General features: G+C 26.3%; 55 protein-coding genes (1 of these 55 cut by a window edge). 39 read left to right on the top strand and 16 right to left on the bottom strand.

The window, feature by feature from the left end; all coding sequences use genetic code 11:
• The 14 genes from hrcA to deoD all read left to right on the top strand — a co-directional run.
• Positions 1-792, top strand: partial view of a heat-inducible transcriptional repressor HrcA gene (gene hrcA / locus T364_RS0110065; RefSeq protein WP_027129489.1) — the 3' portion only. The gene continues 231 nt to the left of window position 1, outside the view; only the last 792 of its 1,023 coding nucleotides appear in the window; its start codon lies beyond the left edge, outside the window; its stop codon occupies positions 790-792.
• Between the two features lie 11 nt (positions 793-803).
• Positions 804-1,406 carry a nucleotide exchange factor GrpE gene (grpE, locus tag T364_RS0110060; RefSeq protein WP_027129488.1) on the top strand — a complete coding sequence of 201 codons (603 nt, stop codon included), beginning with the start codon at positions 804-806 and terminating at the stop codon, positions 1,404-1,406.
• A gap of 63 nt (positions 1,407-1,469) precedes the next feature.
• Positions 1,470-3,290, top strand: a complete 1,821-nt coding sequence (gene dnaK / locus T364_RS0110055) for a molecular chaperone DnaK (protein ID WP_027129487.1) — start codon at positions 1,470-1,472, stop codon at positions 3,288-3,290.
• Between the two features lie 75 nt (positions 3,291-3,365).
• Positions 3,366-4,220 carry an aldose 1-epimerase family protein gene (locus tag T364_RS0110050; RefSeq protein WP_027129486.1) on the top strand — a complete coding sequence of 285 codons (855 nt, stop codon included), beginning with the start codon at positions 3,366-3,368 and terminating at the stop codon, positions 4,218-4,220.
• Between the two features lie 15 nt (positions 4,221-4,235).
• Positions 4,236-5,378 (top strand): molecular chaperone DnaJ, encoded by a 1,143-nt coding sequence (gene dnaJ / locus T364_RS0110045; protein ID WP_027129485.1) that lies wholly within the window; start codon positions 4,236-4,238, stop codon positions 5,376-5,378.
• A gap of 80 nt (positions 5,379-5,458) precedes the next feature.
• The gene (yajC, locus tag T364_RS0110040) at positions 5,459-5,728 is read left to right on the top strand and encodes a preprotein translocase subunit YajC (RefSeq protein WP_027129484.1); all 270 of its coding nucleotides are present in this window, start codon (positions 5,459-5,461) and stop codon (positions 5,726-5,728) included.
• Between the two features lie 72 nt (positions 5,729-5,800).
• Positions 5,801-6,820 (top strand): N-acetylmuramoyl-L-alanine amidase family protein, encoded by a 1,020-nt coding sequence (locus T364_RS0110035; RefSeq protein ID WP_027129483.1) that lies wholly within the window; start codon positions 5,801-5,803, stop codon positions 6,818-6,820.
• Positions 6,821-6,829: 9 nt separating this feature from the next.
• Positions 6,830-7,627 (top strand): GerMN domain-containing protein, encoded by a 798-nt coding sequence (locus tag T364_RS0110030; RefSeq protein ID WP_027129482.1) that lies wholly within the window; start codon positions 6,830-6,832, stop codon positions 7,625-7,627.
• Between the two features lie 32 nt (positions 7,628-7,659).
• The gene (gene yqeK, locus T364_RS0110025; RefSeq protein WP_027129481.1) at positions 7,660-8,223 is read left to right on the top strand and encodes a bis(5'-nucleosyl)-tetraphosphatase (symmetrical) YqeK; all 564 of its coding nucleotides are present in this window, start codon (positions 7,660-7,662) and stop codon (positions 8,221-8,223) included.
• Between the two features lie 20 nt (positions 8,224-8,243).
• Positions 8,244-10,376, top strand: coding sequence for a ribonuclease R (gene rnr / locus T364_RS0110020; protein WP_027129480.1), 2,133 nt, complete (start codon positions 8,244-8,246; stop codon positions 10,374-10,376).
• A gap of 10 nt (positions 10,377-10,386) precedes the next feature.
• Positions 10,387-10,830: an SsrA-binding protein SmpB gene (gene smpB / locus T364_RS0110015; protein WP_027129479.1), complete on the top strand. Its 444-nt coding sequence runs from the start codon at positions 10,387-10,389 to the stop codon at positions 10,828-10,830.
• Positions 10,831-10,950: 120 nt separating this feature from the next.
• Positions 10,951-11,724, top strand: a complete 774-nt coding sequence (gene udp, locus T364_RS0110010; protein ID WP_027129478.1) for a uridine phosphorylase — start codon at positions 10,951-10,953, stop codon at positions 11,722-11,724.
• 8 nt (positions 11,725-11,732) lie between these two features.
• Positions 11,733-12,131 carry a cytidine deaminase gene (gene cdd, locus T364_RS0110005; RefSeq protein WP_027129477.1) on the top strand — a complete coding sequence of 133 codons (399 nt, stop codon included), beginning with the start codon at positions 11,733-11,735 and terminating at the stop codon, positions 12,129-12,131.
• A 9-nt stretch (positions 12,132-12,140) separates the two neighbouring features.
• The gene (gene deoD, locus T364_RS0110000; protein WP_027129476.1) at positions 12,141-12,854 is read left to right on the top strand and encodes a purine-nucleoside phosphorylase; all 714 of its coding nucleotides are present in this window, start codon (positions 12,141-12,143) and stop codon (positions 12,852-12,854) included.
• A gap of 23 nt (positions 12,855-12,877) precedes the next feature.
• Here the strand turns inward: deoD and T364_RS0109995 are convergent, their stop codons facing one another.
• Genes T364_RS0109995 through T364_RS0109975 form a run of 5 tightly spaced genes read right to left on the bottom strand, consistent with a single transcriptional unit; the run spans position 12,878 to position 17,427 of the window.
• Positions 12,878-14,503, bottom strand: a complete 1,626-nt coding sequence (locus T364_RS0109995; RefSeq protein WP_027129475.1) for an Rqc2 family fibronectin-binding protein — start codon at positions 14,501-14,503, stop codon at positions 12,878-12,880.
• Positions 14,503-15,180: a MarR family winged helix-turn-helix transcriptional regulator gene (locus T364_RS0109990; RefSeq protein ID WP_027129474.1), complete on the bottom strand. Its 678-nt coding sequence runs from the start codon at positions 15,178-15,180 to the stop codon at positions 14,503-14,505. The genes T364_RS0109995 and T364_RS0109990 overlap by 1 nt, the downstream gene beginning before the upstream one ends.
• Before the next feature lie 8 nt (positions 15,181-15,188).
• Positions 15,189-15,824 (bottom strand): ribulose-phosphate 3-epimerase, encoded by a 636-nt coding sequence (rpe, locus tag T364_RS0109985; RefSeq protein WP_027129473.1) that lies wholly within the window; start codon positions 15,822-15,824, stop codon positions 15,189-15,191.
• A complete protein-coding gene (gene rsgA / locus T364_RS0109980; protein ID WP_081775712.1) occupies positions 15,808-16,686 on the bottom strand; it encodes a ribosome small subunit-dependent GTPase A in 879 nt (292 codons plus the stop codon). The genes rpe and rsgA (T364_RS0109980) overlap by 17 nt, the downstream gene beginning before the upstream one ends.
• A gap of 33 nt (positions 16,687-16,719) precedes the next feature.
• A complete protein-coding gene (locus tag T364_RS0109975; protein WP_027129471.1) occupies positions 16,720-17,427 on the bottom strand; it encodes a PASTA domain-containing protein in 708 nt (235 codons plus the stop codon).
• Between the two features lie 191 nt (positions 17,428-17,618).
• Between T364_RS0109975 and hpt the strand changes: the two genes are divergently transcribed.
• Genes hpt through T364_RS0109930 form a run of 9 tightly spaced genes read left to right on the top strand, consistent with a single transcriptional unit; the run spans position 17,619 to position 26,596 of the window.
• The gene (hpt, locus tag T364_RS0109970) at positions 17,619-18,155 is read left to right on the top strand and encodes a hypoxanthine phosphoribosyltransferase (protein ID WP_027129470.1); all 537 of its coding nucleotides are present in this window, start codon (positions 17,619-17,621) and stop codon (positions 18,153-18,155) included.
• Position 18,156: 1 nt separating this feature from the next.
• Complete coding sequence (rsmA, locus tag T364_RS0109965; protein ID WP_027129469.1) at positions 18,157-18,951, top strand: 16S rRNA (adenine(1518)-N(6)/adenine(1519)-N(6))-dimethyltransferase RsmA; 795 nt, start codon at positions 18,157-18,159, stop codon at positions 18,949-18,951.
• 10 nt (positions 18,952-18,961) lie between these two features.
• Positions 18,962-19,201: a DUF4911 domain-containing protein gene (locus T364_RS0109960; protein WP_027129468.1), complete on the top strand. Its 240-nt coding sequence runs from the start codon at positions 18,962-18,964 to the stop codon at positions 19,199-19,201.
• Between the two features lie 17 nt (positions 19,202-19,218).
• Positions 19,219-19,458, top strand: coding sequence for a KH domain-containing protein (locus T364_RS0109955; RefSeq protein WP_027129467.1), 240 nt, complete (start codon positions 19,219-19,221; stop codon positions 19,456-19,458).
• A 7-nt stretch (positions 19,459-19,465) separates the two neighbouring features.
• Positions 19,466-19,987, top strand: coding sequence for a ribosome maturation factor RimM (gene rimM / locus T364_RS0109950; RefSeq protein ID WP_027129466.1), 522 nt, complete (start codon positions 19,466-19,468; stop codon positions 19,985-19,987).
• A 35-nt stretch (positions 19,988-20,022) separates the two neighbouring features.
• On the top strand, positions 20,023-20,751 hold the full coding sequence (trmD, locus tag T364_RS0109945; protein WP_027129465.1) for a tRNA (guanosine(37)-N1)-methyltransferase TrmD: 729 nt from the start codon (positions 20,023-20,025) through the stop codon (positions 20,749-20,751).
• 11 nt (positions 20,752-20,762) lie between these two features.
• Complete coding sequence (locus T364_RS0109940) at positions 20,763-21,326, top strand: RNA methyltransferase (protein WP_027129464.1); 564 nt, start codon at positions 20,763-20,765, stop codon at positions 21,324-21,326.
• Positions 21,327-21,343: 17 nt separating this feature from the next.
• The gene (locus tag T364_RS0109935; RefSeq protein ID WP_027129463.1) at positions 21,344-25,678 is read left to right on the top strand and encodes a PolC-type DNA polymerase III; all 4,335 of its coding nucleotides are present in this window, start codon (positions 21,344-21,346) and stop codon (positions 25,676-25,678) included.
• Between the two features lie 12 nt (positions 25,679-25,690).
• Positions 25,691-26,596, top strand: coding sequence for a DMT family transporter (locus tag T364_RS0109930; RefSeq protein ID WP_027129462.1), 906 nt, complete (start codon positions 25,691-25,693; stop codon positions 26,594-26,596).
• Positions 26,597-26,645: 49 nt separating this feature from the next.
• On the opposite strand, the gene T364_RS0109925 is transcribed toward T364_RS0109930, so the two are convergent.
• Together T364_RS0109925 and T364_RS0109920 are read right to left on the bottom strand one after the other, a co-directional pair.
• Entirely contained in the window at positions 26,646-27,299 is a 654-nt protein-coding gene (locus T364_RS0109925; protein WP_027129461.1) for a toxin-antitoxin system YwqK family antitoxin, read from the bottom strand.
• Positions 27,277-27,894: an LPP20 family lipoprotein gene (locus tag T364_RS0109920; RefSeq protein WP_027129460.1), complete on the bottom strand. Its 618-nt coding sequence runs from the start codon at positions 27,892-27,894 to the stop codon at positions 27,277-27,279. Before T364_RS0109920 ends, T364_RS0109925 begins: the two co-directional genes overlap by 23 nt.
• A gap of 241 nt (positions 27,895-28,135) precedes the next feature.
• On the opposite strand from T364_RS0109920, the gene accD reads away from it, so the two are divergent.
• From accD to pfkA, 3 genes are read left to right on the top strand one after another with little or no spacing between them, the layout of a single operon-like run.
• Positions 28,136-29,020, top strand: a complete 885-nt coding sequence (gene accD, locus T364_RS0109915; protein WP_027129459.1) for an acetyl-CoA carboxylase, carboxyltransferase subunit beta — start codon at positions 28,136-28,138, stop codon at positions 29,018-29,020.
• A 17-nt stretch (positions 29,021-29,037) separates the two neighbouring features.
• Complete coding sequence (locus tag T364_RS10890; protein ID WP_051532732.1) at positions 29,038-30,039, top strand: acetyl-CoA carboxylase carboxyltransferase subunit alpha; 1,002 nt, start codon at positions 29,038-29,040, stop codon at positions 30,037-30,039.
• A 29-nt stretch (positions 30,040-30,068) separates the two neighbouring features.
• Positions 30,069-31,034 carry a 6-phosphofructokinase gene (gene pfkA, locus T364_RS0109905; protein WP_027129458.1) on the top strand — a complete coding sequence of 322 codons (966 nt, stop codon included), beginning with the start codon at positions 30,069-30,071 and terminating at the stop codon, positions 31,032-31,034.
• 49 nt (positions 31,035-31,083) lie between these two features.
• On the opposite strand, the gene T364_RS0109900 is transcribed toward pfkA, so the two are convergent.
• Both T364_RS0109900 and T364_RS0109895 read right to left on the bottom strand, forming a co-directional pair.
• On the bottom strand, positions 31,084-31,833 hold the full coding sequence (locus T364_RS0109900) for an ATP-binding protein (RefSeq protein WP_027129457.1): 750 nt from the start codon (positions 31,831-31,833) through the stop codon (positions 31,084-31,086).
• Between the two features lie 79 nt (positions 31,834-31,912).
• The gene (locus T364_RS0109895) at positions 31,913-32,575 is read right to left on the bottom strand and encodes a Crp/Fnr family transcriptional regulator (protein ID WP_027129456.1); all 663 of its coding nucleotides are present in this window, start codon (positions 32,573-32,575) and stop codon (positions 31,913-31,915) included.
• Positions 32,576-32,689: 114 nt separating this feature from the next.
• Here T364_RS0109895 and hcp point away from each other — a divergent pair, with 114 nt between their 5' ends.
• From hcp to T364_RS0109865, 6 genes are all read left to right on the top strand, one after another.
• Positions 32,690-34,369 carry a hydroxylamine reductase gene (hcp, locus tag T364_RS0109890; RefSeq protein WP_027129455.1) on the top strand — a complete coding sequence of 560 codons (1,680 nt, stop codon included), beginning with the start codon at positions 32,690-32,692 and terminating at the stop codon, positions 34,367-34,369.
• Positions 34,370-34,519: 150 nt separating this feature from the next.
• Positions 34,520-34,702 carry a hypothetical protein gene (locus T364_RS0109885; RefSeq protein ID WP_027129454.1) on the top strand — a complete coding sequence of 61 codons (183 nt, stop codon included), beginning with the start codon at positions 34,520-34,522 and terminating at the stop codon, positions 34,700-34,702.
• A 56-nt stretch (positions 34,703-34,758) separates the two neighbouring features.
• Positions 34,759-35,115: a RidA family protein gene (locus T364_RS0109880; protein ID WP_027129453.1), complete on the top strand. Its 357-nt coding sequence runs from the start codon at positions 34,759-34,761 to the stop codon at positions 35,113-35,115.
• 89 nt (positions 35,116-35,204) lie between these two features.
• Positions 35,205-35,939 carry a peptidoglycan editing factor PgeF gene (gene pgeF, locus T364_RS0109875; protein ID WP_027129452.1) on the top strand — a complete coding sequence of 245 codons (735 nt, stop codon included), beginning with the start codon at positions 35,205-35,207 and terminating at the stop codon, positions 35,937-35,939.
• Between the two features lie 195 nt (positions 35,940-36,134).
• On the top strand, positions 36,135-37,202 hold the full coding sequence (gene rsgA, locus T364_RS0109870; protein ID WP_027129451.1) for a ribosome small subunit-dependent GTPase A: 1,068 nt from the start codon (positions 36,135-36,137) through the stop codon (positions 37,200-37,202).
• A gap of 1 nt (position 37,203) precedes the next feature.
• Positions 37,204-37,842, top strand: coding sequence for a GNAT family N-acetyltransferase (locus T364_RS0109865; RefSeq protein ID WP_027129450.1), 639 nt, complete (start codon positions 37,204-37,206; stop codon positions 37,840-37,842).
• Positions 37,843-37,963: 121 nt separating this feature from the next.
• Here T364_RS0109865 and T364_RS0109860 read toward each other — a convergent pair whose 3' ends face one another.
• The 7 genes from T364_RS0109860 to T364_RS0109830 form a co-directional block, all read right to left on the bottom strand.
• Positions 37,964-38,623: a CoA transferase subunit B gene (locus T364_RS0109860; RefSeq protein ID WP_027129449.1), complete on the bottom strand. Its 660-nt coding sequence runs from the start codon at positions 38,621-38,623 to the stop codon at positions 37,964-37,966.
• A 2-nt stretch (positions 38,624-38,625) separates the two neighbouring features.
• Positions 38,626-39,345 carry a CoA transferase subunit A gene (locus T364_RS0109855; RefSeq protein WP_027129448.1) on the bottom strand — a complete coding sequence of 240 codons (720 nt, stop codon included), beginning with the start codon at positions 39,343-39,345 and terminating at the stop codon, positions 38,626-38,628.
• Positions 39,346-39,377: 32 nt separating this feature from the next.
• Positions 39,378-40,172 (bottom strand): enoyl-CoA hydratase/isomerase family protein, encoded by a 795-nt coding sequence (locus T364_RS0109850; protein ID WP_027129447.1) that lies wholly within the window; start codon positions 40,170-40,172, stop codon positions 39,378-39,380.
• A 305-nt stretch (positions 40,173-40,477) separates the two neighbouring features.
• The gene (locus T364_RS0109845; protein WP_027129446.1) at positions 40,478-41,809 is read right to left on the bottom strand and encodes an MATE family efflux transporter; all 1,332 of its coding nucleotides are present in this window, start codon (positions 41,807-41,809) and stop codon (positions 40,478-40,480) included.
• A gap of 160 nt (positions 41,810-41,969) precedes the next feature.
• Positions 41,970-44,231, bottom strand: coding sequence for a penicillin-binding protein 1C (pbpC, locus tag T364_RS0109840; protein ID WP_027129445.1), 2,262 nt, complete (start codon positions 44,229-44,231; stop codon positions 41,970-41,972).
• Complete coding sequence (locus tag T364_RS0109835; RefSeq protein ID WP_027129444.1) at positions 44,231-49,093, bottom strand: alpha-2-macroglobulin family protein; 4,863 nt, start codon at positions 49,091-49,093, stop codon at positions 44,231-44,233. Before T364_RS0109835 ends, pbpC begins: the two co-directional genes overlap by 1 nt.
• Positions 49,094-49,209: 116 nt before the next feature.
• Positions 49,210-50,622 (bottom strand): carbon starvation CstA family protein, encoded by a 1,413-nt coding sequence (locus tag T364_RS0109830; RefSeq protein WP_027129443.1) that lies wholly within the window; start codon positions 50,620-50,622, stop codon positions 49,210-49,212.
• 181 nt (positions 50,623-50,803) lie between these two features.
• On the opposite strand from T364_RS0109830, the gene T364_RS0109825 reads away from it, so the two are divergent.
• From T364_RS0109825 to rpsI, 7 genes are all read left to right on the top strand, one after another.
• Positions 50,804-52,456 carry a LytS/YhcK type 5TM receptor domain-containing protein gene (locus T364_RS0109825; RefSeq protein ID WP_027129442.1) on the top strand — a complete coding sequence of 551 codons (1,653 nt, stop codon included), beginning with the start codon at positions 50,804-50,806 and terminating at the stop codon, positions 52,454-52,456.
• 9 nt (positions 52,457-52,465) lie between these two features.
• A complete protein-coding gene (locus T364_RS0109820; RefSeq protein ID WP_027129441.1) occupies positions 52,466-53,194 on the top strand; it encodes a LytR/AlgR family response regulator transcription factor in 729 nt (242 codons plus the stop codon).
• Positions 53,195-53,257: 63 nt separating this feature from the next.
• Complete coding sequence (locus tag T364_RS0109815; protein WP_027129440.1) at positions 53,258-53,698, top strand: S-layer homology domain-containing protein; 441 nt, start codon at positions 53,258-53,260, stop codon at positions 53,696-53,698.
• A 31-nt stretch (positions 53,699-53,729) separates the two neighbouring features.
• A complete protein-coding gene (locus tag T364_RS0109810; RefSeq protein WP_027129439.1) occupies positions 53,730-55,070 on the top strand; it encodes a glucose-6-phosphate isomerase in 1,341 nt (446 codons plus the stop codon).
• 30 nt (positions 55,071-55,100) lie between these two features.
• Positions 55,101-56,540, top strand: coding sequence for an aminopeptidase (locus tag T364_RS10885; RefSeq protein WP_051532731.1), 1,440 nt, complete (start codon positions 55,101-55,103; stop codon positions 56,538-56,540).
• A 207-nt stretch (positions 56,541-56,747) separates the two neighbouring features.
• The gene (gene rplM, locus T364_RS0109800; RefSeq protein ID WP_027129438.1) at positions 56,748-57,182 is read left to right on the top strand and encodes a 50S ribosomal protein L13; all 435 of its coding nucleotides are present in this window, start codon (positions 56,748-56,750) and stop codon (positions 57,180-57,182) included.
• A gap of 22 nt (positions 57,183-57,204) precedes the next feature.
• On the top strand, positions 57,205-57,594 hold the full coding sequence (gene rpsI, locus T364_RS0109795) for a 30S ribosomal protein S9 (protein ID WP_206039078.1): 390 nt from the start codon (positions 57,205-57,207) through the stop codon (positions 57,592-57,594).
• The last annotated feature ends 77 nt before the right edge of the window (positions 57,595-57,671 follow it).

Below are 57,671 nucleotides of genomic sequence, written 5' to 3'. Positions count from 1 at the left end.
CTTTTAGAAGTAGAAAAATTATCACTTGAAGAAAAAAGAAGAATAAATAATGAATATGACCAAAAGATGAATGCCCTAGATAATATTTTAAAAGAAACATCTTCTTTATTGTCAAAATTAACTTCTTATGCTTCAGTAGTTATAGAACCAGATCATAGGAAAGAAAATATAAAAAAGGTTGAATTAATTCATATTGATGATTACCTTATCTTAGCTATAATTGTTACTGAAGATTTAAATGTATCTACTAAAAAAATTAAGTTACAAACAGGAATTTCACAAGAAAAGTTAGCTATTTTATCAGATAGAATTAATAGAAATATTAAAACTCATAAGATAAAAAGTCATGAAATAGTAGATTTAATTAAAGAAAATTTTGAAGCTTATAATGATATTGAAAAAGAAATTTACAAAGATATAGAAGGAAAATTATATTTAAGTAATTCTCCTAGTATATTTAAAAATAAAAATGTAAATGAGATATTAGATGTGCTTGAAATCTTTAATGAAAAACAAGAAGTTAGAAATATTTTTGAAAGTATTGTAAATTCTAATGAATATATAGAAGGAAAAGTAAATGTTATTTTAGGAGATGATTTACCAATAAAAGGTTTAGAAGACTTTAGTTTTGTATATTCTGTATATAAAAAAGGTGATTCAAAAGGAGTTATAGGAGTTATTGGTCCAAAAAGAATGCCTTATTCCAAAACTATGGGACTTATAGATTATATTAGTAAAGAAGTTGAAAAAAATATAAATAAAGAAAAACTAATTGGAAATAAGAAAAAATAAAGGAGATAGTAATGTCAGAAGAATTAAAAAAAGATTCTATAGATGAATTAGAAAAAGAGAAAAATGAAAATTGTCAAAGTGAATGTGATAAAGAAAATTGTCAATGTTCAGAAGAAAAAGAGGAAGAAGTAAGAGAAGAAATAAATGAAATAGAAGCTATTCAAGAAGAAATTGGAAAATTAAAAGCAGAAGTTGAAGATTGGAAGCAATCTTATTTAAGAAAACAAGCTGATTTCCAAAACTTTACAAAAAGAAAAGAAAGAGAAATGGATGAACTTAGAAAATTTGCTTCTGAAAAAATAATAACAAAGTTATTAGATGGTATAGATAATTTAACTAGAGCAGAAGAAACTTCAAGACAAACAAATGATTTTGAAGGACTAGTTAAAGGTGTTGAATTAACATTAAATCAATTTAAAGAAGTTTTAAAATCTGAAGGATTAGAAGCAATAGAAACTGAGGGAAAAGAATTCAATCCAGAAGAACACATGGCTGTAATGGTAGAAGCAAATGAAGCTTTTGAAGATAATTTCATTATAGCTGAATTCCAAAAAGGATATAAATTAAAAGGAAAAGTTATAAGACCATCAATGGTTAAGGTATGTAAAAAATAATTAAAGTAAATAAAATAAAATTTTTATATAATATTTTTAGGAATATTTAAGGAGGAATATAAAATGTCTAAAGTAATTGGTATTGACTTAGGAACAACAAACTCATGTGTAGCAATAATGGAAGGTGGTTCAGCAAATATAATTACAAATGCTGAAGGAGCTAGAACTACACCATCAGTTGTAAATATTAAAGATAATGGAGAAATAGTAGTAGGAGAAATAGCAAAAAGACAAGCTATCACAAATCCAAATTCTACAATTTCATCTATTAAAACTCATATGGGTTCTGACTATAAAGTAACAGTTAATGGAAAAGATTATACACCACAAGAAATTTCAGCTATGACTTTAAGAAAATTAAAAAAAGATGCTGAAGCTTATTTAGGAGAAGAAGTAAAAGAAGCTGTAATTACAGTTCCAGCTTACTTTACAGATGCTCAAAGACAAGCTACAAAAGATGCAGGTGCAATAGCTGGATTAGAAGTAAAAAGAATAATTAACGAACCTACAGCAGCAGCTTTAGCTTATGGACTTGATAAGAAAAAAGAAGAAAAAGTTCTAGTATTTGACTTAGGAGGAGGAACTTTTGACGTATCTATTCTTGAAATTTCTGATGGAGTTATAGAAGTATTATCAACAGCAGGAAATAACCATTTAGGAGGAGATGATTTTGATGAAAGAATCATTAAATGGTTAGCTGAAGAATTTAAAAAAGAACAAGGAATTGATTTATTAAATGATAAAATGGCATATCAAAGATTAAAAGATGCTGCTGAAAAAGCTAAAAAAGAATTATCATCTATGATGGAAGCTCAAATCTCTTTACCATTTATCACTATGGACCAAACAGGACCAAAACACTTAGAAATGAAATTAACAAGAGCTAAATTTGATGCTTTAACAAAAGATTTAGTAGAAGCAACTCAAGGACCTACAAGAACAGCTTTATCAGATGCAGGATTATCTCCAGCTGAAATAGATGAAGTTTTATTAGTTGGTGGTTCTACAAGAATGATAGCTGTCCAAGAATGGGTAGAAGCATATTTTGGTAAAAAACCTAATAAAGGAATAAATCCTGATGAAGTTGTTGCAGCAGGAGCAGCTATTCAAGGTGGAGTTTTAATGGGAGATGTTAAAGATGTATTATTACTTGACGTAACTCCATTATCATTAGGAATTGAAACTTTAGGAGGAGTTTGTACAAGAATTATAGAGAAAAATACAACTATTCCTGTTAAAAAATCTCAAGTATTTTCTACAGCAGTAGATAACCAACCAGCAGTTACAATTAATGTATTACAAGGAGAAAGAGCAAAAGCTGCAGATAACCATAAATTAGGAGAGTTTAACTTAGAAGGAATTCCAGCAGCACCAAGAGGAATCCCACAAATCGAAGTTACATTTGATATAGACGCTAACGGAATTGTACATGTATCTGCTAAAGATTTAGGAACAGGAAAAGAAAATACAATAACAATTTCTGGTTCAAATAACTTATCAAATGATGATATTGAAAGAATGAAAAAAGAAGCTGAAGCTAACGAAGCTGAAGATAAAAAATTCAGAGAGTTAATAGAAACAAGAAATAAAGCTGATATGTTAATCGCTTCTACTGAAAATACATTAAAAGAACATTCATCAAAAGTAAGTGAAGCTGAGAAAAAAGCTATAGAAGAAGCTTTAGAAGAACTTAAAAAAGTAAAAGATTCTGAAGATAAAAAAATTATAGAAGATGCAATGGAAAAATTATCAAAAGCAGCTCAAAAATTAGCTGAAGAAATCTATAGAGAAGCTCAACAAGCACAACAAGCTAATGCTGGACAACAACAAGGTGGAAATAATAAAAAAGCAGATGATGTAGAGGACGCTGAAATAGTTGACTAATTAAAATAGATTACATTTCTCTGGGAATGGAGCTTGTTCTCTATTCCCAGTTTTTAGATTATAAGGTGAGTAAAAATGGATTATATAATAGAAAATTCCAATCTAAAGGTTGTTATTAATAGTAAAGGTGCTGAACTTACAAGTCTTTTTAACAAAAAAAATAATTTTGAATATATTTGGCAGAAAGATCCAAAATTTTGGGCTAAATCATCACCAATATTATTTCCTTTTGTAGGAACAATAAAAAATTCAGAATATTTTTATAATGGAAAAAAATATCAAATAAAAACAAGACATGGGTTTGCTCGAGATAATGAGTTTATAGTTAATGTCAAAGGAGAAAATTTTATAGAATTTTTATTTTCGTCAAATGAAGAAACTAAAAAAATATATCCTTTTGATTTTAATTTATATTTAAGATATTCTATTGTTGATAATGAGGTATTATTAGAATATAAAGTAGAAAATCTAACAGATGGGGATATGTATTTTTCATTAGGAGCACATCCTGCTCTTAATTTATTTGAAAAAAATAATAATTTTGTAGAATTTGAAAAGGATGAAATTGGTGTTTCAAAAATAATAGAAGATGGTTTTTTAGGAGAAAAAACACAAGATTTATTTAAAGGAAAAATCTTTAAATTTGATGAAAAAACTTTTGAAAAAGATGCTGTTATTTTAGAAAATACTAATTCAAGTAAAGTATTTTTAAAATCTTTAGATAGTGATAAACAATTAGAATTTAATTATGAAGGTTTTAAGTATATGGCATTTTGGAATGTTCCTGGTTCAGGATTTATTTGTTTTGAACCTTGGGATGGAATAACTGATTATGTAAATTCTAATGGAAAATTAGAAGATAAAGTTGGAATAGAAAAATTAGAAAAAGAACAGGTATATCAAAGAAGAATAAAAATAAAAGTTATTTAATAATGGGAGGATAAAATGGCAAAAAAAGATTATTATGATCTTTTAGGCGTAGAAAAAACTGCTTCTGAAGCTGAGATTAAAAAAGCTTATAGAAAATTAGCAATGAAATATCATCCTGATAGATTTAGTAATGCAAGTGAAAAAGAGAAAAAAGAAGCTGAAGAAAAATTTAAAGAGATTAATGAAGCTTATCAAGTTTTATCAGATGCAGATAAAAGGTCTAAGTATGATAGATTTGGACATGCAGCTTTTGAAAATGGAGCTGGTGGAGGATATGGAGGATTTGAAGGATTCTCTGGTAGTGGATTTGAAGATATTTTCTCATCATTCTTTGGAGGAAGTGGTTTTGGTGGAAGTACTCAGAGAAGAGGACCAGAACCTGGTGAAGATTTAAGAGTAGATGTAACCATTACTTTAGAAGAAGTAGCCAAAGGTGGAGAAAAAGAAATTAAATATACAAGAAGAGGAAAATGTTCTGCTTGTAATGGAACAGGTGCTGAGCCTGGAAGTAAAATGAAAACTTGTGATAAATGTGGTGGAAAAGGTAGAATAGAAAAAATCCAAAGAACATTATTAGGAAGTTTTAAAAGTGTTGAAGAATGTGATAAATGTAGAGGCAAAGGACAAATTCCAGAAACAAAATGTAAAAAATGTGGTGGTACAGGATTAGAAAGAGAAACTATTAAAAAAACTATAAAAATTCCTGTAGGAATACATGATGGTCAAAGATTAAGGATACAAGGAATGGGAGATGCAAGTTCTGAAGGTGGAGAAAATGGAGATTTATATATTTTCTTCCATGTTAAAGAACATGATTTCTTTGTAAGAGATGAAGAAAATATTATATGTGAAGTTCCGATAACTTATGCTAAGGCAGCTTTAGGAGGAGAAGTAGAAATTCCTACATTAAATGGAAAAAAATCTATAAAAATTCCTGCTGGAACACAAAATGGAAAATTATTTAAGTTAAGAGGAGAAGGAATAAATAATCCTAGGTCATATGTAGGAGACCAAATTGTAAAAATTGTGATTGAAGTTCCAACTAACTTAAATGATACACAAATTGAACTTCTTAAAAAATTTGACGAAAGTTTAAAAGATAAAAATTATAAAATGAACAAAAGTTTTATAGAAAGATTTAAGGATTTATTTAAATAATATAAAAGAGTTTGTTGAAAAAAATCATTTCCTATGATATACTAAGATTAGAAATTTGATAAAAATATGGAGGGAAATAAATGAAAGAAATATTTGCTAAATATGGTACATTAATAATGATTGCTTTATGGATAGTTATTATTTATGTATTTATGGTTTTACCAAATAAGAAAAAACAAAAGAAGCAACAACAAATGTTAGATAATTTAAAAGCTGGTGATACTATAGTTACTGTAGGTGGAATAAAAGGTGTAATATCTAGCGTAGAAGAAGCTTTTGTCGTAATAAGAATAGATAAAGGTGTTCATATGACTATTAGAAAATCAGCTGTTGCTGGAATTTTAGAGTAATTTGAATGAAAAACGACAATTAAAAGTTAATTGTCGTTTTTTTGTTAAAAAAATCTTACTTATGGTGGTTTAATGATAAAAAAAGTATTTTTAATGTTTTTGGTTTTATTCTCAATTTGTTTTTCTTCAACTGTAAAAAATGTAAGATTTAATACTTATCCTCCACAGGTTGTTTTTGATTTAGATGAAACAACCCCTGTTTATCATAGTGAATATGATGATTATAATAGACTTCTTTTTTTAGAAATAGGAAATGAAGTACCTATTTATAATAAAGGAGTAAGAAATAATCTGTCAAAATATTTAGAAAGTATATCAGATTATAAATATGTAAATTCTCATGGCTTTTTCTTAAAATTAAAAAAGAATGTTTTTCATAGAGTAACTTTAAGGAAAAATCCAAATCGTGTAGTAGTAGATTTATCTAATAGTGCTCAAAATAAACAATACACAGTAGTAATTGACCCAGGACATGGTGGAAAAGATTCTGGAGCTCTTGGATATAAAAATATTAAAGAAAAAGATATTGTTTTAAGTATTGGAAAATATTTAAGAGACGAATTAAAACGAGACTTTAATGTAGTTATGACTAGAGATAGTGATGAATTTATTTCTTTAAGAAATAGAAGTAATGTGGCTAATGGAATAGGTGCAGATTTATTTATAAGCCTTCATGCTAATTCTTCTAGTGATACAAGTGCTAATGGAATAGAAATATTTTATTTTTCTAAAAAATCTACTCCCTATGCAGCAAGTATAGCAAGATATGAAAATAGTTTTGGTGAAAAATATGGTGAAAATACAAGTTCGATAGTACAAATTGCTGGAGAGATAGCCTATAATAAAAATCAAGAGAAAACTATCCCTTTTGCTGATAAACTAAATACTTCTCTTGCTAAAAGAATGGGAATGAGAGATAGAAAAACTCATGGAGCAAATTTTGCTGTTTTAAGAGGAATTAATTGTCCAGGAATATTAATAGAAGTTGGATTTATAAAAGGTTCTAAGGACCATAAAATCATAACTTCTAAAGGGCAACAAAAAATTATGGCTCAAAAAATTGCTGAACATATTAGAGATTATTTTTATTAGGAGAGTTTGATGATAAAATTTGTAAAGAATAATAAAGAAACAGAAGAAAAAGAAGTAAATTTAAGAGTTTTTTCAGGGCATGATGAAAATATAAAATTGTATGATGAAGTTATGGAAGATAAAAATTCAAATAAAAAAGTAGAAGACTCTAAAAAAGAAAATCTGAAATATAAATTTGAAAAAAAAGAGAAAAAAGAAAAAAATAATAATAAAGAAGCAATAAAAGAATATACAGAGTTAATTTTTGGAAGTATAAAAAAATTCTTTTCTAAAGAAAAAAATGGAACTATAAAAATAGTTGGAATTTTATGGATAATTACAATTTTATCAGGATATTTATATTTTAATTCATTAAATAAGGGGCTTCCTAAAACTGTTTTTGAAAGAAGAGATATTACAAGGATGATTGAAAAACAAAAATTATATATTTTTTATCCTAATGATGGGCAGTTAGTAAGTGAGGAAATAGAAACTATTAAATCTACAGGGGAAAATGATATTATAAGAGAAACATTAAATAAAACTATAGAGAAATTAAAAAATTTAAAATTAATTCCTAATATAAATGAAAAAACAGAAGTGTTTTATTATAAGGTAGACAGTACTCTTTATTTAGATTTACCTGAAAAAATATTTTCAAATGTAAAAAGTCCAAAGGAAGAGATTTTATTAATTTATTCTTTTGTTAATACTTTGACTAATTTAGACTCTGTTGAAGAAATAAAAATTTTAATTAATGGAATAGATACTGATAAAGTAAAATATTCTAATTTAAAAGGAAAATTTAAATATAGAAAAGATATATAAGGGAGCTAAAAACTCCCTTTTTCATCAAGGAGATAAAAATGGATATAAATAATCTAAGAGAAATAGTAAAAGAAAAATTGCCATCTAAAAGATATGAACATACATTAGGTGTTGAAGAAATATGTGTAGAACTTGCTAAAAAATATGGTTGTGATGAGGAAAAAACTAGAATAGCTGCTATTTTACATGATTATTTAAAAAAAGAAAATATAGAAACTTTAAAAGAGATTTGTAAAGATATGGAAGAAGTTAAAGGATATGAAAATCTAAATGAAATTTTTCATGGATTAGCTGCATCTGTTGTTGTAAAAAAAGAGTTTGGAATTGAAGATGAAGATATTTTAAATAGTATAAAATATCACACTATTGGAAGAAAGAATATGTCATTACTTGAAAAAATTATTTATATTGGAGATGCCATAGAATATGGAAGAGATTATCCAAATGTAGATGAGATAAGAAAAGAAACTTTTAGAAATTTAGATGATGGTATTATTATGGAAATTTCAAGAAAATTGGAATATTTAAAAGGAAAAGGTGGAGTTATTCATAAAAATACTATAGAAACATTAGAAGATTTAACTTCAAAAAAATAATTGTAGATTAAGGAGGAAAAATGGATATAAAAAGAGATTTAGAAATACTAAAAAAATATTTAACTGAAAATAAAAAATCCATAGGAATAGATGAAATATATAAACTTTTATCTTGGTCCTCAAAAATGAAAAAAAGAAATAGAGAGATATTAGATTCTTGGGTAGAACTAGGAGAACTTGTAAAAAATAATAAAGGTAAATATAATATTCCTGAAAATATAGGAATGGTTTGTGGAGAATTTAGTGTTATAAGAAATAAATTTGCCTTTGTTGATACTGAAAAAGAAGGGATTTTCATACCAAAATCTGGATTTAATGGAGCATTAAACGGAGATATAGTTTTGGTAAGAATTACAAAAGATAGTGTTAGAACAGAAAAAAAAGAGGGAGAAGTTTATAAAATTATAAAAAGAACTAATGACACAGTTATTGGAATTTTACAAAAACAAAAAGGTTTTGGTTTTGTAACTCCTACTCACTCTTTTGGTAAAGATATATATATTCCAAAAAGATTTTTAGGTATGGCCAGAGATGGAGAATTAGTTGTTGTTAAGATAGATTTCTTTGGAGATAGAGATAGAAAGCCAGAAGGAAAAATAATAGAAGCTTTAGGAAATCCTTTAGATAGTAAAGTTATGATGGAAGCTTTACTAAAAAGAGAAAATTTGAAAGAAGATTTTCCAGAAGAAGTTATGAGAGAGGCTAAAGCTGTTCCTCAAGAGGTACATAAAGATGAAATAGCTTCAAGAAAGGATTTAAGAAATTTATCAATAATTACTATAGATGGTGCTGATGCTAAAGATTTAGATGATGCTGTATATGTAGAGAAAAAAGAAAATGGAAATTATAGATTAATTGTTAGTATAGCTGATGTAAGTTATTATGTAAAAGAAGGTTCAGCTATGGATAAAGAAGCTTTAAGAAGAGGGAACTCAGTTTATTTAGTAGATAGAGTTTTACCAATGCTTCCTCGTGAACTTTCAAATGGAATTTGTTCATTAAATCCTAATGAAGATAAACTAACTTTTACTTGTGAACTTGAAATTGATTCTTTAGGAAAAGTAAAAGATGTTCAAACTTATAAGTCAGTTATTAGAACAGCTTATCGTATGACTTATACTGATGTAAATAAAATTTTAGAAAATGATGAGGAACTTTGTAAAAAATATGCCTCTATAAAAGATATGTTGTTTATGATGTTGGAGCTTTCTAAAATTATAAGAAATATAAAATATAATAGAGGAAGTATAGATTTTGATTTGCCAGAAATAAAAGTAATATTAAAAGATAATTTAACAGTTGACCATTTAGAAAAAAGAGATAGAGGAGAAGCTGAAAAAATTATAGAAGATTTTATGATAGAGGCAAATGAAGCTGTTGCTGAAAAATTATTCTGGTTAGAAGTACCAAGTATTTATAGAACTCATGAAAAACCAGATGGAGAAAGAATACATGGATTAAATGATGTTTTAGGAAAATTTGGGTATAAAGTTATGTTTGGGTCTGAAGGAGTACATCCTAAGAAGTTTCAATCTATAATTGAGGACTCTCAAGTAAAAGGAATAAGTATGATAGTCCATAAAATGATATTGATGGCTTTAAAACAAGCTAGATATACTCCTGAAAATATTGGTCATTTTGGATTAGCTTCAAGTTATTATACACATTTTACATCACCTATTAGAAGATATGCAGATTTAATGATTCACAGAATTTTGGGAGAAACTTTATTTGGATATCCTAAGAAAAAATATATTGAAAAATTAGAAAAAAATCTTCCAACTATTTGTACAGCAATTTCTAAAACAGAAAGAGATGCAATGAAAGTAGAAGAAGAAAGTAAAAAAATAAAAATAGTAGAATATATGCTTGATAAAATAGGAGATGTATTTAAAGGAACTATTGTTGGAATTAGTAATAGAAAAGTATTTATAGAAACAGAAGAGTTAGTAGAATGTATGTGGGATGTTACAAATTCTCCTCATTATTATGAATTTGATGAAAAAAATTATATTATGATAGATACGGATACAGGAGAAAAATATAACTTAGGAGATAAATTAGAAGTCATAATTGTAAGAGTTGATATGGGAGAATTGGAGATAGAAGTAGCTCCATATAATGAAGAGAATTTTTCTGTAAAAAGAAAATAAGAGGTGAAAAATGATACTTGCAAATAATAAAAAAGCCTATTTTGATTATTTTGTAGAAGATAAAATAGAGGCTGGTATTGAATTAGTAGGTAGTGAAGTAAAATCAGCTAAGGCTGGAAAAGTTAGTATAAAAGAATCTTTTGTAAGAATTATTAATGGAGAAGTTTTTATAATGGGAATGTCTATTGTTCCTTGGGAATATGGAAGTGTATATAATCCTGAAGAAAAAAGAGTAAGAAAATTACTTCTTCATAAAAAAGAGATAAAAAAATTACATGAAAAAGTAAGTCAAAAGGGTTATACTATTGTTCCATTGAATGTACATCTTTCAAAAGGATATGTAAAAGTAGATATTGCTCTTGCTAGAGGAAAGAAAACTTACGATAAGAGAGAAAGTATAGCTAAAAAAGACCAAAAGAGAGATATTGATAGAGCAATGAAAGAAAGATATTAATTTTTTAAGAGGTTATTATATAATATTTATAATAGCCTCTTTTTATATTATCTTTTTTTTATTTTTTTCGTCAAATAAATATAAACAAAGAAAATTTCCTATAAAAAAGAGGTGAATTATATGAAATATTCTGAAAATGGATTACAATATCATATAGGGTTAAAAGAGGGAGATGTTGGTAAATATGTAATTTTACCAGGAGACCCAAAAAGATGTGAAAAAATTGCTAAATATTTAGATAATCCCAAATTAATGGCAGATGTAAGAGAATTTGTAACATACACAGGATATTTAGATGGAGAAAAAGTAAGTGTAACTTCTACAGGAATTGGTGGGCCATCAGCCTCTATAGCTTTAGAGGAATTAGTAAATTGTGGAGCTGATACTTTTTTAAGAGTTGGAACTTGTGGAGGAATGCAAAAAGAAATAGTAGGAGGAGATGTGGTTATTGCTACAGCTTCCATTCGTATGGAGGGAACAACTAGAGAATATGCCCCAATAGAATTTCCAGCAGTAGCTAATATAGATATAGTTAATTCTCTAATAAAAGCTTCAGAAACTTTAGGAAAAAAATATCATGTGGGAGTTGTACAATCTAAAGATTCTTTTTATGGACAACATAGTCCAGATATAAAACCAGTAAGTTATGAATTAAATAATAAATGGGAAGCTTGGATAAGATTAGGTTGTCTTGCTTCTGAAATGGAATCAGCTTCTCTTTTTATAGTAGGAAGTTATAGAAAAGTTAGAGTGGGAGCTTCTTTTTTAGTTATGGCAAATCAAGAAAGAGAAAAGTTAGGACTTGATAATCCTGTTGTTCATGATACAAATGAAGTTGTGAAAATTACTATAGAAGCTATAAGAAATTTAATAAAAGAAGATAAAAAGAAATAGAGGTTTATATGGAAAAATATAGGGATATTATAGAAAAAGCTTATGAAGTTCAAAAAAATGCCTATGCTCCATATTCAAATTTTTTTGTAGGAGCTTGTGTAAAAACAAAAGACAATAAATATTTTTTAGGAGCTAATGTAGAAAATGCCTCTTATGGTTTAACAAACTGTGCCGAAAGAAATGCTATATTTCAAGCTTATTCTATGGGATATAGAAAAAAAGATATAGAGTCAATTTGTATTGTAGGAAGTGGAAAAAATTTAATAACTCCTTGTGGAGCTTGTAGACAAGTTATGGTTGAATTATTAGAAAAAGATACTCCTATAGTATTAGTTACTGGAGACAAAATAAAAATAACAAATATTGAAGAATTATTACCTTTTTCATTTACAGATGAAAGTTTATAAGGAGGATATATGAGTACACCACATAATAGTGCTAATGTTGGAGAAATTGCAAAAAATGTTTTAATGCCTGGGGACCCTTTAAGAGCTAAATTTATAGCTGAAACTTTTTTGGAAGATGTAAAATTAGTAAATTCAGTTAGAAATATGTTTGCTTATACAGGAAAATATAAAGGAAAAGAGATTACTGTTATGGGTTCTGGAATGGGAATGCCATCAATAGGAATATACTCTTATGAACTTTTTTCTCAATATGGTGTTGAAAATATTTTAAGAATTGGCTCAGCTGGAGCTTATGTAGATACATTAAATATTTTTGATATTGTATTGGTAGAAAGTGCTTGGAGTGAATCTTCTTTTGCTAAAACTCAAAATGGATATGAAAAAGATGAAACTTATCCAGATGAAGAGTTAAACAAAAAAATAAAAGAAACAGCTAAAAAATTAAATATTCCTATTCATTTATCAAAAATTCATTCTAGTGATGTTTTTTATAGAGATGCTGAAGAGGGATATTATAAAAAAATATTTGAAGATAAAGGTTGTGAAGCTGTAGAGATGGAGAGTTTTGCTCTTTTTCATAATGCAAAAGTTTTAGGAAAAAAAGCTGCCTGTCTTTTAACAATATCAGATAGTTTTACTTCTAAAAAAGCTACAACAGCAGAAGAAAGACAATTATCTTTTACAAATATGATGAAAATAGCTTTGGAAACATTTTGTGATTAAAAAATAAGGTGGGTTATCCCACCTTAAATTTTTTCTGGAGTGATTACTGTTATAGAATCCCAAATATTATAAGTTACAAAACCTAATGGAGCACCCTTAGGTTTATTTAGATTTTTCTTTTCAGTATAATCAACTACTACTTTTTCTCCACTATTAGCTTTTGAATAATAAGCTGAATATTCAGCAACTTTTTTTATAAACTCTTCATCATCGACAAAATCTTCTTTTCTTACTATAAAATGAGAGCCAGGCATATCTTTTATGTGAAACCACATATCATCTTTTCTAGCAAACTTAAAAGTTAAATAATCATTTTCTTTATTATTTCTTCCAAAATATAAAGTTTTATTTTCTAAAATAATAGTACCATAAGGAATATCAATAATTTTCTTTTTATTTTTCTTGTTATTTTTTTCAATAATATATTTTTCTTCTATTAATTCTTTTTCAATATTTTTTAATTCATCAATATTTTTACTTTTTTCAATAAAAGTTCTAACACTGTCAATGTATGTTAATTTATTTGAAAACTCAATTAGTCTTTCTTTAGAAATTTCTAAACCTCTCTTCATTTTAGAAGATTTTTTATAAATTTTAGAAAGGTTTGATTGTGGAGAAAGTAATGGGTCTATATCAATAGTAATTTCACAATTATTATAGAAATCGTAAGCTTTTACCTTAGTATCTCCTTTTTTTATAGAATATAGTACAGAAGCTAAAATATCCCCTAAATTTTTATATTTTTCATGTTCTTCCATTATTTCAATATCTTTTTTTATATTTTTTAATATTTTTACAGATTTTTTTTCTTCTTTATCCAATACTGAAAATAATTTATTTTTTAATAAAGTAAAAGAGTTTGATAATGATTTTAATTTAATATAATTATTAATCATTTCACCATATGTAGAAAATGGAATTTCCTTATCAAAATCTTTTGGAATAATATTTAATACAGTAGCTAAAATAGGAGTATCGTTTTTGAAATATATTTTAGGAGAAATATTATCCTTTAAAAATTTAGTTAAATCTTCAAAAGAATTTATTTGATTCTTTAATAATTTTCCAATTCCTTCAATATTTTCAACAATATTATTTTCTTCTAAGTATTTTTCAAATTCTTTTTCAGTTATATAAAGAGGATTTATTTTTTTCGTTACAATAGGTTGTGTGTAAACTTCTCCATTAAATAGAGTTCTTAGAGAATTTTCTTCCAAAGATTTTTTCTTTAATATAGAGATTATCTTATTATCTTTATCAGTCAAAATTACATTAGAATATTTACCCATTATTTCAAAATATAAGAAATTATTTTGTATTTCTCCAAGTTCATTTATTTTTGAAAATGAAAATTTTAATATTCTATCAAATCCTAGTTGTTCAATTTTAATTAGAGCTGAATTTATTAAATATTTTCTAATTAATAATAAAAAACTAGAGTTTTCTTCTAAAAAATTTTCTTCTTTGTCTTCATTTATATAACAAATAGGTAATGACGGATTACAAGAGAAAAATAGAGCTTTTTTTCCAAAGTGTAATGTTAAAGAAAGGGAAGAATTTTGAAAAATCTTCCCAACTTTTTTACTTGTTAAATTTTCTTCTAGCTCTATTTTTATTTTAGAAAGGGATATCCCATCTAAATAAAACATTAATCTTCTACCTTAACAACAATAATATTTTTAGCATCTAATATATTAACTTCTAAGATAGTTCCGTCATCTTTCTTAAGAGCCACATTATTAGAATCTTTTCCCTCTAAAACTTCTAATGTACAATAATGTCCAACACCTCTATCCATAAAATAATCTTGAATAATAGGTGTTCCTTTTATTTCAACAACAGAAACTTTAGTATTTATAGGAAAATCTGTTATAGGTAAAGGTTTTAATAATTCAGATTTATTTTTTAAGCTTTTAAGAAGTTTTTTAAAAGTTCCTAAGAAAACTTTTACTTCATCTTCATCTAATTTTTCAATTATAGAAGAAACTATAGTTTTGTGATAATTATTGTGATAATTTAAGGCTTGCATTCCTTTTTTAGATAGAGAAACATAAACTTTTCTTCTATCTGTATTAGAACGAACTCTTGAAACAAATCCTTTTTCACCTAATTTTGTTATGGCAACAGTTGCAGTTCCCATAGTTATAGCAAGTCTATCAGCAAGTTCATTCATAGTAAGAGAGTCTTCACCTATAGCTTCTATTATATGAAGTTCAGTATGAGTAAGACATTTTATTCCATTTTTTAATGCCATATCTTCTGATTCATAAAAAAGCTTATAAAATTTTTCAAAAATATCATTTAATTCTTCAATATATTTAGCCATTTTCCCCCCTATTTTAAACTTTTAATTCTTTCTTCATAATTTCCACCAAAAACATAAGAACCAGCTACAAAAACATTAGCCCCTGCTTCAATACATTTTTTTATAGTTTTATCATTTATTCCACCATCAACTTCAATATCAATAGTTTCACTCATTTTTCTAATTTCTTTTATTTTATCAATAGAACTTTCTATAAAACTTTGTCCTCCAAATCCTGGATTTACACTCATAACTAGAACTAAATCAATATCATTTATAATATATTTTAAAACTTCAGGAGATGTAGATGGATTTAGAGAAACCCCAGCTTTGACTCCATAAGATTTAATTTGTTGAATAACTCTATGTAAATGTATTGTAGATTCAGCATGAACTACTATTAAATCAGCTCCAGCTTTTACAAAATCTTCAATATATCTTTCTGGTTGTGTTATCATTAAATGTACATCAAATGGTAACTTAGTTTTATTTCTTATAGATTTTATTACAGGAGGTCCAAAAGTAATATTTGGTACAAAAATACCATCCATTACATCTATATGAACCCAATCAGCTCCAGCTTTATCTATACTAATAACTTCTTCACCTAATTTACTAAAATCTGCTGACAAAATAGATGGTGCTATTTTAATATCTTTCATAATTATTCCACCTTTCATTTTTTAATTTTTCATAGACTTTTTTATAAAAATTATATCTTTCTTTAAAAATTTTTCCCTTTTCTACTTTTTCTTTTATTAGACATCCAGGCTCACTAATATGATGGCAATCTAAAAATTTACAATATTCTCCCTCTTGAAAATCAAATTCTTTAAAAAGAGAGATAAGTTCTGTAAAATCTTTTATAGGTGGTAAATCTATAGATGAAAATCCCGGAGTATCTATGACATACCCTCCACAATTAGATGGAATCAATTTGGAATCTCTAGTAGTGTGTTTACCAGCTTTTAATTTTTTACTAGTTTCTCCAACTGTTAAATTTTCTTCATTCTGTAACATATTTAGAATACTAGATTTTCCAACACCACTAGGACCACCAAATGCCACAGTTTTATCTTTTATAAAATTTTTAACTTCTTCAACTCCTATGTTTTTATAAGTGGAAACAAAAAACATAGGAATGTCTACTGAGTCTAAAAATTTTAATCTTTCTTTTAAGTTTGCTATTTCTTCTTCTGTAAGTAAATCTATTTTGTTAATAATTACAATTGGATTTATTTTGTAGTAAATGCTATTAAGTAATAATGTATTTAATCTATCTAAGTCAACTTCTGGGTCTTTTCCTGCAAATTGAATTACAAGATAATCAATATTAGAAACTAAGGGCCTATTTATCATATTTTTTCTAGGATAAACTTCTATAATTGAATTATCTTCAGAAATTTCTACAATATCTCCTACAACACAATTTTCTTTTTTTTCTTTTCTTTTTAAAATTCCTCTTAATTTACATTCATAAACATTTTCTTCAGATTTTACATAATAAAATCCTTGTATTTTATTTATAACCTTCCCTTTGATAAGATCATCTCCTAAAATTTATTCAGTAACAGTAATATTTATAGTAGAACCTGCTGAAATTCTACTGTTAGCCCCAATACTTGTATCAACTACTATATTTGGTTCTAGTCCTTCTACTTTTATTTTTTCAATTTTTCCAATAAAAATAGAATTATCTTTTAAAAGTTTTTCAGCTTCAACAAGAGTATAACCAGAAATATCAGGAACTTTTACTACTTTGTTCAGTGAACGACTACTAACTAATAAAGAAATTCCATCTTTAACATTTACATACTCTCCTTTTCCTGGATTAGTAGCAACAATACAATTATATGATAAAGGAGAATCGGTTCTAGCGATACTATTAATTTTTATTCTTTTTTCTTCAAGTAATTTTTTTACAGTAAAAAGTTGTTGTCCTTCAAAATCAGGAACTTCAAAATAATTTTCTCCCATACTAACCCAAACTTTTATAGTTCTTCCCTTTTTTATTATATGTCTTTCAACAGGATCTTGCATAAAAATTTGTCCCTCTGGAAATTTAGAAAAATCTTTTCCAACAACTTTTATATCAATTATATCTTTATCAGCTAAGACGTTTACTTCCTCTGGTGTAAGTCCTATAAGATTAGGGGTATAATAGAAATTTTTATTAAAATACCAATCTAAAGTTAAATATCCCAAGAAATATATTGTAGCCATAATAGAAATTACACAACTAGCTACAACTATTATTTTTTTTTTCATTAATCCTCCTAAGAAAATAAAAAATACTTATTATAAAATGATAACATAAACGAAATAAAATATCAATAAATAACTAGAAAAAAAAGAAATATTTGACAAATATTTATAAAATAAAAATAATTTATTCTTGATAAAATATAGGTAAAATGATAAAATATTTTATGTTGATTTTATAATTTTTAGGAGGAATAATGAGTAACAAAATAGATATTTTAATCTCTAAAGAGCAATTGGAAAATCGTATTATTGAACTTGGAAAAAGAATAAAAGAAGATTATCAAGGAAAAGAATTAGTTTGTGTTGGATTATTAAAGGGGTCAGTAGTATTTATATCTGATTTAATAAGAGCTATAGATATGGATTTAAGTATTGATTTTATGAAAGTATCTAGTTATGGAAAAGGAACTGATTCTACAGGAGTTGTAAAAATTTTAAAAGATGTAGATGAAGAAGTTACAGGAAAAGATGTATTATTAGTAGAAGATATTGTTGATACAGGTTTAACTATTGCAAATGTAAAAGAATTTATGGCAAAGAAAAGACCTAATTCTGTAAAAGTATGTACATTATTAGATAAACCAAGTAGAAGAAAAATAGATGTAAAAGCTGAGTATGTAGGTTTTGAAATTCCAGATGAATTTGTTATAGGATTTGGATTAGACTATGCAGAAAAGTATAGAAATCTTTCGTATGTAGGAAAACTTACTTTAGATAAGGAAAATAAATAATATGTCATTTAAACATAAGAAAAAATATGGACAAAACTTTTTAAACGACCAAAATACAATATTAGAAAAAATAATGGAAGTTTCTAATGTAAATTCAGAAGATGAAATTTTAGAAATTGGGCCTGGAGAAGGAGCTTTAACAGAGCTTTTACTTGAAAAATCTAAAAAAGTTAATTGTGTAGAAATTGATACAGACCTTGAAAAAATACTTAGAAAAAAATTTGATTCAAATCCAAAGTTCAATCTTCATATGGGAGATATTTTAGAAACAGATTTAGATAAAATTATAGGAGAAAATACAAAAGTTGTTGCTAATATTCCTTATTATATAACTTCTCCTATTATAAATAAACTTATAGAACATAGAGATAAAATTAAAGAAGTATATCTTATGGTACAAAAAGAAGTAGGAGAGAGAGTATCTGCTATTTCTGGGAAAGAAAGAAGTGTTTTAACTTTAGCTATTGAATATTTTGGAGAAGCGTCTTATTTGTTTACTATTCCAAAAGAATTTTTTACTCCTATTCCTAAAATTGATTCAGGATTTATTTCTATAAAATTTCATGAAGATAAGAAATATGAAAAACAAATAAGTGAAGAATTATTTTTTAAATATGTGAAAGCTGCTTTTTCTAATAAGAGAAAAAATATTGTTAATAACTTATCAACTTTAGGTATTCCTAAAAATATTATTCAAGAAAAACTAGAAATTTTAGGAATTCCTTTTAATGAAAGAGCTGAAAATATTACTATTGAAGAATTTATTGCGTTGGCTAAATTATTGGAAAATAAATAGGAGAAAACTTATGGAAAGTTATGAATTTATTGTAAAAAGTAGAAGAGAAGATATTGATTTTATAAATAAAATTATAGAAGCTTATGAAGGCCTTGGAGTAGTTAGAACTACTAGTCCAAAAGAAGGATTACTTACTATTATAACAACTAATGATTTTAAAGATGATTTAAAAAAAATTATTTTAGATTTAGGAAATAAATATGTTGTTGCTGAAATTTTAGAAGAGGGAAAATGGAAAGGACAACTATAAAAAGTTAGGAGGTATAGATGGAAAAATTAGAAAATTTATTAAAATATATATTAAAAAATTTAGTAGAAACAGAAGAAGCAATTAGAATAACTTATGAAGTAATAGATGATACAGTTATTTTTAAAGTTAATGTTGCTCAAGGAGAAATGGGAAGAGTTATTGGAAAAAATGGACTTACAGCTAATGCAATAAGAGGAGTTATGCAAGGTGCTGGAGTAAAAGATAAATTAAATGTAAATGTAGAATTTTTAGATTAGGTGAAATATGGAAGAATTAGTAATTATTGGTAAAATAACAGGAACTCATCATTTAAAAGGAGCTTTAAAAGCTAATATAAATATTGGTGAGGAAGAAGACCTTATTGGAGAAAAAGTTCTTGTAGAAAAACCAAATGGAGAAAAAAATATTTTTACTGTGAAAAAAATATCACCTTTAGTAGGAGATAAATTTATATTGGAATTTGAAGAGATTGAAAATAAAACTCAAGGAAATTTACTGCAAAATTCTATAATAAAAGTTAATAGAATGGTACTTGGTCTTGAGGAAGATGAATATCTTTTACAAGATTTATTAGGTATGGAAGTTATCACATTAGAGGATAAAAATATAGGAAAAGTTACAGAAGTTTTTGATACAGCAGCTCATGAAATTTTAGTTGTAGAAAGTGATGAAACTGAAGCTTTAATTCCAAATATAGATACATTTATAAAAGAGATTGATTTTGAAAATAAAAAAATTATTGTTGAGCTTTGGGAAGGAATGTTAGAAGAAAAGCAAATAAAATAATATGTATATTATCAAAAATAAATTATGAGGTTTAAATGAAAATAAATATTTTAACTTTATTTCCAGAATTATTTCAAGGGTTTAAAACTCAAAGTATAATAGGAAGAGCTATCAAAAATCAATTAATAGAAATTAATATAGTGAATATAAGAGATTTTTGTTTTGACAAACATAAACAAGCTGATGATATTCCATTTGGAGGAGAAGGGGGAATGGTTATGAAACCAGAACCTCTTTTTCGCGCTTTAGAAACTGTAGGCGGAAAAGTGATTTATACATCACCTCAAGGAGTTGTTTTTAATCAAGAAGTAGCTCTTAAATTAAAAGAGGAAGAAGAAATAACAATTATAGCAGGACACTATGAAGGAATAGATGAAAGAGTTGTAGAAGAAAAAGTAGATATGGAAATTTCTATTGGAGATTTTGTACTTACAGGTGGAGAGCTTCCAGCTATGGTAATAGTAGATGCTATTTCAAGACTTATTCCTGGAGTTATTACAAAAGCTTCTTACGAAAATGATTCTTTTTTTAATGGACTTTTAGATTATCCACAATATACTAGACCAGCAGAATATATGGGACTTAAAGTTCCTGAAGTTTTAACTTCTGGAAATCATAAAAAAATAAGAGAGTGGAGAATAAAAGAAAGTTTAAAGAGAACATATTTAAGAAGACCTGATTTGTTAGAGAAAAAAATTCTGGATAAAACAGAGAAAAAACTTTTTAATGAAATGTTAAAAGAATTAAAAGAAAATAAAAATTAGGAGATATAAAAATGAGAGATAAAATATATTTAGGATTAGTTCATTATCCTGTTTACAATAAAAATAAATCTGTTGTTTGTACTTCAGTTACAAATTTTGATATACATGATATTTCAAGAACTTGTAGAACTTATAATGTTAAAGAATATGATTTAATTGTTCCATTAGATGCTCAAAAACAACTTACTGAAAGAATTATAGGATATTGGCAAGATGGAAGTGGTGGAGAATATAATAAAGATAGAGAATCAGCTTTTGTAAATACAAGAGTTAGAGAATCAATAGAGGAAACTATAAAACATATAGAGGAAGTAGAGGGGGAAAGACCTATTATAATAACAACATCAGCTCATATTTTCCCAAATTCAATTAGTTATCCAGCTTTATCTGAAAAAATATTTACAGACGATAAACCATATCTTTTCTTATTTGGAACAGGTTGGGGATTAATAAAAGAAGTTATGGATATGTCTGATTTTATATTAGAACCAATAAGAGGAACTACAAAATACAATCATTTATCTGTTCGTGCTGCAGTGGCAATTATATTAGATAGAATTTTAGGTGAGAAATAATTTAAAGAGGTTTATAAATGAGTAGAAAGATTTTAATTAAATCTAGACCAGACTTTTTCCATAGTGTTGGAGCTAAAAATTTACTGGTAAAAGAAATTGTATATGAAGAATTATATAAAAAATTAAAAATAAGTTGCCAGTTAAAAGACCCAACTTTTTTAGGTGAAACAGATATAGTAACAACAGATTTACAAAAAAAGTTTGGAGAGAGTCTTTCTGTAGAATTTAATATAGAATATGAAAATCTACAAATTACTCAAAAAATTTTAACTGAAATTATAGAAAAAGCAATAGAAAAATTAAAACTTAGAAATGCTGTTTCAAAATCTTTTTTATTTCTTTATAGAGTCAGAGTAGAAGAAAAAAATATCTATATAGAATTAAAAAATGATATGGCAATAGCTACTTTATATGAATCAAAAATAAATTTAAAATTAGAAACTTTATTATCTGAATTTGGAATAAATGATTTTAAAATATCTTTTGTTCCTGGAGATTTTTCTAAAGAGATAAGTGAAATTGAAAAAGAAAAAGAAAATAAAATTATAACTTTAAGCCAAAAATTAGATAGTGAAAATGAAAAAAATTCTCAAGCTCCAAAAGAGGAAAATAATAATCAAAATAATGAAAAGAAATTTAATGCTGTAGCTTTTAGAAAAACTAAGGAAATTAAAGGAAAATCTATATCTATAGATGAATTTTCAGAAATTTTTGATAATGATATTTGTGTTATAGAAGGGGAAGTTTTTAATTTTGAGAAAAAAGAATTAAAAACAGGAAATCTTCTTTATGTTATGAGAATAACAGACAATAAAAATTCTGTTACTACAAAAATGTTTGTAAAACCAGATGAAAATTTGGAAGTTAAAGTTGGAGATTTTATAAAAGTAAGTGGAAGAAAACAAATAGATACATTTAATGAAAATGAAGAAATATTATTAGTATCTTCACTTAATAAAATGGAAAAAACTAAAACTTCAAAAGAAGATACTTCTGAAGAAAAGATGGTGGAGCTACATACTCATAGTAAAATGAGTGAGATGGTTGGAGTTACAGAGATAGGAGATTTAATAAAAAGAGCTAAATCTTATGGACATACAAGTATGGCAATTACAGACTATTCTGTAGTTCATACCTTCCCTTTTGCATTTAAGCAAACTAAAAAAGATGAGAATTTTAAGGTTATTTTAGGTTGTGAAATGTATATGGTAGATGATACTAAACAGATGATTAATAACCCAAAAGATATTCCTATAGAAAATGAAAACTTTGTAGTTTTTGACTTAGAAACAACAGGGCTTAATTCTCATGAACATGAAATTATAGAAATTGGTGCTATAAAAATGGAAGGCACAAGAATTGTTGATAAGTTTTCTAAATTTGTAAAGCCTAAACGAGCTGTTCCTGAGAAAATTAAGAATTTAACAAATATAACAGAAGGAATGTTAGAAAGTGCTGAACCTATAGAAGTAGTATTACCAGAATTTATGGAATTTGTTGGTAATTCTACAATGGTAGCTCATAATGCTAAATTTGATATGAGTTTTATAAGAAGAGATTGTAAAAAAATTCTAAATATTGATTATGACCCGAGTGTTATAGATACTCTTCAAATGGCAAGGGATATATTTCCAGATTTAAAAGGTTATGGATTAGGTCATCTTACAAAAAAATTAGGAGTTGCTTTAGAAAGTCACCATAGAGCAGTTGATGACTCACAAGCAACTGCTGGAATGTTTAAAATTTTCCTTGAAAAATATTATGAAAAAGGTGTAAAAAAAGTTTCAGAAATAAATGGAACTTTTCCTATAAATATTCAAAAACAAGATACTATAAATATTATAGTTCTTGCTAAAAATTTAGTTGGATTAAAAAATATTTATAAACTTGTGTCATTTGCTCATAAAGATAATTTTGGAAATAAAAAGCCAAGAGTTAAGAAATCAGAAATTTTAGCTCATAGAGATGGAATATTTGTAGGTGCATGTAACACAGTTCATTTTATGAATAATGGAGAACTTGCTATAAACTATCTTGATTATAATTTTAAAGAGATGGAGAAAGCTGTTGATTTTTATGATTATGTAGAACTTCTTCCAAAAGAAAATTATAATGAATTTATAGAAGAAGATGGAACTAATAGAATAATGTCTTATAAAGCTATAGAAGAAATGAACAAATATCTTTATGATTTAGCTAAAAGACATAATAAGTTAGTAACAGGAAGTTCTAATGTTCATTATCTTGAAAGAGAAGAAAAAGATATAAGAAGTATTTTATTATATGGTAGTGGAAATGTATTTAACGAAAGACAATATACTATTGATAATGGATTTTATTTCAGAACTACTGATGAGCTATTAAAAGAGTTTTCTTATTTAGGAGAAGATATAGCTCATGAAATAGTTATTACAAATACAAATAAAATTTCTAATGAAATAGAAAAAGTTCAACCTATACCAGATGGATTTTATCCACCAGAGCTTGATAATGCAGAAAATATAGTTAGAGAAATGACTTATGAAAAAGCTCATAGAATTTATGGAGACCCTCTTCCAGAAATAGTTTCAGCTCGTCTTGAAAGAGAGTTAAAAGCTATTATAGGACATGGATTTTCAGTTTTATATTTATCAGCTCAAAAATTGGTTAAAAAATCTTTGGATAATGGATATTTAGTAGGGTCAAGAGGTTCAGTTGGTTCTTCGTTAGTTGCTTTTATGATGGGAATTACAGAGGTTAATGCTCTATATCCTCATTATATTTGTACAGACCCAAATTGTAAATATTCAGAATTTATTGAAAAAGAGGGAGCTGGAGTTGACTTACCGGAAAAAAATTGTCCAAAATGTGGTAAACCTTTAAAAAGAGATGGACATTCAATTCCATTTGAAGTTTTCATGGGATTTGATGGAGATAAGGTTCCAGATATCGACTTAAACTTTTCAGGGGAATATCAATCAGAAATTCATAGATATTGTGAAGAATTATTCGGAAAATCTAATGTCTTTAAGGCTGGAACAATATCAACTTTAGCTGATAAAAACGCCATTGGTTATGTAAAAAAATATTATGAAGACCATCATTTGAATATTTCAAAAGCAGAAATTATTAGAAAAGCTTCAAAGGTAGAGGGAGCTAAAAAAACAACAGGACAACATCCAGGTGGAATGGTTATAGTTCCTAAATATAAAGAAGTTTTTGATTTTTGTCCAATACAACATCCAGCTAATGATATGCAAAATGATTCTATTACTACTCATTTTGATTACCATGTTATGGATGAACAATTAGTAAAATTAGATATACTAGGGCATGATGACCCGACAACTATAAAAATGTTACAAGAATATACAGGGGTAAATGTTTATGATATTCCTATTGCTGACCCTGAAACTTTAAAAATATTTTCAGGAACAGAAGTTTTAGGAGTTACTCCTGAAGAGATTGGCTCTGTTGTAGGAACTTATGGAGTTCCAGAGTTTGGTACAGGATTTGTAAGACAAATGTTGGAAGATACTTTACCAAAAACTTTTGCTGAACTTGTTAGAATTTCTGGACTTTCTCATGGAACAGATGTTTGGCTTAATAATGCTCAAGAATTTATTCGTGAGGGAACAGCAACCCTATCAGAAGTTATTACAGTAAGAGACGACATTATGAACTATTTAATAGATAGTGGAATGGAAAAAGTTACAGCTTTCAAAATAATGGAGTTTGTAAGAAAAGGAAAACCATCTAAAGAACCTGAGAATTGGGAAAAATTCTCAAATATGATGAAAGAAAAAAATGTAAAAGAGTGGTATATAGAATCTTGTAAAAGAATAAAATATATGTTCCCTAAAGGACATGCTGTGGCTTATGTTATGATGGCTATGAGAATAGCTTATTTTAAAATTCACTATCCATTGGCTTTTTATGCAGCTTATCTTACTCGTAAGATGGAGGATTTTGATTTTGAAATGATGGGAAGTAAGGAATTAGCAAAAGCAAAATTAGAAGAACTTAATAAAGAGCCCAAACTTGATGTTAAGAAAAAAACACAGATGGCTATATGTGAAATTGTTTTAGAGATGTATGCTAGAGGGTTTGAATTTTTAGGAATTGATTTATATAAATCAGAAGGATTTAGATTTACAATAGAGGATGGAAAAATAAGAGTTCCATTAATGGGAATATCTGGATTAGGAGCAAGTGTAGTAGAAAATATTATAGCTGAAAGAAATATTGAAAAATTTATTTCTTATGAAGATTTAAAAAGAAGAACAAAAATGTCAACTACTGTTTTAGATAAATTAAAAACTCTTAATGCAGTAAAAAATCTAAGCGATACAAATCAAATTAGTTTATTTTAGAAGGAGAGAAAAGTGAAAAACAAAAAATATTTAGGAGCGGGATTAGTATGTTTTGCTGCTTCTCTTTGGGGATTTGATGGAATTGTTTTAACTCCTAGATTACATCAATTAAGTGTTCCCTTTGTAGTTTTTATTCTACATTTTATCCCTTTTCTTTTTATGAGTTGTTTTTTTGGAAAAGAGGAAATAAAAAATATAAAAAAATTACCTAAAAAAGATATTTTTTATTATTTTTGTATAGGATTATTTGGGGGTTCTTTAGGAACAATTTCTATAGTAAAGGCTCTATTTTTAGTAAATTTTCAACATTTAACAGTTGTAACTTTATTACAAAAAACTCAGCCTATATTTGCTTTAATTTTAGCTAGAATTATTTTAAAAGAAAAATTGAGTAAGAACTTTTTCTTTTTAACATTTTTAGCTATGATTGGTGGATATATAATGACATTTGAATTTGCTTTACCTCATTCAAGTGGAAGTGGAAATATATTATCAGCTAGTTTATTGGCTTTACTTGCTGCTTTTTCGTTTGGAAGTTCTACTGCTTTTGGAAAGAGAATTTTAACTAATTCTTCTTTTAGAACAGCATTATATACAAGATTTCTTTTTACAAGTATAATTACCTTTATAATAACTTTATTTAAAGGAGATTTAGTATATTTTACAAGAGTAACTTCATTTCAATGGTTGATTTTTATAACTATAATGCTTACAAGTGGTAGTATGGCAATTATGATTTATTATAGAGGACTTAGATATATAGATGCCAGTGTAGCCACTATTTGTGAACTAGCTTTTCCAATATCATCAGTTGTGTTTGATTATATTTTTAATGGAAGATTACTAACAGGACAACAATTTATAGGTGCAGTTATTTTAGTGTTTACAATAATAACAATAGGAAAAAGTCAAAAATAAATTTAATAAAAAAGACTACTGTGTTAAATTTTCACAATAGTCTTTTTTATTATTCTATTCTAATATAACCTTTATCAGCATAATCATTTTTAGAGATTAATTTTCCATTTTCATTATAATATTTCCATATTCCATTTCTTTTTCCTGCTACATATTTTCCAGTTTCTTTTAACTTTCCATTTTCATAGTAAGAAAAATAATCACCTATTTTATAACCATCAGAATATGAAACTTTTATTTTTATTTTATTATTTTCATAATATTCTATATATTCACCATCTAAATATCCATTGTGATAATTTTCAATTTTAGAAATATTCCCATTATCAAAATAATAAGTAAATTTACCATTAGGTAAATCATCTATAAAAAATCCCTCTAAAGCTAACTTTCCATTTTCATAATATTTTTTAGCAATTCCTTCCTGATTTCCTTCTTTGTAATTTATTAAATATTTTAATTTTCCAGAAGGATAAAATTCTTTATATTCACCATCTATATTATTAGAAGAAACTTTAAAAATATCTTTTATGCTAGTTTTATTAAAATAAAGGTTTAATACATAACCATTTCCATTTTCATTTACTGTAGAAATTCTATATTGATTATTCTTATAAAGTTTTTCTGTATTAGTACAAGCAGTTAAAAGAAAAAGTGAAAGGATAAAGTATTTTTTTATATTATTTAAGGATAAGTTCTTCATCTAATTTTAATGTGTCCTCTCCTTTTTCATTTTCTATTGGAGTAACATTTAAAGTTTCTAAAGGTGCAACATATTCCATATTAGTTACATTAGATTTTATAGCTTCTAATCTTTTTATTAAATCACTAGTAAATTCAATAAAAGTAAATTTTGATTGTTTAAAAATATCCTCTAAAGAAGTTGTTACTATTATGTATAAGTATCCATCAGCTACAAAAGATTCTTTTTCAACAACATTTCCAACTAATACATTAGTAGTATAATCTTTTAATTCTTTTATAGAATTGTTATAAATTCTCTTAGAATAATTATCTACTAAATTCATTTGTTGTTGGAAACTTTTTTCTACTTCAGCTGAAATTTTAGCTTTTATTTGATTTAAAGCTGCTTCTCTAGCCTTTCCTTCAACTACAAATTGACCTGATGATGAAATTTTAGCCTTTCCAATACCATAAATCTCCCTAGACATATCCACATTATTAGCTATTTTTTCTTTACAAATTACAGATAAATTATTGGGATTTGTAGAGAAATTTTGTAATCCACTACATCCAATTAGAGTAGTTGCAAGTAGAATAAACATAGTTTTTTTCATTTTAATTCCTCCTAACATATGTAATATTATATTTTTTTTATATTTCACTAAACAAAAAAGTAAAAAATTTTATCTAAATTATAAGATTTAAGTTTATTCATTTTTTATATTCATTTTATATCAAAACAAAGATTAATGCAAATAATTATTGAAAATTTTTTTAAAATTTTATAAAATAAATAGAATGGCTTTTATAATTATTTGTGAAAAATAATATTTTATTGAATATAAGGAGGAGAAAATGAGATTTTTTTCTTTAAGAAAGAAAAAGTATGCAACTTTAACAGTAAAAGACGAAATAGATGAAAGTAAAATGCTTGAAAATGATAAAAAGAAAAGTGGTATCACCGAAGAAGCTTCAGAACTTTGGGAAAAATGTCCTGAGTGTGGTGAGATAGTACTTAAGAAAGATATAGGAAGAAATCTTTATAGATGTCCTAGTTGTGGATATTATTATAGAATGAGTGCTAGAGAAAGAATAAACTTATTAATTGATGGTGGAACTTTTATAGAAGAAGATGCAAATTTACAAACAGAAGATTTTTTAGGATTTGAAGGTTATAAATCAAAAGTAGAAAAAGCTGAAGGAAAAACAGGAATGAATGAGGCTGTTGTTTCTGGTATTGGAGAAATTAAAGGAATAAAAGTAAGTATTGCTGTTATGGATTTTGACTTTTTAGGTGGAAGTATGGGTTCTGTTGTTGGAGAAAAAATTACTAGAGCTTTAGAAAGAGCTTTAGAAATGAGAATACCAGCCATAGTTGTTTCTAGTTCAGGAGGAGCTAGAATGTACGAAGGAATTGTTTCATTAATGCAAATGGCCAAAACATCAGCTGCTGTTTATCGTTTAAAAAAAGCTGGAATTCCATATATTTCTATTCCAGTAAATCCAACAACAGGAGGAGTTACAGCTTCTTTTGCTATGTTAGGTGATGTAATAATAACAGAGCCAAAAGCTTTAATTGGTTTTGCTGGACAAAGAGTTATAGAGCAAACTATCAAACAAAAACTTCCTAAAGGATTCCAAACAAGTGAGTTTTTACTTCAACATGGAATGTTAGACATAATTAGTAAAAGAGAAGAAATGAAAGATATTGTAGCTAAAGTTTTAAGTAACTTAGTTTAATTTTTAGGAGGGTAAAAGTGGATTTTGAAAAAGAACTTTTAGAGATAGAAGAAAAAATAAAAGAACTTGAAGAATTTGCAAAGAATAAAGAAGTAGATTTAACAGAAGAAATTGAAAAACAAAAAGAATTGTATAGAGAAAAAATAAAAGAAATTTATTCTAATTTAACGGATTGGGATAAGGTTTCAATAGCAAGACATCCAAATAGACCAAATACTTTAGATTATATTAGAGGAATAACAGAAGATTTTGTTGAATTACATGGTGATAGACTTTATGGAGATGACCCTGCTATTATAGGTGGACTTTGTAAAATTGAGGGACAAAAATTTGTTGTTATTGGTCATCAAAAAGGTAAAGATATAAATGAAAAAATTCGTAGAAATTTTGGAATGGCAAATCCAGAAGGTTATAGAAAAGCTTTAAGACTTATGAGAATAGCTCAAAGATTTAATATTCCAATTCTTACTTTAGTAGATACAGCTGGAGCTTTTCCTGGAATTGAAGCAGAAGAAAGAGGTCAAGGAGAAGCTATAGCAAGAAATCTTATGAAAATGATGGGATTTAGAGTTCCTATTATTTCTGTTATTATTGGAGAAGGAGGAAGTGGAGGAGCTTTAGCCTTAGCAGTAGCTGATAAAGTTTTCATGTTGGAACATTCTATTTATTCAGTAATTTCTCCAGAAGGATGTGCAGCAATATTATTTAAAAATGGAGCTTTAGCTGAAAAAGCAGCTAATAATTTAAAAATATCAGCTCAAAATCTAAAAAAATTAGGAATTATAGATGATATAATTCCAGAACCATTAGGTGGAGCTCATAGAGATATTTTATGCGCACAAATTAACCTAAAAAATGCTGTTATCTCATCAATTAGTGAATTAAAGAAAATAAATATAGATACTTTACTAAAAAATAGATATAATAAATTTAGAAAAATTGGTTTTTTCTTAGAAGAAGTAGATGAAGAAATTACTGAAAAAACATCACAAATAGAAAATAATGAGGAAAAAAATTAAATTATTATAAATTTTTTAGGGAGGTAATAATGAGAAGGATAGCTATTTTAACAAGTGGTGGAGACGCACCTGGTATGAATACAGCTATTAGAGCTGCAGTAAAAATGGCTCAATATAAAGGAATGGAAGTTTATGGTATAAGAAGAGGATATCATGGAATGTTAATGGATGAAATTTTCCTAATAGATAGTCGTTTCTTATCTGGAATAATTGAAAAAGGAGGAACAGCTCTTTTAACAGCAAGATGTCCAGAATTTAAAGACCCTAAATATAGAGCAATAGCAGCTGAAAATTTAAAAAGAAGAGGAATTGAGGGGCTTATAGTAATAGGAGGAGATGGTTCTTATAGAGGAGCAGATCTTTTAAGTAAAGAACATGGAATAAAAGTAGTTGGACTTCCAGGAACAATAGATAATGATATCATTGGAACTGATTATACTATAGGATTTGATACTTGTTTAAATACAATATTAGATGCAATTTCTAAATTAAGAGATACAGCTACTTCTCATGAAAGAACAATTCTTGTAGAAGTTATGGGAAGAAGAGCTGGCGACTTAGCTGTTCACTCTTGTATTTGTGGTGGAGGAGATGGAATCTTAATACCAGAAGTAGAAAATTCTATTGAGATGCTTGCTTTCCAAATAAAACAAAGAAGAAATACTGGAAGATTACATGATATAGTTCTTGTAGCTGAAGGTGTAGGAAATATATTTGATGTAGAAAAAGAATTAAAAGAAAAAGTTACAACAGAAGTAAGAACAGTTATTTTAGGTCATATCCAAAGAGGAGGAACTCCTAGTGGAAGAGATAGAATGTTAGCTACTCAAATGGCTGTAAAAGCTGTTGAATTATTAGAAGCTGGAGAAGGTGGAGTAATGGTTGGAGTTGAACGTGGAGATGTAGTTACTCACCCTATTTCTTATGCTTGGGAAGGAACAAAAAGAAATAATATTTTAGATTTATATCGTATTGCTGATATATTTTCTAGATAATAAAAATAAAAATCAGGTTAGATTAAATTCTATCCTGATTTTTTTATTTTTAAATATCTAATTTTTTTCCATCAATAGAAATTGTGATAACTTGCCAAGGGATAAATTTACCACTATTTTTTAAAGCATTTACAGCAGCTCTTTCAATACCCCCACAACAAGGAACTTCCATTCTAACAATTGTTAAAGATTTTATATTATTATTTTTTATTATAGCAGTTAATTTTTCTTCATAATCACCAGAATCTAATTTTGGACAACCAATTAAAGTTATACGATTTTTAATAAATTCATTGTGAAAATTTCCATAAGCAAAGGCTGTACAATCAGCAGCTATAAGAAGATTAGAATTTTCAAAATAAGGAGCATTAATAGGTACTAATTTTATTTGAACAGGCCATTGTTGTAATTTACTTTTTAAAACTCCTTCTTCAAAATTTTGATTGTTATCAGTTTCTATTTCTATTTTTTTAGAATTTGAACTAGGACAACCGATATGATGATTTATAACTTTACTTTGACTTCCAGGACACCCACCATTAGAACAATTATTTGAATTTTTCTTAGCCATATTTGATAAAACAGCAGCCTCATCATATGGAAGAGCCTCTCTTTCTTCAAAAGTTATAGCTCCTGTATGACAAGATGGTAAACAATCTCCTAATCCATCACAATAATCATCTCTTAAAAGTTTAGCTTTTCCATTTACTAAACCAATAGCTCCCTCATGACAAGCATTGACACAAGCTCCACACCCATCACATTTATTTTCATCTATTTTTATTATTTTACGAATCATATTTTTCCTCCCTAAATATATTTTACATTATAATTATAATATAAAAATTTTAAAAAATATGTTGCTGTTGCAACAATTTTTATTTATGTAAAATAAAATTATTTTTCTTATAATCAATAATTCCATCTTTTTTCATAGAACTAAGTTCTCTCGAAAGAGCACTTCTTTCAACTGAAAGATAGTCAGCTAACTCTTGTCTATCAAAAGGTATATCAAAATTATTTGAATTTTTTTTGAGAGCCATAGTAGAGAGATAAGATAATATTTTTTCTCTTATAGATTTTTTTGTAATATGTTCTATTTTTTCTGTAAGTAAAATATTTTTCTTAAGGGAAATTGCAAAAATATTTGATAGAAATTTATTTATTTCAATATCTATACAAGTTAAATTTAAAGAAAAATTAGAAAAATCTAAAAATAAAATTGTAGTTTCACAAGAAGTTTCCACAGCAATATTTAAAGGTAAAGATTTTGAAATAGCAAAAACTTCTCCAAAAATATTTCCTTTGATAAATTTATTTAAAATATTTCTATTTCCCCAATAATCTTCTTTTATAATATTTATTTCACCTGATAAAATAATTCCAATTTTATCAATAGGTTTTCCAATTTCAAAAACAAAATTGTTTTTTGAAAATTTTTTTTCATAACCATTAAAAAATTTTAAAACTTTTAATATTTCTTCATCATTTAGATTAAAAAAAAGAGGTAATTTTTTTAAAAATTCTATTTTTTCTTTCATATATCCTCCTAATAAATTTTCTTAAAAATATTATATCATAAATAAATGTTGCTTGTGCAACATACTAGAATAGATATAAAGGTTATAATATAAAAAAAGTTAGAGGAGGAGTAGATGGAAAATAAAATGTTTTGTTATCAATGTCAAGAAACAGCTGGATGTAAAGGTTGTATAATGGTAGGAGTTTGTGGAAAGAAACCTGAAACAGCAAATCTTCAAGATTTATTAATATATACAGTAAAAGGTGTGGCAATTTTTAGTTCAATAGTTAGAAAAAAAGAAAATGGACAAGAATTATTAGAAAAAATAGTAAATAGATATTTAATAAATTCTTTATTTATAACTATTACTAATGCTAATTTTGATGATGTAGTTATTATTGAAGAGATAAAAAAAGGAATAAAATTAAGAGAAGAATTAAAAAAATTATTATCTGATGAAGAAATTGAAAGTGTAAAAAAATATGGAGAGGAAATTTCAAATTGGAATTTAGAAATGACTTCTGAAATATTAGAGTATTCTAAAAGAAAAGAAGTTGGAGTTTTAAGAACAGAAAATGAAGATATAAAATCTTTGAGAGAACTTTTAACTTATGGACTAAAGGGAATGGGAGCTTATGCTGAACATGCTATGAATTTAGGAAAAGTAAATGAGGAAATCTTTTCATTTATAGAGAAAGCTTTATTATCTACAATAGATGATAATTTAACAGTAGAGGAGTTAACAAATCTTGTATTAGAATGTGGAAATTATGGAGTAAAAGTAATGGCTTTATTAGATGAAGCAAATACTTCTACTTTTGGAAATCCTCAAATAACAAAAGTTAATATAGGAGTTGGAAATAAACCTGGGATACTTATTAGTGGACATGACTTAAATGATTTAAGACAATTATTAGAACAAAGTAAAGATAGTGGCATAGATATATATACTCACTCAGAAATGTTACCAGGACATTATTATCCAGAATTAAAAAAATATTCTCATCTTGTAGGAAATTATGGAAATGCTTGGTGGAAACAAAAAGAAGAATTTGAAAAATTTAATGGGCCAATAGTATTTACAACAAATTGTATTGTACCACCAACACAAAATTCTTCATATGTTGATAAAGTATTTACAACAAATGCTGCTGGATATCCAGGATGGAAAAGAATAAAAGAAAATGAAAATGGAGTAAAAGATTTTTCAGAAGTAATAGAGTTAGCGAAAAAATCTTTACCACCAACAGAGATAGAAACAGGAGAAATTGTTGGAGGGTTTGCTCATAATCAAGTATTGGCATTAGCTGATAAAGTTGTTGAAGCTGTAAAATCAGGAGCTATAAAGAAATTTGTGGTAATGGCTGGTTGTGATGGAAGAATGAAATCAAGGGATTATTATACAGAATTTGCCAAAGCCTTACCAAAAGATACAGTTATTTTAACAGCTGGTTGTGCAAAATATAAATATAATAAATTAGATTTAGGAGATATTGGAGGAATTCCAAGAGTTTTAGATGCTGGACAATGTAATGATTCTTATTCATTAGCAGTAATAGCTCTGAAATTAAAAGAAGTTTTTGGATTAGAAGATATAAATCAATTACCTATCATATATAATATTGCTTGGTATGAACAAAAGGCAGTAATAGTATTATTAGCTTTATTATATTTAGGTGTAAAAAATATTCATTTAGGGCCAACATTACCAGCATTTTTATCACCAAATGTTACAAAAGTTTTAGTTGAAAATTTTGGAATTGGTGGAATCACAACAGTAGAAGAGGACATGAAAAAGTTTTTTGAAAACTAATAAAAAATAGAAGGCTAGAATTTCTAGTCTTCTTTTATTTTGACTTTATTCTAACAAAATTTTTTTATAAAATAAAATAAATCTCTTTATTTATTTTATAGAATAATGTATACTTATTAGTGATTAGAAAATTTTTAGGAGGAAATTCCTATGATGAGAAATATAAAAAGAATTATTTTTTTAATATTAATGGTTATGATATTTATTAGTTGTACTTCAGTAAGAGCTGGAGCAGGGGCTGGAGTAAATGTAGGACTTACTTTTGATAAAAAACATCCAGTAAAAGTAACTCCTTATGTAGGGGCAGGAGCTGGAATTTTTAAATTTTTCTAGTAAAAAATTTTATTAAATATTATTAAAGCAAAAGAAAAACTAAGGAGGGAATAAATATGATAAAAAGATATAATGTTGGAAAAAGATTAAGTGAAGCAGTTATTTATAATGGAGTAGCTTATCTTTGTGGACAATGTTGTTTTGAAGAAAATGAAGGAAAAAAGGATGTTCAGACTCAAACAAGAGAAGCTTTAGAAAATATTGAAAGAGTTTTAAAAGAGATTGGTTCTGATAAAACAAAAATTCTTATGGCTACTATTTATTTAAAAGATATTAGTTATTTTGATGAGATGAATGAAGTTTGGGATAATTGGGTAGAACCTGGATTTGCTCCAGCTAGAGCTTGTGTAGAAGCAGCACTTGCTGAAAAAGAATTATTAGTAGAAATAGTTGTGACAGCAGCAGTAGAATAATAAATTAATTGAAGTCTAAGAAATTAGACTTCTTTTTTTATTTTTTGAAAAATGTTATAATAAATTAGAATTTAGTTAAGGAGAAAAATATGTTTAAAGATAAAGGAAAATATTTTCAGATAGAAGAATTTGAGAAATATGAAGTAGATGCTTTTTTTACAACTAAAGAAATAGGAGATATAAAAAATTTTTTAGGTAATACAGAAGAAAATAAAAAAAATTTTTTTGAAAAATTTGGTGTTAAAGATAAAATAGTAGTTTTTGCAAAACAAGGTCATACAGATAAAATAATAGATATAAAGGAAGATACAAAAGATTATTTTTATGAAAATGTAGATGGTTTTATTACTAAAAGAAAAAATATAATTCTTATAACAAAACATGCTGATTGTTTACCAATATATTTTTATGATACTAAAAATTTTGTAATTGGTATATGTCATTCAGGTTGGAAGGGAACTTTTCAAGAGATTGGAATAAGAGCTTTAGAACTTATGGAAAAAAATTATAATTCTAAAAGAGAAGATGTTTTAGTGGGAGTGGGAATAGGTATAAGTTGTAAAAATTATGAAGTGGGAGAGGAATTTTATGAAAATTTTAAAAATAAATTTTCAGAAGATTTAGTAAATAAAACTTTTATAAAAATAAATGGAAAATGGCATTTTGATAATCTTTTTTTTAATATAGAAAATCTTATAAAAAATGGAATATTAAAAGAAAATTTAATTTATTGTGAAGAATGTACTTATGGAAATAAAAGATTTCACTCTTTTAGAAGAGATAAATCTAAAGATAGAAATATAGGAATAATATATTTTAAATAATAATTTCTTTTAAAATATTTAAAAGAATAAAAAAATTAATTAAATTATGAAAATAATATGAAAGGAGTTGATGAATTATGTTAAAAAATAAAGGTGTATTAGAGAGTGTAATAAAAAAGGAGGTGGAAAATAACTAAAAAAATAAAACCTCCTTATTATAATAAAGTAAAATAATTGAAAATTTAAGAGGAAAAATTGAATAAATTACAAGATTATGGTGTAAAAGAAAATTATATTATAGAAGCTAAAAGTTTTCCAGAATTTGAGCTAGGAAGAGTAATTGCACAATATAAAGGGATGTACAAAGTTAGTTTAGAGAACGGAGAAAAATTAGCAGAATTATCTGGAAAATTAAGATATGAAATAGATGAGAGTTTAAAATTGCCCTTAGTAGGAGATTATGTTTTAGTTTCTAAAAATCAAGGGAATGTTATTATTAATAAAATTTTATCAAGAAAAAGTGTATTTTTTCGTTCTTCAAATGAGAAAAAAGATGATAAACAGGGGATAGTAGCAAATATAGATACTGTATTTATATGTATGTCCTTAAATGAAAACTATAATTTGAATAGATTAGAAAGATATTTATCAATAGCTTGGGATAGTGGTGCAATCCCTGTAATAGTTTTAACAAAATCTGATTTGTGTGAAAGTATTCAAGAAAAAATAAAAGAGGTAGAATCAATTTCAGCTTTTTCTGATATTATATTAACAAGCAATAAAGAAAATAATAAAGAGAAATTTAAAAAATTTTTAGCTAAAAATCAAACAGTTGCTTTTATAGGTTCTTCAGGAGTAGGTAAAACAACTTTAATTAATGAATTAATTGGAGAAGAAATTTTATTAACTCAAGAGATAGGAAAGAATGATAAAGGAAAACATACAACAACTAATAGAGAAATGGTAATAAGCTTATATGGTGGAGTTATCATTGATACTCCAGGAATGAGAGAAATAGGAGTAAGAGATATAAATTTGGATAAATATTATGATGATATAGAAGAATTGATAAAAAAATGTCGTTTTTCAGATTGTACTCATACTAATGAACCAGGGTGTCAAGTAAGAAAAGCTATTGAATTGGGAACTTTAGATAAGAGAAGAGTTGAAAATTATTTTAAAATAAAAAGAGAAAATTCCTATGATGGTCTAAGAGGAAAAGAATTGGAAAAACAAAAATTAGATCATATGTTTAAAGAGATTGGTGGAATGAAAAAAGTTAGAAATTTTATCAAAGATAAACAAAAGAGAAGAGGTTATTAGTATGAATATAGTTATAAGAAAAGAAGAAGAAAAAGATTATAGAAGAGTAGAGGAAATAGCAAGAGAAGCATTTTGGAATTTATATTTTCCAGGAGCTAAAGAACATGTTATAGTAAATAAAATTCGTAAATCACAAGATTTTATAAAAGATTTAACTTATGTAATAGAAGTAGATAATCAAGTAGAGGGAGGAATTTTTTATTCTAACTCAAAAATCATAGGAAAAAATCAAGAAGAATATGAAGTTATATCTTTTGGACCTGTATTTATATCTCCAAAATTTCATAGACAAGGTTTAGGAAGAAAATTAATAACTTATACTATTGAGAAAGCAAAAGAAATGGGATATAGAGCAATTATAACTTTAGGTTATCCATATCACTATGAAACATATGGATTTTTAGGAGGAAAAAAATATAATATTTATATGGAAGATGGAAAATTTTATAAAGGGTTATTGGTATTACCACTTTATGAAGATGCGTTGAAAAATATATCAGGTTATCCAAAATTTTCTAAAGATTTAGAAGCTACAGAAGAAGAAATGGAAAATTTTGATAAAAATTTTCCATATAAAGAGAAAAAGTTTCAAGAAAGCCAAAAAGAATTTGAAAAAGCTTGTGTTGAATTAGATGAGTAGAAAAGAGCAAAATTTTTGGAAATTTATTTTAAGATTATTAAAATAAATTTCTATATAAAAATAGAGATGTTGTAATTAATTTTACAACACCTCTATTTTTTCAATTTATTTTATAATTTAATTATTCCATAACTCCAATTTCATCAGGAACTATAACTTTTGCTTCAGTACAAGCTAGAATATCTTCAACAGTATATCCAGGAGCTAACTCTTTAAGAACTAATCCTTCTGGTGTAACTTGAAAATAACATCTTTCAGTTACAATATCAGTTACACAATTTTTTCCTGTTAAAGGTAATGTACATTTTTTCAAAATCTTAGAGGAACCATTTTTTTCACAATGTTCTGTAGCAACAATTATACGTTTTACACCAGAGCATAAATCCATAGCTCCACCCATACCAGGAACTAATTTTCCAGGAATTGTCCAGTTTGCTATATTTCCTTCTTGGTCAACTTGAAGTGTTCCAAGAACAGCTATATCAATATGTCCACCACGAATAAATCCAAATCCTGTAGTATGGTCGTAAATACTTCCACCAGGAATTACAGAAGCAGGCATACCACCAGCATCAATAATATCTATATCAGCTTCATCCCAACTAGGAGAAGGTCCACTACCTACAGTACCAATTTCAGCTTCAAGCCATATATCAACACCTTTAGGTAGATAGTTAACACACATTAAAGGAACTCCGATTCCTAGATTTACAAAATCTCCGTCTTTAAAAAACTTAGCACAACGAGAAGCAATTAATGAACGTCCTTTTAATTCAGCCATAATTATTTACCTCCTTCTTGAGCTTTTTGTTTTAATCTTTGCCAATAAGGACATACATGTCTAGTATTACCTTCTCTTACATAAACCATATCAACTAATGGAGCAGGTATATCGATTTCATTAGGTCCTAATTCTCCAAACTCAACTAACTCTTCAGCCTCAACAATAACAATATCTCCAGCAAAAGCCATTTCTGTACTAATAGCTCTTGAGTTCATTCTAAAAGAAATATTTCCAGCAGTATCAGCTTTAGTAGCTTTTATTAAAGTAATATCAGCTCTTAATGGTAATTCTAATAAATATTCTTTACCATTAATTTCTAATTTTTGTTTTCCTTTTTCAACTTCTGTTCCAAGTCCTGTAGGAGTTAAACATCCTCCTAAACCAAAACCACCACAACGAATTCTTTCTGAAAAAGTTCCTTGAGGACTAAATTCTATATCTAATTCTCCAGCGAACATTTGGTCTCTAGCTACTGGATTAAATCCGATGTGAGTTGTAATAAGACTTTTAACACGTTTAGCATTTATTAATTTTCCAACTCCAAGGTCTGGCATTCCTCCAGAAACAGCAATAGCATGTATATCTTTAACACCTTTTTCTAACATTCCATCTATTATATCATCAGCTGCGAATTCTCCGTGCCAATCTCCAAACATTATAGTTTGACCATCATGAAATTTTTTTAAAATTTCTTCCATTGAAAATATTTTCGATAACACTTTTTATCCCACCTTTCTTTTATAAGATTTGATTATTTTCCTTTAAAAACAGCTTTTCTTTTTTCCATAAATGCCTTACATCCTTCTTGGAAATCCATTGAAGCAGCACATTCTCTTTGAGTAGGAATTTCTGTTTCATCAAGCCATTTTTTATAATCAGAGTAACTAGCATCATAAATTTGTTTTTTGATATTTTTATAAGAAATAAGTGGACCTGCAGCTAGTTTTTTAGCAAATTTCATAGTAACTTCTTCTAGTTCTTCAACAGTTGTAACTTTGTAAGCTAATCCAAGTTCTTTAGCTTCAGTTGCTGATACTGGTCTTCCTGTAGCTGCTAACTCCATTGTACGAGAAGTTCCAATAGCTTTAGATAATAGATAAGTAGCTCCTGTATCAGGAACAAGTCCTAAATTAACGAAAGCTAGTATAAATTTTGCATCATCAGCACAAATCATAAAATCTCCACCAAGAGCAAGACTAACTCCAGCTCCAGCAGCGGCTCCAGATACAGATGTAATTACCATTTTACTCATTTTTTTCATTCCATCAGCTACAACACCAACTTTGGCAATTAGTCCATCCATATTTACTTCTCCACCAGCTTGGATTAATTTATAGAAATATCCAATATCTCCACCAGCAGAAAAAGCTTTTCCAGCACTTTTTATAACAAGAACTTTTACATTTGGGTCTTTTTCAGCTGCATCAACAACATACATTAATTCATCGGCCATTTGTTCATCAATAGCATTAAGATTTTTTAAATAATTCATTGTAACTATTCCAATACCATCTTCTACTGTATAAATTAATTTTTGTAATTCCATAATAAACCTCCGTTTATATCATTATAGAAAATATAATTTTTTATTAATAATTGTCTTTAAGAAATTTTTATATTCATTGGAATCACCCTAAATTTATAAAAAATAACACATTTAATTTTTTATCTTTTTGACTACAAATAATTTATAAAAGTTTTAAAAAAATATTATATAAACGAAAAATATTTAATTTTTACTAAAACAAAACAAAATAAAAATTATTAATTTTATTTGTTAATAAAAAATATGTAGAAATAAGTTTTATTTTTATAACAAAATAATTATTAATAGTTTTTAAAGATTTATTATTATTTTTTTAAGATAATTTTTACATATAAAATATGAGAAATTATGGCAGATAAAAATTCAGTTATCCAGAAAGAATGCCAAACTCCAATAGCTTCCATAAAACGACTTAATATAAAAGCTATTGGGATTATTAATAAAACATATCTAAGAAGAGAAATTATAAGTGATGGACCTCCCATTCCTATTCCTTCTAAAGCTCCAGATGAAATTACAGAAACTGCTGAAATTATAAAACCAATACTTATTATTTTTAAAGCAATAGTTCCAGCTAAAATAGTATTATTATTTGTAGTAAACATTCCTATTAATATTTCAGGAATACTCCAACATAAAATAGTTCCTAAAACCATAATTAAAATTGCAAAATACAAAGAAAAATTATATATTTTTTTAACTCTTTCATATTCTCTGGCTCCATAGTTAAATCCTATTAAAGGACGCATACCTTGAACTATACCATTAGCTGGAAGATAAAGAAAACTTTGTAATTTATAATAAGCTCCAAGAATTACTACATAAATTTGTGAATAAGTAGCTAGAATTCCATTTAATACAGAGATTAAAAGAGATGGTAAAGCTATATTAAGTCCAGCTGGAATACCTATAGAATATAATTTTATAAAAGTTTTATCTTTAAGAATTAAATATTTTGGGCTTATTTTTACTTGGATAGGTTTTGTATAATAAAAAAGAATATATAGAAGAAGACTGAAAGTTTGACCAATACCAGTAGCAAGAGCAGCCCCCTCAATTCCCATTTTCGGAAAAATACCCCAACCAAATATCATTATAGGGTCTAAAATAATATTTGTTATACAACCACTCAACATACAAATCATTGTAATTAACATTTTTCCCATTGATTGAAAAATTTTTTCAAAAGTCATTCCAAGACTGATTATTAAAGAAAAACTAAAAACAATATTAGAATATCTAATTCCAAGATTAATAGTTTCAGAATCGGAAGTAAACATTTTTAAAAAAGATGGCATAATTAAAATACAAATAATTGTTAATAAAATTCCATGAATTCCATTAAAAAATAAACCTTGTGTAGCTCCAATATTAGCCTTTTTCTCCTCTTTTGCTCCTAAATGATAAGCAATAATAGCATTAATACCAATAGCAAAACCTATTGTAATAGCATTTACAAGATTTTGAATAGGAAAAACTAGAGATAAAGCTGTCATAGCATTTTCACTAATTTTGGCTACGAAATAACTGTCTACAATATTATAAAGAGAAGCCATCATCATAGAAAACATCATAGGAAGTGACATAGATAATATTAAAGGGAGAATAGCCCTTTCTTTCATAAAATTTTGATTCATATAAACTCCTTTAAAATAATTAATAAAAAAACCACAGAATTATTAAAAATAACTCTGTGGCGAAAAGTATCAGTACCTAAAATCCACAATCCATCTTAAAAAGATGGTTTAATCAATTAGAATAATATCATAAAGGATTTAGGTTGTCAATATTGATAATTTATTTTTTTATAACTTCAAAATTAACTTTTTCAATTTCTCCATTTTCACTAACAATTACAATTTGATGTTTTCCTACTTTTACTTTAAATCTTTTTTCTCTTGAGTTATCCAATCCAATATAATTTTTATCAAAATACCAATAAATTTTTTGATTTTTTATATTAGCAATTTTTATAATTAATTCTTTTTCTCCATCAAAATCTTTTGGAATAGTGATTTTTAAATTTTCATTAGGATAAATAAATTTTATAGATTTCTTTTCAATTTTAGAATTAAAGATTTTTGAAGTATCAATATTTTCTCTTATAAAATAATTTATAACTTCAATAGGATAATTAAGTATTATTTTTTCTTTTCTAAAAATAAAATCTTCATTACGGGAGTCAATCTCCTCTCCTTTATCATTAACAAAGATTTTTTTATAATATGGAGATGCTTTTAGTGGTTTAGCATCTCTAGGAAAATCTACTATTTTATATGGTAAATCATATTTTAATCTATACCCTGTTTCATCATCTATTTTTATTTTAATTAAATCTTTTTCAGGAATTTTAAAATTTTCTTGATTATTAGGTAAAAATTTAAAAATATCGAAAAGTAAATTACCAGCACTAAAAACTCCTGTTAGATTAGGATTAGTCTCTCCTGTAAAATTTCCAACCCAAACTACAACAGTCCAATTAGGATTTACTCCAGCTGCCCAACCATCTCTTTTTCCATAACTTGTACCTGTTTTCCAAGAGATTGGATATTTGGATTTATATATATTTTGTAATCCAGGTCTTTCCAAATTTTTAATAGTTTTTAATGTAAGATAAGAAGCCCCAGAAGTTAATAATTGTCTTCCTTTTTCCTTTTTTTCATTTTGTAAATATTTTAAACTTTTAAAATTTCCATAATTACCTAGTCCACAATAGAGAGTAGCAATATCTTCAACAGACAACTCTTTAGTTCCTAAGATAAGAGATAATCCATAACGGGAATAATCATTATCTTGAAAACCTAATACATCTTTTAAAAAATAGAAAAATTTATCTTCACCATATTCTTTTAAAAGTTGTACAAAAGGTGTATTTAAAGATTTTATAAGAGCATCTTGAATTTCAATTATTCCATAATATTTTTTATTAGCATTTTGAGGACTAAAATTTGAAAAATATATAGGAATATCAGGAACTTTTGATTGAGGGACAATTAATCCTTCATCAATAGCTTTTCCATATAAAAAAGGTTTTAATACAGAGCCAGGAGACCTTTTTGCAACAACTCCATCAACTTGACCATTGTTTTCAAAATCATAAAAATCTTGAGAACCAATATATCCTTTAATTTCATAAGTATTATTATCTACAACTAAAACAGAAAGATTTTTTATCCCTTGAGTTTTTAAAAATTCAGAATAATCTTTTGTAGTTTTTTCCAATTTTTGTTGTAATTCAGTATTTATAGTTGAATGAATAATAATATCTTTATTATTGTCAATAACTCTTCTTACAAGATGAGGAGCTAAATTTTTAAAATTATATCTTTTATTTGGGATTGGTTCTCTAAGAGATAATTTATATTGAGTTTCACTTATATAATTTTTCTCATATAATTTTTTTAATAAAAAATTTCTTTTTTCTATAAGTTTATCTCTATTTTTTTCTATATTCATAAGACTTGGAGAATTTGGAAGTACAGCTAAAAGAGAACTTTCAGCCCAAGTCAATTCTTCAGGTTTCTTTTGAAAATAAAGATGAGAAGCAGTTTTATATCCTACAATATTTCCTCCATATGGAGCATTGTTGAGATACATAAGTAAAATTTCATCTTTTGAAAAATTATTTTCAATTTTAAAAGATTGAATAATTTCAACATATTTATTTAGATAACTTCTTTTTTTAGGATTTGAAATTTTAGCTACTTGCATAGTTATTGTACTAGCTCCATTTCTTTTTTTATAAATGATATTATTTTTTAAAGACCTAATTATTGCTAAAAAATCAACTCCATTGTGAGAATAAAAATTTTTATCCTCAAAATTTAAAACAGAAATTTTTAATTTTTCTGGAATATTTTCTGTACCTTTAAGATGCCATTGTTCATCTTTATTAAGATATACTCCAATAATTTCATCTTTATCATCAAGGACAGATACACTGTATCTGTCCTCAAAAATATTATTTAGATTAGCAACATCATAATTTATATAAATTATTGTGGATATACCAATAACAATTAGAGAAAAAATTCCAAATAATTTATAGATTTTTTTCATTATTTGACCTCAACAGTAAATCCTTTTAAGTATCCTTTATAATTTTCATTATTTATAGCTTCTACAGTAGTTCCAGGGAAAGTAAATTTACCTAAAGAAGTAACATTAACTTTTATAAAGAAAGAATTTTCTCTCTCACTATAAAAATCAAAGAACCAAAGAACTCTATCATCTCTAATATCTTCATATTCAAAAGTAGTATCTCCTTTTAAAATATTAATCCATTGAGGAAGAGGTGTATTAGTTGCTCTTAGATTTTCAATTTCCCAACCTGTAGGTAATATTTGAGTAAGAACAACATCATCCACATATACAGAAGATTTTATATCTATTGGTAAAACTTTTATTTGTAACCAAAAACTATCTCCAGAAGTAAGAATATTTGGATTTATTTCTTGTCCTTTTTCATCAAAATATTTTCTTTCTAATTTTATATTTTTAGAAATATCTTCCATTTGATAATTTACTGGAATTCCTTCCCAATAGTGATTAATAAATATCTTATCACTTAGAGATTTAACTTTTATATCTGTAACATCATTAGGAATATCATATTTAAATATTCCATTTTCTGTAGAAAATTCTATATCTTTATTATTAATAGAAATTATACCTTTTACTTCATCAGTTTTTTCTTTTCCAGATACTTTAGCAATAGTCATCAAAGAATATCCAATACTTTCAGTAGATAACCATTTATTAGATTGTAATTCCCCAAGAATCTTATTATAAAGATTTCTATCCATTTCATTATAAATATCGTAATAAGCTTTAAGGACTATACTCATATCTTTTATATAAGAACTATTAGAATCAATATATTCTCTAGCATCTCTTGGTTTTATATCTCTATTAAGATTTAAACTCATTTCTTTTGCTAGATTATCTTCTCCTACTAATTTATAAGCATTTGCTAAGTACCATTTACTTCTGATATCTAATTCATTACTATTTTGGAAATAGTTTTCATATATAAGATTCATTTCACTAATTTCAGGAGAATCAGCAAGAGCTAAAAGATATAAAGAATAAACTTTCCAATCTAATGGTAAAGAGTCATAACTTTTAACAGATTTTTTAGTAAAATCTAACCACTTATTATACATTTGTTCAGGGATATAATATCCTTTTGATTTAGCTTCTATTAAAAAATGTCCAATATAATTTGTAAGCCATAAATCAGTTTTTCCTCCAATCCAATAAGAGAAAGAACCATCATATAATTGATAATGTACAAGTTTTGTTATACCACTATTTATATTTTTAACAACTTCTTTTTCATCATATTCACCTTTTATAGTTAGAGAATCTAAATATAATTGAGCAAATAAATTAGAAGCTATTTGTTCAGCCCAACCATAAGGATATCTTGTTAAATAATTTATTCTTTCATTAAGAGCAAGTATTGGAGAATTAGAAATTGTTATAAATTTATTTACACTTCCTTTTATTGCTTCTTTTGGTTCTGTAAATGAAATCTCTTTATCTTTTGATAATTCTTCTATGTCATTTATATAAATATATGGAGAATCTGAATTAATATTTATATTTATATCTTCTTCATAATTATAAACCTTAGAAGAAACAGAAATTTTTATATTTTTATTTCCAATTTTATTACCAATATTTTCTTTAAAGAATATTTTTTTATTTTCTTTATTTTGTAAAGTTATAATTTCTTTTTGAGTTTTACCATCAATAGTAAATTTAACTTCTACCTCACCAATATTTTCTTCAAGTCCAAATACAGTTACTGGAATCATAATTTCATCTCCTACTTTTAAAGTACGAGGAAGAGAGGCTTCGACTACAATAGGAGCTTTTACAATTATTTCTTTATCAATAGAACCATATTTATCTTTACTAGCACCAACAACCATTACTTTTACAGCTCCCATATAATTAGGCATTACAAAATCTACACTTCCTTCTCCACTTTCATCAGTAGATAATATTCCTTTATAAATAGCTAGAGGCTTAAATCTTTGGACATCTTCAAGTCCAAGATTTTTATCTCTTTTACTAGCAAGTATGCCAGCCATTTCATTTACGAATCCATCTCCACCAGTTTGTAATACTTGATGTATTTCTCCCTTAGTTTTTTCTATTATTTCAGAATAATTGTCATAGAAAGAAAGAAGTAAAGCTTCTTTTTGATAGAAGAAATTCCAAGGATTAGGTGTTTGGAAATTAGTAATATTTAGTATACCTTCATCTACTATTGCTATTGTATAATCCATAGGTATTTTTTCTTGATTTTTAACTTTTACAGTAAATTTTTCATTAGGTTTTAATTCTGTTGGTACATCTATAGAAATATTAAGTTTTGTGTTATTATTTTCTACTATAATAGGAACAGCTCCATAAAGTCTAAGAGGTCTATCATTATCTTTGTTATAATCTTGGAAAAGGGATACAACTACATAAGAGTTTGGGAACATATCCTCAGTAATCTCTAATTCAAACTCATTTTTTAAAGAGTCTATATCTTTCCAAACTCTTTTTATAATTTTTCCAGATTTTTCAACTGTAATAAGTGCTTTAGATTTTTCAGTTCCTTCAAATATAACTTTAGCTTTGTCGCCGATATTATATATTTTTTTATCACTTTCTATTTTTAATTTATCTATTTTTTTATTTGTATTAGAATTTTGCCAAGTATCAGCATATAAATTTAATCCAACAGTTTGTTTAGTTTCTAAATCTTCAACTTCTACAAAAATTTCTCCAGTACCATCTATAGGATAATCTATTATATAAGGTCTATCTTCTGATATAAATTCTTTTTCATATAAAAGTACAGTATTTTTATCTGTTTTTATTGATTTTACAAAAGAGTAATAACTACCATAATCCCACCACCAAGAATATTCATTTTTATATATTCTATATACAAGTTTTTTATTAGGGATATATTTTTCTCCATCATTAGATACAGTTATTACTTGAAGATTTAATTTATCACCACTTTTTATAAAAGTATCTTTAGGTATTTCCAATCCAATGTATGAATCAAATTTATTTAATTTGATAGATTCTTTAGAAATTACAGGTTTTCCATTAGTTTCCATTACTCTAGTAGTTACTATCCCAATTAAATTTTTATTTTTAGGATTTAAATTATTTAGATTAAATTTTACATTTCCAATTCCTTTTTCATTTAATTTTCCTTCAAAAAAATCTCCATAGTAGAAATCATAAGAAGTTGGGTCATCAAATGTAAAGTTTCTAAATTTTTCAAAATTAATATTTTCTTCTCTTATTTGAATATCACTAGTAAATTTTAAATTATCAGCTACAGCTCCGAATAAATATTGAGAAGATAATGAAAATTCTAAATCCCTTTTATTTTTTAGATTTAATTCTTTAGGAATTTTTGTTTCTACTTTTATCTTATTAGGAGTAATAGTTTCAATAGGAATTTCTCTTACAAAGCTTTCACTTCCAATTAAAGCTTCTATTCTATAAATTCCTGTTTCTCCATCTAAATTGGTTTTAAAATTATAAGTATAAAAACCATTTTTACCATCACTTATAGTATAGTTTTCAACTATTTTTTTACCTCTAGGAGAGTATACATTTATTATAACAGGATGATTTTCAGGGAAAGTTTTATGATTATTTCTAGCTATAATAGAAAGATTAACCTCATCACCAGGTCTATATATTCCTCTATCAGTATACATAAAAGTTTTTATTCCTGTAGTAGTGTAAATTCCTTCTACAGCAAATCCATCAAAAGATAAATTAGAATCTCTAAACTTTAATATAGAAATTTGATTATTATTTTCAGCTATAATGTAAAAGGCTTTTTCATTATTAGGAAAAATATAATCTCCATTTTCATTAGTTACTCCTTCATATAATATTTGATTATTCTCAGAAATAACTTTTATTTTAGCATTTTTTATAATAGAATTTGTTAATAAATCTACAACATTAACAATAGTATTATCTTTATCTTTTTGAGCTATTATACCCATATCAGACAATAATAAAGCTTTTCCAATCTTTCCATTGTTATAAATTAAATTATTTTTTTTGTATTCAGGGGTATTTTCAGGGAAAGTGTAATCTATTCCATCTTTATCAAAAGAAAGTTCAAGTATAAAAATTCCTTTATTATTTATAAGGTTAGATAACTCAATCTCACTTTGAGTCCAGATATTTTTCTTATAATCAATATCAAATTCTTTTTCAAATATAGAATCTCCTACTTTATAAAATTCACTTTGAGTTCTCCAATCTAAAACGCTACCATTTCCCTCAAATACAAAGTCTTGTAAAAATTGAGTAAGGTTATTTTCATATACTTTTTTTACTTGAACTTTTACTTTTTTTACATTGATAGATTTAAAAGAAATTTTTTGATTATTTGTACTAGGTAAAATTATCCCATCATTAGAAAAGACAATTTTAGGTTCTAGCTCTTTAAAATTGATAGATTTTTCTATATTTTCTTTTAAAGTTTTATTAGTTACAGAATTTATCTCTTTTAATATTTTTATTGTATAGGTATCTTTTAGATTAAAATCTCCAATAATTATAAGTTTATTTTTATCTTTTAAAACTTTGTGAGAAACTTCTGGAGAAATTTTTATATAAGCAGAAAAATCTTTGTTTTCTTCAAGATTTTCAGAAAATTCTATATTTATTCTTGATTTTTCCCCTGAAATAGTAATGACATCATTTATTTTAAGATAAGATTCATTTATTTGATTTTCTGTTTTATCAGAAGTTTCTTCAACAGTAGTTTCAATTTTAGTGGAAGTATTTTCTGTAATATTATTTTTTTTAGGTTCTTTTTCTTTGCCACAGCCAAACATAAAAATAAGAATTAAAATATATAATAATTTTTTCATTTATGTCCTCCTTTAATAAAAGATTCTTAATAATTTAATACCATATTTATTAAAAATAAGCAAATAAAAAATGGGACTTTATATGAGTCCCATTTTAAAAATTTTTATTTAAAAATTTATTTATTAACTGCTTCTTTATAAATAGGTAAGAATTTTTTGATAAAAGCAATTATAGAAACAGCAGCTACTATTAGTCCAACAGTGTTTCCAATAGATTCAGACATTCTAAATCCTTCTGGAGCTATTAATATATAAGAAGTAACAACTACAGTCATAAATGTAGCTGGTATAGCCGCCATCCAGAAGAATTTACCTTTTTTAGCAAGATAGGCAGCTCCAGCCCATAAAGCTATTGTTGCTAAAGTTTGGTTAGACCAACTAAAATATCTCCATAAAATATTGAAATCAATAAAACATAGAGCAACACCTATTACAAATAAAGGAATAGCAACAACAAATCTATTTATAATTGGACCTTGTTTATAATTTATAGCATCAGCTATTGTTAATCTAGCACTTCTAAAAGCTGTATCTCCTGAAGTTATAGGACAAGCAACAACTCCTAATAAAGCTAAAGCTCCTCCAACTTTTCCTAAAACAGTACCTGAAATTTTATTAACAACAACAGCAGCTCCACCTTTAGATAAAGCAACTCCTAAACCTTCTGTTCCACCAAAGAATGACATGGCAGCAGCAGCCCAAATTAAGGCCACAATACCTTCAGCAATCATAGCTCCATAGAATACTTTTCTTCCTTGATTTTCATTTCCTAAGCATCTAGCCATCATAGGAGATTGAGTAGCATGGAATCCTGAAATTGCTCCACAAGCTATTGAAATACATAAATAAGGGAATACTGATTGTCCTTTTGGATGATAATTTCTTAAAGCTAGTTCAGGAATATCATATCCTTGAATTATAATACCAAATCCAATACCAACAGCCATTATAAGTAAAGCTACACCAAATATAGGATAAATTTTACCGATAACTTTATCTATTGGTAATACAGTAGCGATTAGATAATAAATAATTATAATTCCTATTAGAATTAATTTATCTATTCCTGTTAAATCATTTAATATAGCAGCAGGACTTGTTACAAAAACAACTCCAACAAGAACTAATAAAACAACAGAGAATACTCTCATTAATTGTTTTGCTCCATTACCTAAGTTTTCTCCAACTAATTCAGCAACACTAGCTCCATCTCTTCTTAAGGACATCATACCAATTAAATAATCATGAACAGCTCCAGCAAAAATACATCCAAAAACTATCCATATAAATGCTGCTGGTCCCCACATAGCTCCAGCCACAGCTCCAAATATAGGACCAGTACCTGCAATATTTAAAAATTGAATTAAGAAAGTTTTTTTGATATCCATCTCCACATAGTCAACACCATCTTCTAATCTTTTTGCTGGTGTTAAAGATTCTGAATCTGGACCAAAAACTTTTTCAACAAACTTACCATAAATAAAATAACCTATAATTAAAGCAATTACAGAAACTACAAAACTTATCATATATTAAACCTCCTAAAAAATATATTTTTTCTATATTAATTGTACTATTTTTTTAATAAAAAATAGCATTTTAATACTTAATATGTATTTTTTTGTACTTAAAATGTATTTTATTGAGTATGAAATGTACTTATAATATTTATTAATATATGATAAAATATTTCTGAGGTGATAGGATATTATGTTTAATTTAGTTAGTGCTCTTTTAAATAATTTAGGTCATATAATAATTATAGCTTTTTTCTTTACTAGGATGAAAAATTCAAGAAATATTTTAATAAAAGAAGAATATAATGTGAAAGATATTATACTACTTTCATTATTTTTTGGAGGATTAGCTATTATAGGAACTTATTCAGGAATAGACTACAAAGGTTCAATAGCTAATACTAGAAATATAGGAGTTATAACAGGAGGACTTTTAGTTTCTCCTTATGTGGGAATTTTATCAGGAATAATTTCAGGTTTACATAGATATTTCTTATTATCAGGACAATTTACAGCTGTTCCTTGTACAATATCTACAATTTTAGGTGGATTTTTTGTAGCTTATCTTTCAAAATATACAAATGAAAAAAATAAATATTTATTTGGTTTTTTAGCTGGTTTTTTAATAGAAAATTTAAGTATGATTTTAATAATTTTAATGGGAGAGGATAGAAATCTTGCCATAGAAATAGTTTATAATATATATATACCAATGATACTAGCCAATGCTTTGGGAGTTCCAATAGTTATATTAATTATAGAAAGTATAATAGAAGAAAAAGAAATTATAGCTGGAAAACAAGCGAAATTATCACTTAAAATAGCTGAAAAAACTTTACCATATTTTTCAAATGGAGGGTCATTAGATGAAGTTTGTAAAATTATAATGGAGTCTTTAGAAGCTAAAGCAGTAGTTTTAACTAATGAAAAGTTTATTATAGGTAAATATTCTTATAGTGATGAATATAGATTAAATCATATTGAAATAAAAAGTGAGGCTACAAAAGAGGTTATTAAAACAGGAAAAATTTTTATTACCAATAATAAATTAGATAAAACTACCTTTGAATGTGTTGATGGAAATATAAAATCATATATTATAGTTCCATTATATAAAGAAAAACATGTATCAGGTACCTTAAAAATATATTTTGATAAATTGAGTGAAATAACTGAAAGTAAAAAAATTCTTATTATAGGATTAGCTCAATTAATTTCTACTCAATTAGAACTTACAAAAATTGAAAATTTTAAAGCTATGGCAAGAGAAGCAAATATAAAAATGTTACAAACTCAAATAAATCCTCATTTTTTGTTTAATGCTTTAAATACTATAACTTCTTTTATTAGAATAAACCCTGAAAAAGCAAGAGAAATTATAATAGATTTATCTACTATATTAAGATTTAATCTTGAAAATTTTAATAAATTAGTGACTGTGGAAAGAGAATTAGAACAGATAAAAGCTTATGTTAATATAGAACAAGCTAGATTTAATAATAAAATAAAAGTAAATTATAAAATTCAAGATGGTGTAGGAGATTTTCAAATTCCAAGTCTCATTATTCAACCTTTAGTAGAAAATAGTATAAAACATGGAATATTACCAAAAAGAGAAGGAGGAATAGTAGATATTATTATTAATAAAAGAAATGAAACACATCTATTAATAGAGATAAAAGATAATGGTGTAGGAATATCTCAAGATGTAATAAATTCTTTAGAAAATGAAGAAGAAAAAAGTATAGGATTAAGAAATGTCCATAGAAGATTAAAACTTCTTTATGGAAGAGGACTTAATATAAGAAGATTAGAGGAAGGAACATCTATAATTTTTGAGATATAAGGAGAAAGTATGTTAAGTTATATAATAGTAGAAGATGAATACCCAGCAAGAGAAGAATTAAAATATTTTATAAATCTTTATAAAGATTTTTATTTAGAAAATGAATTTGATAATCCTATAGATGCTCTTAAATTTTTAGAAAATAATGAGGTTGATATAGCATTTTTAGATATTAATATGCCTGGAATTGATGGGATAAATTTAGGAAAAATTATTCATAAGTTAAATCCTAATATGAAAATAATATTTATTACTGCTTATAGAGAATATGGAGTAGAAGCTTTTGATATCAAAGCTTTTGATTATATTTTAAAGCCCTATTCAGAAGAAAGAATAAAGAAAACTTTAGAAGAATTATTAAAAGTTAATCAAAAAGAAGAGAATAAGGTTTTAAAAAATGAATTAATAAATAAATTAGCTGTATCAGAAGATGGAAAAATAATTATTTTGTCTTTAGAAGATATCTATTATATAGAAGCTGATGAAAAAGAATGTCTAGTTTATACAAAAAATAAAATTTATACTACTAAACAAAAAATTTCTAAGTTAGAAGAAGTTTTATCAAATAAAAAATTTTTTAAAAGTCATAGAGCTTATTTAGTGAATGTAGATAAAATAAGAGAACTTGAGGCTTGGTTTAGTGGAAGTTATTTAATAAAACTTGAGAATATTTCAAAAAAAATTCCTTTAAGTAGAAATAGGATAAAAGCTTTTAAAGAGATGTTTATTTTAAAATAATTTTTATTAGAAGTATTGTTGATAATAGAATAATCTTATGCTATACTAAGAGAAGGAGGAAATATGAAATTAAAATTATTAGGAAGTCTTTTTATTTTTTCAATAATGGTATATGGAGAGGTTTCATTTAAAGATGTTCCCAAAGAACATTGGGCATATAAATCTATTAACAATTTAGTAAATAATCAGATTATAGATGAGAAAGAAGTAAATTTTAATGGAAATGCACCTTTAACAAGATATCAATTTGCTTATGAATTGTCAAAATTATTTAATAAATTAGATATGGAAAAAATAGATAAAAAAGAAATAGAAGTCTTAAGAGGAATTGTAACAAATTTTTCTGCTGAACTTAATAAAATAGGATTTGATTATAAAGAATTTGAAGAAAAATTATCCCAAACAAGTGAAGATATAGATACTTTAAAAAAAATGGTTGAAATTAATAATATAAAAATAAAAAATCTTGAAGATAGATTAAAAATTTTAGAAAAGAAAAGATAAAAATTATAAATTAAAATAGGAGTGATGTATAATGAATAAACTAAAATTGGATTTATCAAAAGTTTCAAGTTTTGTATCTGAAGAAGAAATTTTAGGAATGGAAACTGAAGTTAATGAAGCTGAAAAAGTTCTTATGGAAGGAACAGGAAAAGGAAATGACTTTTTAGGTTGGATAACTCTTCCTACAGATTATGATAAGGACGAATTTGAAAGAATAAAAAAAGCTGCTGAAAAGATTAAAAATAATTCAGAAGTTTTAGTTGTTATAGGAATTGGAGGTTCATATTTAGGAGCAAGAGCAACTATAGATTTTCTATCTCATACATTCTATAATAAAGTAACTAAAGGACATCCAGAAATATATTTTGCTGGAAATAGCATCTCTGGAACTTATTTAGCTCATTTAATAGAAGCTATTGGAGATAGAGATTTTTCAGTAAATGTAATTTCTAAATCAGGAACAACAACAGAACCAGCTATTGCTTTTAGAATTTTTAAAGAAATGTTAGAGAAAAAATATGGAATAGAGGGAGCTAGAGAAAGAATATTTGCTACAACAGATTCAGCAAAAGGAGCTCTAAAAAAATTAGCTACAGAAGAGGGATATGAAACATTCACAATTCCAGACAATGTTGGAGGAAGATTTTCTGTTTTAACTCCAGTTGGATTACTACCAATAGCAGCAGCTGGAATTAATATAGATGATTTAATGGCTGGAGCAAGAGAAGCTCAAAATGATTATACAGCTCCTTATAAAGAAAATGATTGTTATAAATATGCAGCAACTAGAAATTTATTATTAAGAAAAGGAAAATCAATAGAACTTTTAATAAATTATGAACCTAAATTACATTATGTTGCTGAATGGTGGAAACAATTATATGGAGAATCAGAAGGAAAAGATGGAAAAGGATTATTCCCAGCATCAGTAGATTTAAGTACTGATTTACATTCTATGGGACAATATATTCAAGATGGCCAAAGAACATTATTCGAAACTCTTATTGATATAGAAGAAAAAGAAACAGATGTAGTAATTCCATTTGATAAAGATGATTTAGATGGACTTAACTATATAGCAGGAAAAGGAATGAACTTTGTTAATGAAAAAGCTATGTTAGGAACTCAATTAGCTCATGTTGATGGTGGAGTACCTAATATAAGAGTATGTATGCCTAAAGTAGATGCTTTCAGTTTAGGATATTTATTCTATTTCTTTGAAAAAGCTTGTGGAATTAGTGGATATTTATTAGAAGTAAATCCATTTGACCAACCAGGTGTAGAAGCTTATAAGAAAAATATGTTTGCATTATTAGGTAAAAAAGGATATGAAAAAGAAGCTGAAGCTTTAAATAAAAGATTAGCTAAATAAAAATAAAAGCTAAAAAGTAGGTGGTAGAAAATGTTATACAAAAAAACTAATGGTTGGAAAAATATTTCTTCTGAAAAAATGGAAGAGATATTTGCCATGGGAGAGGAATACAAAAAAGTTTTAGACCTTGGAAAAACAGAAAGAGAGTTTGTTGAATTAGCTACTAGTTTTGCAAAAGAATGTGGGTTTGTAGATGCTAGATTAAAGACTTATCTTGTTCCTGGAGATAAAATTTACTACCTTAATAGACATAAAAATATAGTTCTTGCTGTAATTGGTAAAGAAGATATTTTAAAAGGAATAAATTATATAGTTTCTCATATAGATTCTCCTAGACTTGATTTAAAACAAAATCCATTATATGAAGAGTTTGAACTAGCTTATATGAAAACACATTATTATGGTGGAATAAAAAAATATCAATGGGCTTCAATCCCATTAGCTCTTCATGGAGTAGTAGTTCTTTCTAATGGAGAAAAAGTAAAAGTTTCTATAGGAGAACATGAGGGAGACCCTGTATTTACAGTTCCAGATATTTTACCTCATCTAGATAGAAAAGTTCAAGGAGATAGAACTGCTAGAGAAGTTATAAAAGGAGAAGAATTACAAATAATTGTAGGTTCAATTCCAACAACTATAGAGGACAAAGAAATAAAAGATTTAGTAAAATATAATATTTTAGAAAAACTTAATAAAATATATGGAATGACAGAAGAAGATTTTATTTCAGCTGAATTGGAATTAGTTCCAAGTCAAAAAGCTAAAGATGTAGGATTAGACAGGTCTATGATTGGAGCTTATGGTCAAGATGATAGAATTTGTGCTTATACATCTTTAAGAGCTATTCTTGATATTCATGAAGTACCAGAGAGAACAATAGTATGTTTCTTAGCTGATAAAGAAGAAACAGGTTCTGATGGTGCAACAGGTCTTCAAAGTGAATTTATAGATTATTTCACAAGTGATATGATTTATAAAGTAAAAGGAAATTATTCAGATTTATATTTAAAAGAAGTTTTTTGGAATTCCAAAGCACTATCTTCAGATGTTAATGCTGGAATAGATCCAATATTTAAAAGTGTTCACGACTCTCAAAATGCTCCACAACTTGGATATGGAGTTGTTATAGTAAAATATACAGGTTCTGGTGGAAAATATAGTACTAATGATGCTGATGCTGAATATGTTGGAGAAATTAGAAAAATGTTAAATGATAACAATATATTATGGCAAACAGGAATGTTAGGAAAAGTTGATGAAGGTGGAGGAGGAACAGTTGCTAAATATCTATCAAAAAAAGGAATTAATACAATAGATATTGGTCCAGCTTTACTTGCTATGCATTCACCATTTGAGATTTCTTCTAAATTGGATGTATTTGAAACTTATAGAGCTTATAAAGCTTTTTATAAAGGACAAAAACAAGAAGAGAAAAAATATATTCCAAAAAGTAATAAAATATATTTATAAATTAACGATTAAATAGAGAGGTTTATTCCTCTCTATTTTTATATAAAAATAAATTTTAAGTATAATTTAACAAAAAAGTTTAAAAATTAATAAATTTTCTTGACTTTTTTTGCTAATTCATGTATAATCATAAGGTAATTTAACCTTTCCCACAAAGGACCGTTGCGTTATATATATTATATAACTGAATTTTTTAGGAGGAAAAAAGTGAAAAAATACACTGTAATGCAAAGAAAAGAAGATGTTGTTAGAGATTGGTATCACTACGACGCTGAAGGAGTAGTTTTAGGAAGATTAGCAGTAGAAATCGCTAAAAAATTAATGGGAAAAGAAAAAGTTTCTTTCACACCTCATGTTGATGGAGGAGATTATGTAGTAGTTACTAATATAGATAAAATAGTAGTTACTGGAAAGAAAATGACAGATAAACTATATTATAGACACTCTGGATTCCCAGGAGGAATTAGCAAAAGAACTTTTGCTGAAGTTATGACTAAAAAACCAGAAGACGCTTTAATGCTAGCTGTAAAAAGAATGCTTCCAAAAAATAAATTAGGAAGAGAACAATTAACAAGATTAAGATTATTTGTTGGTGCTGAGCACGATCATGTTGCACAAAAACCTACAAAGGTAGAAATGTAAGGGGGTATTAACAGTGGCAGAAATGAATCAATTTAGAGGAACTGGAAGAAGAAAAACTTCTGTAGCAAGAGTAAGATTAATTCCTGGAGAAAAAGGAATTGTTATAAACGGTAAAGAAATGAAAGAATACTTCGGAGGAAGAGAAATTCTTTCTAAAATAGTTGAGCAACCATTAGTTTTAACTGAAACTTTAGATAAATATCAAGTTATAGTTAATGTTTATGGAGGAGGAAACTCTGGACAAGCTGGAGCAATTAGACACGGAGTTGCAAGAGCTTTATTATTAGCTGATGAAACTTTAAGAGGAGCTTTAAAAGAAGCTGGATTCTTAACTAGAGACTCAAGAATGGTTGAAAGAAAGAAATTCGGAAGAAGAAAAGCAAGAAGAAGTCCTCAATTCTCAAAAAGATAATTTTTTACAGTTTATTTTTATATACAACACCTCACAAGCCTTGTGTTTGTGGGGTTTTTTCTTTTTTTGACTTTCTA

This window comes from Fusobacterium perfoetens ATCC 29250, assembly GCF_000622245.1.
GTDB classification, from domain to species: Bacteria; Fusobacteriota; Fusobacteriia; order Fusobacteriales; family Fusobacteriaceae; genus Fusobacterium_B; species Fusobacterium_B perfoetens.
The sequence above is the reverse complement of the archived record's forward strand: the minus strand, read 5'-3'. Positions and strand labels throughout refer to the sequence as shown.

What these genes read in the sequence shown, in the direction of transcription:
- T364_RS0109815 (WP_027129440.1), top strand. Translation starts at nt 53,258, where the DNA reads ATGAAATTAAAATTATTAGGAAGTCTTTTTATTTTTTCAATAATGGTA.
- T364_RS0109880 (WP_027129453.1), top strand. Translation starts at nt 34,759, where the DNA reads ATGATAAAAAGATATAATGTTGGAAAAAGATTAAGTGAAGCAGTTATT.
- T364_RS0109865 (WP_027129450.1), top strand. Translation starts at nt 37,204, where the DNA reads ATGAATATAGTTATAAGAAAAGAAGAAGAAAAAGATTATAGAAGAGTA.
- T364_RS0109885 (WP_027129454.1), top strand. Translation starts at nt 34,520, where the DNA reads ATGATGAGAAATATAAAAAGAATTATTTTTTTAATATTAATGGTTATG.
- T364_RS0109900 (WP_027129457.1), bottom strand. Translation starts at nt 31,833, where the DNA reads ATGATTCGTAAAATAATAAAAATAGATGAAAATAAATGTGATGGGTGT.
- T364_RS0109845 (WP_027129446.1), bottom strand. Translation starts at nt 41,809, where the DNA reads ATGAATCAAAATTTTATGAAAGAAAGGGCTATTCTCCCTTTAATATTA.
- T364_RS0109955 (WP_027129467.1), top strand. Translation starts at nt 19,219, where the DNA reads ATGGAAAAATTAGAAAATTTATTAAAATATATATTAAAAAATTTAGTA.
- grpE (WP_027129488.1), top strand. Translation starts at nt 804, where the DNA reads ATGTCAGAAGAATTAAAAAAAGATTCTATAGATGAATTAGAAAAAGAG.
- T364_RS0109960 (WP_027129468.1), top strand. Translation starts at nt 18,962, where the DNA reads ATGGAAAGTTATGAATTTATTGTAAAAAGTAGAAGAGAAGATATTGAT.
- T364_RS0109850 (WP_027129447.1), bottom strand. Translation starts at nt 40,172, where the DNA reads ATGGAATTACAAAAATTAATTTATACAGTAGAAGATGGTATTGGAATA.
- udp (WP_027129478.1), top strand. Translation starts at nt 10,951, where the DNA reads ATGAAATATTCTGAAAATGGATTACAATATCATATAGGGTTAAAAGAG.
- dnaK (WP_027129487.1), top strand. Translation starts at nt 1,470, where the DNA reads ATGTCTAAAGTAATTGGTATTGACTTAGGAACAACAAACTCATGTGTA.
- T364_RS0109825 (WP_027129442.1), top strand. Translation starts at nt 50,804, where the DNA reads ATGTTTAATTTAGTTAGTGCTCTTTTAAATAATTTAGGTCATATAATA.
- pgeF (WP_027129452.1), top strand. Translation starts at nt 35,205, where the DNA reads ATGTTTAAAGATAAAGGAAAATATTTTCAGATAGAAGAATTTGAGAAA.
- T364_RS0109860 (WP_027129449.1), bottom strand. Translation starts at nt 38,623, where the DNA reads ATGGCTGAATTAAAAGGACGTTCATTAATTGCTTCTCGTTGTGCTAAG.
- T364_RS0109895 (WP_027129456.1), bottom strand. Translation starts at nt 32,575, where the DNA reads ATGAAAGAAAAAATAGAATTTTTAAAAAAATTACCTCTTTTTTTTAAT.
- rsmA (WP_027129469.1), top strand. Translation starts at nt 18,157, where the DNA reads ATGTCATTTAAACATAAGAAAAAATATGGACAAAACTTTTTAAACGAC.
- hcp (WP_027129455.1), top strand. Translation starts at nt 32,690, where the DNA reads ATGGAAAATAAAATGTTTTGTTATCAATGTCAAGAAACAGCTGGATGT.
- cdd (WP_027129477.1), top strand. Translation starts at nt 11,733, where the DNA reads ATGGAAAAATATAGGGATATTATAGAAAAAGCTTATGAAGTTCAAAAA.
- T364_RS0109830 (WP_027129443.1), bottom strand. Translation starts at nt 50,622, where the DNA reads ATGATAAGTTTTGTAGTTTCTGTAATTGCTTTAATTATAGGTTATTTT.
- smpB (WP_027129479.1), top strand. Translation starts at nt 10,387, where the DNA reads ATGATACTTGCAAATAATAAAAAAGCCTATTTTGATTATTTTGTAGAA.
- T364_RS10885 (WP_051532731.1), top strand. Translation starts at nt 55,101, where the DNA reads ATGTTATACAAAAAAACTAATGGTTGGAAAAATATTTCTTCTGAAAAA.
- T364_RS0109975 (WP_027129471.1), bottom strand. Translation starts at nt 17,427, where the DNA reads ATGAAAAAAAAAATAATAGTTGTAGCTAGTTGTGTAATTTCTATTATG.
- T364_RS0110050 (WP_027129486.1), top strand. Translation starts at nt 3,366, where the DNA reads ATGGATTATATAATAGAAAATTCCAATCTAAAGGTTGTTATTAATAGT.
- T364_RS0109820 (WP_027129441.1), top strand. Translation starts at nt 52,466, where the DNA reads ATGTTAAGTTATATAATAGTAGAAGATGAATACCCAGCAAGAGAAGAA.
- T364_RS0109810 (WP_027129439.1), top strand. Translation starts at nt 53,730, where the DNA reads ATGAATAAACTAAAATTGGATTTATCAAAAGTTTCAAGTTTTGTATCT.
- T364_RS0110030 (WP_027129482.1), top strand. Translation starts at nt 6,830, where the DNA reads ATGATAAAATTTGTAAAGAATAATAAAGAAACAGAAGAAAAAGAAGTA.
- T364_RS0109995 (WP_027129475.1), bottom strand. Translation starts at nt 14,503, where the DNA reads ATGTTTTATTTAGATGGGATATCCCTTTCTAAAATAAAAATAGAGCTA.
- T364_RS0109920 (WP_027129460.1), bottom strand. Translation starts at nt 27,894, where the DNA reads ATGAAAAAAACTATGTTTATTCTACTTGCAACTACTCTAATTGGATGT.
- T364_RS0109935 (WP_027129463.1), top strand. Translation starts at nt 21,344, where the DNA reads ATGAGTAGAAAGATTTTAATTAAATCTAGACCAGACTTTTTCCATAGT.
- yajC (WP_027129484.1), top strand. Translation starts at nt 5,459, where the DNA reads ATGAAAGAAATATTTGCTAAATATGGTACATTAATAATGATTGCTTTA.
- trmD (WP_027129465.1), top strand. Translation starts at nt 20,023, where the DNA reads ATGAAAATAAATATTTTAACTTTATTTCCAGAATTATTTCAAGGGTTT.
- T364_RS0109990 (WP_027129474.1), bottom strand. Translation starts at nt 15,180, where the DNA reads ATGGCTAAATATATTGAAGAATTAAATGATATTTTTGAAAAATTTTAT.
- rimM (WP_027129466.1), top strand. Translation starts at nt 19,466, where the DNA reads ATGGAAGAATTAGTAATTATTGGTAAAATAACAGGAACTCATCATTTA.
- T364_RS0109835 (WP_027129444.1), bottom strand. Translation starts at nt 49,093, where the DNA reads ATGAAAAAATTATTATATATTTTAATTCTTATTTTTATGTTTGGCTGT.
- T364_RS0109925 (WP_027129461.1), bottom strand. Translation starts at nt 27,299, where the DNA reads ATGAAGAACTTATCCTTAAATAATATAAAAAAATACTTTATCCTTTCA.
- accD (WP_027129459.1), top strand. Translation starts at nt 28,136, where the DNA reads ATGAGATTTTTTTCTTTAAGAAAGAAAAAGTATGCAACTTTAACAGTA.
- T364_RS0110035 (WP_027129483.1), top strand. Translation starts at nt 5,801, where the DNA reads ATGATAAAAAAAGTATTTTTAATGTTTTTGGTTTTATTCTCAATTTGT.
- dnaJ (WP_027129485.1), top strand. Translation starts at nt 4,236, where the DNA reads ATGGCAAAAAAAGATTATTATGATCTTTTAGGCGTAGAAAAAACTGCT.
- pbpC (WP_027129445.1), bottom strand. Translation starts at nt 44,231, where the DNA reads ATGAAAAAAATCTATAAATTATTTGGAATTTTTTCTCTAATTGTTATT.
- hpt (WP_027129470.1), top strand. Translation starts at nt 17,619, where the DNA reads ATGAGTAACAAAATAGATATTTTAATCTCTAAAGAGCAATTGGAAAAT.
- T364_RS0109940 (WP_027129464.1), top strand. Translation starts at nt 20,763, where the DNA reads ATGAGAGATAAAATATATTTAGGATTAGTTCATTATCCTGTTTACAAT.
- rpsI (WP_206039078.1), top strand. Translation starts at nt 57,205, where the DNA reads ATGAATCAATTTAGAGGAACTGGAAGAAGAAAAACTTCTGTAGCAAGA.
- pfkA (WP_027129458.1), top strand. Translation starts at nt 30,069, where the DNA reads ATGAGAAGGATAGCTATTTTAACAAGTGGTGGAGACGCACCTGGTATG.
- rnr (WP_027129480.1), top strand. Translation starts at nt 8,244, where the DNA reads ATGGATATAAAAAGAGATTTAGAAATACTAAAAAAATATTTAACTGAA.
- deoD (WP_027129476.1), top strand. Translation starts at nt 12,141, where the DNA reads ATGAGTACACCACATAATAGTGCTAATGTTGGAGAAATTGCAAAAAAT.